The following is a 57671-nucleotide window of genomic DNA, read 5'->3' as shown; positions in this document are numbered from 1 at the left end:
ATCGGGCAGCGACGACCAGAGAAAATAACTTAAACGTGAAGCGAGCTCATGATCAGAGACGAGTGCGGGCTGACTTCCGGAGGGAGCCGCTTCCGTCCGGTAGAGAAAGACTGGAGAGACCAGCACCCGCGCCAGCAGCATCTGGATCGCTTCGGTATGCGACAGTTTCTGCTCCCTTAACTGTGCATAGAGTGTTTTTAATTCGGATTGTTCTGCAGAGCTGAGTGGACGCCGCCAGGCACGGTCTGCAAATTTCAGGATGGCTTCAATGTGTATCGGCTCAGTTGCCTGAAGTCGGGTGCGAAATGCATCTGCCTGTCGCAGTATGCCTTCCCGCATGGGAGTAAAGGCACTCGGGTCGGCGTCCTGCGTCGCGAACTGCCAGAGCTGCTCGTAGGCATCCACCTGTCGCAAGGGTGAGCGACTGATAAAATGCAGCTCGTCCCACAGTCGATTCAGTTCTGCAGTCTGATCTGGATTCAGCATCAGCCGTTGCAGATGTTCGTCTTCCCGATAGTAAAGTGTCAGAGTGACGACTTCATCGACGGGAACAATGCGCGTGTAACACAGGGCAGCAGGAAACAGATTGCGGAACTCAGCGAACTGTGCCAGGACTCGTTCTTTGACCTGACTGTTTTCACTGACCAGCACCGGCGAAATCGGGATCACTGGCTTTTCACCATCGGACCAGGTCGATTTCTTCCCCCCACTCCGAAATGCGCCGGCGTGTAGCTCAGTCAGCGACTCTGGCTTTTCCGTGGACACTTTAAGTTGAACGGTTCCCTGTTGACTGGTGGGGGCATGTAACGTTCCAGTGGCTACGAATTCAACGCCGGCAGCCAGTTCGGGGGGTAAGCGGACTTCAATCACAGCCGGTGCCTGCACACACAGCGCGGTCGGCTCTACAGTCGTGCCTGTCGGGTGTTTGCCGAACAGCTTTGGATCCAGACCATATGCTTGATCGTCAGTCAGTTCTATGACTGCTTGCCTATCTGACCGATATTGTTGCCTGAGTGCTTCAAAAGCGGGACTGCGCAGGGATGTTAGCTGCCAATAGAGTTTTCGATCCGGAGCGTTTTCGGGGAGTTGTCCCGGCCCGACTTTTAGCAGACGCTGTAATTCTGCTGCCAGCTGTTTGCGGGTCTCAACGTCAGCTTCGGTCTGCCAGCGGGCGAGTAACGAACCAGCGGGAACATCAACGCGAGAGACCGGCTGATCCGGCTCACTGAAGAAGTGCCACACATTGGGATTGCCCTGCTGATCGGCGTGCGGGTTCCCTGCCAGAATATCGGATGAAATCTCACGAGCCAGATTCCATGCTGATGCTCCTGCTGTCACAGGAGTGATTGTCAGATCGACGTCCGTCAGGTCGCAGGAGTGATTTCCATCCCGCGGACCGATGCCGAGCAGCAGCATATCGCCGGTTCGTACCTTGAGTGATTCTTTGACCTCCACGGGAGACGCTTCCCGGGTGGTGGCATTCCCGGAAGCCAGCATCTGTCTCGTATTGCCGCGCCACAATTCCAGTCTCCAGTCGACGCCATTGCCACAACCGATATGTGCCCGCCTGACAGCGCCTTTGACATTGACCGTGCCGGTCATGGGACTTTTCCAGCCAATGATCACCCGCCGCTGGGGGGTGGGATGTACGGCGACATGGAGTGGCAGCATTTCGCCGGGAATTCGCACACCCTGATCGGATGCATTTGCCACGACACTCAAAGCTTGCTCGCCGACCCAGCCTTTGACGAAATCATAGTTCTGAATTTGCTCAGTCTGCTTTGTAATGTATCCCTTGATTGTCGGCTGCCCGCCATCCAGGCCCAGACAGGCCAGCCAGGCATGCAGAATTACTGGTTCGATGCCGTGCTTCTGCGCCAGTTTTTCCAGGTTGACCGCTTCTGTTGCCGTTTCCACCTCCAGCGCGACATTCAGACAGGCAGCCGTATGATCCAGAAGACGCTGGCGGTAGGCGGTCAGATACGCGAGATATTGACGAACTTCTTTCAAGGGTAATTCCGGCTGTCCGGGAATGATCAAGCGCGGATTCTGCCAGAGTGCGAAGTCACCCTGATTTCCATCACCGGCGGTACTGGTCGCCAGGTAGAGAGTAACCGAATCGCCACTTTTTACTTCGGGTAGCTTCAAACGCAGTTCCTGTTGTGTGGTGACCGGTTGCACTGGAACCTGCCAGGCTTCGGGTCCGCCCCGTTTACCGATATGACCAACTGTTGTGAACCGCCAGAGTGCCGACTGCCACTGTTGAATCAGCTCTGCCAGTTGAGGGGCATCCGTCGGTTTCGCGCGATTCCAGAAAACACGAATCTGGTCGAGCACTACGGAGGGAGTATTATCAGTCAAGGTCTGCCAGAGCAGGGTCAGATATTTCTCGTTCAAATCGTATTCACGTGCGACGGACGCAAGGTTTTTATGCCCCGACTGAAGTGCTTCCTTTTCTTTGAGTGTTGCCTGCAGATAAGCTGCGAGGGGAAGTCGCCCTCCGCCATTGGTTTCGAACTGGATCCCCTGCAGATTGACCGCGGTAGCGCCTTTGCTTGCAGTATAACGAGCATAGAATTCGCGAATCGCAGCCAGTTTTTCGTTCGTCCAGTCCCTGCGGGTGGTATTCGAAGAGAACTCGATACCATCCGGCAGCAGGACCGAGTGACTGGATATTTTCTTAGCGGCAGCGAAGTATTTCTGGATCAAAGCAGGAGACATCACCAGCGAATTTCCCACGTTTGTGAAACCTTCGCCGGCAGCACTGTCGACGGGAAACTGCTGCGCCGGTTCCAGAGGGACTCCTGTCAGATCCTGAATCGTATAGGTGTACTCGGCGTTATTCAGCCTGCGCAACACAACGGGGCCGGGATCTCCGGCGTTTGCCCGGGCTTCCGTATCAAGAACTGCCTGCACCCACTGCTGTAACGATGCGAGTTCCGCCTGCGTGGGTTGCGGCTTTGCGTCCTCGGGGGGCATCTCTCCATCACGGAGCATCTCCACAACCCGTTGCCAGGGAGTCACATTCCGGCGGAGATCAGACACACTGCGGAACTGTTCCAGATCGAGTTCGCCCTGTTTCTCGGCGGTATTGTGACAGTTCAAACAGTACTTTTTGAGCACAGCCTGCTGCTGATTGGCGAAAGTTGCCTGCAGGGGAGTAAATGGGTCTGGCGTCTGTGCTGAAAGAGTCTGGCTACAGGCACAAGCCAACACACAGATGAGTAGAAAACAGCGACCAGCCTGATATCCAGATCCCAAACGCATACGACACTCCCTGGCGTTTTACGAAAGCAAACTTCGATCGGGGAATGTACTCTTCCCGACATGTAAACCTTCAGCTGAATTACAGGGTGTCGACTGTCGACAGGTTTGTCAAGGCAGGAAATATCCGGAACGGCAGCAGGATACAGCGGAAACGCCGCTGATGCGCTGACCACGACGCTAATTGACTATCAGAATAAATTTCAGGCAATACAGAGCGGAAGTGAGTGCGCGTCTCATCACTGTTTTGAAGTCTCAAAAACGCTTGATGCGGAGAAGTCAGGGCGTTCCCGCGGGTTTGGCCTTGATCAAAGAGAGGTAAGGCTGCGCTTCCGGCCAGCTGCGAACCTCCTCCAGTTTATCAGCCGGGACTTCGATCGATTCAAAAAAATGGATCGAAAGCTGATCGTCAAATTTCCCTTCCAGGTAACCAAAGGGGATCTCTTCCGCTTTTTCCTCTGTCGATGCCTGTTCGACACGCGGTGGGATAAACAGGCTCCAGAACTTCTGCGGATCCTGTTCGGTCAGCAGCTGCGCAAACCGTTCCCGGACTTTTTGACTGGCGGGAGAATCATCCAGGTTCCGCTGGACGAGAATCGCCTGATAAGCGAGAGCCCGGTTCCAATACTGTTCCGTCACGACATAGTTGGCAAAATGCAGACGGTCATCAAATCCCAGACTCAGGGGATTCCAGGGCGACGTGGGCAGCTTGTCTCCAGCAGCCAGCAGGTCCTGCATTTTACGGGCATCTTTATGGCGGATGGCGTACATGAAATGCATGCCACTGAAGGGAGTTGCCCAGACATTCTCCCGCACCGAATCCTTGAGTCGGATAATGACATCCCCATAGCGGGGAGAACCATGGGGCGGCCCGATACTGGCGAAGACCGCATCAAAGGCGCCATACAGAAGATTCTCGACAGCTGGTGTGGTGTGTGATAAACGATTGTGTTCCCGCTGCTGCTCTACGCGCAGGGAAACCAGTGCCTTCTGTTTTAAAATGTCCCGCAGATTTTCAAAATGGAGTCGGTTGACAATGGGCGCCGGCTTGGATTCGATCACCTGCAGCAGTTTCTGCTCCTGAGGTGTAAGCGGCGCGAGAAAGAGTTCAAACTCGGCCATCGTGCAGCGGGAGGTGATCTGCAGCCATTGCTTGAGCTTGGCATCAGTCAAGGGACGCTGAAAGGGGAGCGCATGAATGGCCTTCCGCCGTGCAGCGGCCAGGGGCGCTCCCGCTTCCTGTAAATCTGCTTTAGACTTCTGTTTGATTACCTGCTGTGCCTGCAGAGTGGAACAACAGGTGACCAGCAGACCAAGACTCAACAGAATTCGTAGGCTCATATTATTGACTCAGTTTGATCAGGAAAATGTCATTACTGCCCCGGCTGGTCAGTTTATGTTTCTGATAGCGGGTCTCTGGTGAAAACGCACCGGACAGATAGCAGTTATCGTTTTTGTCGACTGCGATCGCATAGCTCAAATCGCTTTTCTCGCCTCCCATGATCTCCAGCCAGTCCAGTTTTCCGTTGGGAGCAAAGCGGGCGATATACAGATCGCGGCCGCCGAGTTTCTTGAAATGCTGTCCCTGAAAGTTGACTTCATCGCTGAATTCACCGGTCGCGTAGCAGTTGTCGTGCTGATCGACGGCGATTCCCAGCCCGTAATCGATTTTTTCTCCACCACCGGTGCAGGCCCACGCAGGCGTTCCATCTGCATTGATGCGGGCGACGAAAATATCGTGCGTCCCCCTGCTCTTCATGACGGTGTCACCAAAGCGGGCTTCATTCTTGAACATACCGGTGATGTAGCAGTTTCCGCGGCTGTCCACTGCCACTCCGGTGCTCAGACCGTTTGCCTGTCCCCCGGAATTCACTGACCAGACCAGCTTGCCATTAGGAGAGAGTTTGGCGAGGAAGATGTCCTGTACCGCAGTATCCGTTCCCACCTGCTCTCCCGCCAGTTCAACCTGTCCGGTAATGTAGCCACAGACATAGCAGTTTCCGACGTGGTCTACGCCGATCTGATGTCCGCTCTGACCGCGACCGTTACCAGCCAACTGTCCCCAGAGCAGATTTCCGTTATTGTCGTATTTTGCGACAAACAGGGAACGGCCTTTTTTGTTCGGAGCAGTGACATCTCCGATTTTGACATCACCAGCGAATGAACCGGCAACACAGCAGTCACCTGCGGGAGTCACTGCGATTCCATGGCCGTAATCATAGCCTGCTCCGCCCTCACTCTGAGCCCAGATCAGTTTTCCGTCTGGATTATATTTGGCAATGAAATAATCATAGTCTCCCTGGTTATAGAGAACCTGATCGCCGATCTGAAATTCCGGGCTCTGGAAATGACCGGTCACAAAGGCATTGCCGGCCTTGTCGACTGCCACGGCGTAACCGCGATCAATCAGGGTTCCCCCGGCGGTCTGGATCCAGAGCAGTTTGCCTTCCGGACTGTATTTAGCGAGGACGAAATCCATGCCCCCCTTGCTGGTGACTTTCTGATCGCCGAACTCAGCGGTTTCCGTAAATTCTCCGGTCACATAACAGTTTCCGGCTGCGTCGACGGTGATCCCACGGATCTTGTCGTGTTTGAGACCTCCAGCCTGCTGAACCCATTCTACGTTCCGGGCTGACGGCTTCTCGTTCTTCCCGGTCGGCTGCCCCGCCTGTAGAGAGCTAGAGAAAAGAAGAGCAGTCAGCGTGACTGCCAAACTGGCGACATGCATATTCATACGACGGGTTATCCGGTTCATAACAGAGTTAATCCTGAAACATTGTCTTAAAGGTTGTTAAACGTATTCTAATCGACGTAACCGTGTGAACACAGTTCCGATCAGCGTCTCATTCTGATTTTGTAAACTGATCAATCACATTCCGCGTGACTCGAGAAACATCGTTGTCGACTAGCATCGAGGTAATCCAGCAGATCGAACCGACAGAGAAGACGTCCCCTCCCGAGTCGGTCTGATAATGAATCATGTCGGCTCCCCCATTGTCAGGGTTGGTTCCCTGCGCAATGAGGTGTACCTGTGGCGGCGAACTGGGAGAGATTTTATCTGTTTCGTGCCCGGAAGCGCCGCCGGGTATGCGCATATGTTGACTCTCTGTGCCGAACAGGTCATCCGCCTTGAGACCTGTCCCTGCCAGGGACCAGTGATCGGCGTCTATGACTTTGTAGGGAGCGCCCGTCATGATCCCGGCAAAGGAGAAGACGACCCCCAGCAGGTTGGCTTCCGATTCCTGTCGCGCGTGGTAACGACTTTCATAGGTCGACTCCGATTCGGGAATGGGAGGATCCATGGCGACGCCGCACCAGCTTGTGCAGTCGGAATTGTGATAGACTACGCGTTCGTCATCCAGGAACTCCACTTCGCAGTTCAGACCGTTCCCTCCCAGGTAAATCAGACGACCACCGGATTCGAATACCCAGGACTTCAGCCGGTCGTACATCTGTTTCGACCAGTACTCAGGGTGTGAGCTCAGGATAAGGACCTTGTACTGATCCAGGGGCAGAGTTCCCAGGTGGAACTGTGTTTCACTGTAATAGTCGTAAGACAGTTCCTGTTCTTCCATCCAGCCCAGCAGACGCCATTCAGAGTGTAGCATACCGCATCCCATGCGGCTGTAAATGGGATCCCGCAGTTGCTCATCCAGATCAATGTGCAGGTAGGGCTGCGGTCGTTCCAACGACAGAGGAGGATATTCTTCGACACAGTAGACGCCGAACGAAGGCTTCAGATAGCGTCGCAGTTCCTGACGACTGTTCACAGTGGGAGTTTCCGGCAGTCCATCTGGATTCAGATAGTTGCTTCGCCCCCCGAAGTTGTTATAAGCATTCCAGGTCAGATCACTGGCCAGAATCGCGATGTCAGACTGTGGCGTTTCCGGGGCCACCACCCAGGGAAACGTAAAATGATCCCCCGACTGATTCCGTATATGAAACATATACAGGCCCGATTTTTCCGGTGACGTGACCGACTGGCGCTGTACGGCTCCACGATAGCCGATGTCGTTCCAGTTGACACCTGCTTGCGAGTAATCCCCATCGGGGGTGACCTGCAGATTGGCCAGTGGTGCATGATCGTCAAAAGTACCAATGCGGCGGATGTATTCTTTTTCTTTGCCGTAGCGCCAGAGCTCTACCTGGTACTCGGAGGTCGAATGCACGCGAAACTCGGAGGCTTCCCCGGCGGTTACGCAACGAGGCCAGGCAAAGCCGTACAGTTTTTTCGACAGCAGGCGAAACTGGTAGACCTGTCCCGCCTGAACCTGCATCTGCACTCGCTTCGGGCAGTGATCGGTGTGCTGGAGGATCACTATGTACTCCCCTTCCGGCAGATCAGCGATCACGGCGCCGGAAGCGGTAGAACGCGTGCTGAAAAACTGGCCGTCGGACTGAAATTCTACCGCGACATCAAACAACGCGCTGTAATTTTCGTCGCTGACATATCCAATGAGCATGTATCCGGTTCCGTCACATAAAAGGAAAACAGTCGTCTGAGTCGCTTCTGATCACATTGAGACTGGGTCAGGTTCAGGAAGGATGAGCCACATACTTTTTCGGGACTTTGACCGCCAGTCCGCCTCCTTCATAGTATCCCAGGGATATTTCCGCCACATGCGTTAACAGGTCATAGGCTCGCCAGCGATTCCAGCCATGTTCTGATTCCATCCAGAGAATCAATTGCGCGAATGCTTCTGCCGTCGCACGTTCCATGGGGGTCCCGCTGGCAACGGTAATCAGTTCATCGGGCGTCTCAATACGGGGACCGGCTAATGTTTTGCCTTTGATGAGCTCGACCGTCAGTGTCGTGTGAGCGGCCATCTCCAGTCCTGTTGCAGAGAGTTCCCCCTGCCCCATCGCAGCATGAGCGTCGCCCAGATACAGAAAAGCGCCCTCAACAAAGACCGGCAAAAAGAGTGTGTTGCCTTCCGTGACTTCGCGAATATCCATGTTGCCGCCATGCGGACCAGCGGGCATCGTACTGGGCATGCCGTAAGCGGGAGTTGTGCCGATACACCCCAGCATGGGCTGATAAGGGATCGCGATGTCATCACTCCAGTAAACCAGCCCGTCGCGAATGGGGCAGACATGCGCGCCATCCGGGACATCAGTTCCAAGCCACTGACAGAGCTGCTTGGGATTACCGGTGTAGGTCGCACATTGACCGTCGCGCGATTCGATCTTCTCGATTCGGATCGCCAGCGCGTCTCCCGGTTCGGCGTGTTCCACATAAATGGGGCCGGTTACGGGATTGCTATAGGGGACCTTGCTTTTATCACGGCAGTCTCCGGGCTTCCGTATCTGACCAGAGAGCGCATCTTCCGTTTCGACACGAATCGTCTCGCCGCTGCTGATCCGGAGTCGTGGTTCCCGTTCGCGGCTGAATTCATAATTCAGATTCCCCAGTGACAGTTCCTGCATAACATTCATCCTGGTTTCAAGTTGTCACATCTTCAGAAAATCAGTCGAGCTGAGACTTCAACCACTGCTTCAACAGTTCTGCTGCGGAAGCCTTGTCTCCCTTGGAACGATCGACGAGAGTCAGGTCCTGCCCCAATACCAGTTGGCGGGTGAATTTGTCGTTTTCTGTGACTGGATGTTCTGCATCAAACACATCCGGATGGAAAACGACACAGTCCCAGCCTCCCGTACCGAAATTGAGTGAGTAATTCATGGTCCACATCATACTGCGGATGAACTCTTCCTGTGATTTGGCCTGTGCAGTGCGGGGAATCGCCAGCAGAACCAGATCCGGTTTCGCCGGACGGATGAGCTGTTTTGCATCAGCTTCGATCTGCTTGAGCGTTTTTCCGGACGTATCCCAGGTGGTGACTTCCAGTTTGGCTTCAGGAGCGATTTCCGGTAGCACTGACCGAATCAGCTGATCCAGAGGGGGCTGGGCAATGACTTTGATCGGCCGCTTGTCCTTGATGAGACTTCTGGTACGTGGAATCGCGATCTCCAGCGGTTTCACATCATCCAATGAGACCATGTTTCCCGTAATGGATGCCGCTAACAGCTCTGCCATTTTTTTGTGTCCCGCCATGTTGGGATGGATTTCATCACTCATCTGCATTCGCCAGGCGAGCGGAGCCTGTTTCCGCAGTGCAGACAGTTGCTGATAGGTATCACAGACAGGCACGTTCAACTCAGTACCCACTTTGCGGACGACATCACAATATTTAACCAGTTTTTCTGCGGGACGACTGGTGGTGGTAATCACGGCATTGGGCGTACAGAGCAGGACTTCCGCCCCCGCCTCACGACACTGTTTCACAATCGCGTGCAGGTTTTTCTCATAATCTTCCAGCGGAACCCGCGTCATGTCGTTCAGTCCAAACATGACCGTAACCAGGTCAGGCTGATGCTTGAGCACATCCCGTTCGATGCGCGACAACGCATTCACGGTGGTGTGTCCACTGATGCCGGCATTGATCATTTCCGGCTGAGAACCAGGAACCGCTTTCTGCAGGGCAATACCCAGCATGTCTGTATAAGCACGACGACTGCCGGTGTGATAATAGACGCCGGTCACGCTATCCCCGAAACAGACAACCTTCGTCGGTTTGCCAGCTTCGAGCTTGGCTAGCGTTTTGGGAAAATCACTCGAGGGGAAAGCACTCTGCTTCTGCTGGTCGAACCAGTTAGGAGGCACATAGAGGGACCAGACCTGACTGCTGAGTGGCTGCGCATGGCCGCCGGCCAGCCAGATTTTGTCCTGGAAGACGAAAGCTGAATGCTCGTGCCGCTCTTTCCAGACGACGTCCGATTTCAGCTCGGTCCAGTTTTTGCCATCCTGGGAATACCAGACGTCCTGCTTGTTGGTTGAGGGATTATTGGACCAGCCGCCAATCACCCAGATGCGATCTCGATAGACGACGGAAGAGAACCAGAGCCGCTCGTGCCAGGGGGCGTGGGCTGTTTCCTGTCTCCAGTGAACGCCGTCTGCGGAACTCCAGACGTCATTATTCGCGTGATATTCGGGTGTATAATTGCCACCACCAAACACATAAATTCTATCGTTCAATACAGCAGCCTGGTGATAGGCCCGGGGAGTCCAGCCGGCGTGTTCCGTGGCCAGCTTCCATTCTTTCCCATCGTCGGAATACCAGACATCGTTTTTGAGGCTTTTCTCGTCGCCGAAGTAATAGTTCTCGGATCCGCCGAGCAGCCACATCTTATCTTTGAAGGTGACGAGTGCGGCTGCCAGTCGAGGAGTCCAGTTCGCTTGTTTGGTAACCAGATCCCATTCTTTTCCGTCTTCGGATGACCAGACCTGATTCCCGGCGGAGTGACCGGGGAGCCGACCGTTATACCAGCCTCCCATGAGCCACATCTTGTCTTTGAAGACGACCGTCATCGGCAGGTCGCTGTGAATCCAGGGTGCCTGTTTCGTAACCAGTGACCATTTCTTACCGTCGGAAGATTTCCAGACATCGCGGGGAGGTGCTTCGTAAGAATTGAACCAGCCTCCAAAAATCCAGAGCTGGTCTTTATAAACCAGCTCCCCTTGTGAGTCACGGGGTTGCCAGTCCGCTTTTTCGGTGACCTTCACCCAGTCCAGTTTTCTGTTTTCGGCAAAGCCTGCGGTGGATATCAACAGGAACAACAGCGGCAGCAGGAAGGATCGCAGCATCTCAACTCCATACCTGATTGTGTGCAAAGGGTCACGCGAGCATATCAGTAACAATCTTAAGTAATTATTACCATACCCTGCAGTTTCCTCAGGTTGCAAGCGTACGCCTCCTGTGGCGCATGAGAACTGAAATAAAATTCGCGGGATTTAGAAGCGATACTCTGTTCAGATACCGCGCAGCAGCAAGCGCAGAGACTGTGAATGTCTGGAACGGCTACCGTCTGCTGTGACAGCGGTGCGTTTAGAAACGGTGCCCTGGTTGAGGACCTTCTTTGGTCAGCGTCAGAATTTCCGGGCCGGTATCGGTCATCAGAATCGTATGTTCGAACTGAGCCGAAAGCTTGCCGTCCTTGGTGCGGACTGTCCAGCCGTCGCTGCGGTCTTCAACGGTTTTCCAGGTACCGGCGTTCAACATTGGTTCAATGGTGAAACACATTCCAGGCAGCAGCAGATCGCGTTCTGAGCCTGAGACTGGGTAATGGGGAATGCCGGGGTCGGTATGGAAATCACGTCCGATGCCATGTCCCTGGTACTGCCGGACGACTCCGTAACCGAGTTCCGTCGCGAAATCATAAATCACTTCACCGATCTCGATGACACTGGAACCGGGCTTGATCGTGTTGATCGCCAGAAACAGGGATTCATAAGTCGCCTGAACGAGCTTTCGGGCTTCCTCAGAGACTTCGCCGACCAGGAAGGTTTCCGACTGATCGCCGTACCAGCCGTCCACGATACTGGTGATATCCACGTTGACGATGTCGCCTTCTTTCAGCTCGGTGTCATCGGGAATCCCATGGCAGACGACTTCATTGATACTGATGCAGCAGCTCTTGGGAAAGCCATGATAGCCTAAGGTGGCAGGTGTATGACCGTTGGATACCGTGTATTCGTGAACCACCTGATTGATTTCGTCCGTTGTAATCCCCGGTTTGACATACGGGCGCAGATGATCCATCAAACTGGCATTGAAACGGGATGCGATTCTCAGTCTTTCCCATTCGTACGATTTATAAATAATTGGATTTCCGGACAAAATGATCGCCTCTATCTCTTTTCATGTTCGAATGACAGTGATGTGATTCAGAGTGGAGAGAGTTCATGCATTCCGCTAAGATGCGTGCGGTGTGGCCCCACTGCAAACTGATTCCTGTTGCAGGATAATAGTTTCTGTCAAATCGCAGCAATATTCGTTATTCACTGCGATATGCTGAAATATAGAATAAACAAACTTACAAAGAATTCCTATGGTCGGAAAGCATTCTAAAGTAAAGAAAAATAAGCCTCTGCTGGGAAACCACCAGAAATGCTGGATCTGGGGAAGAAATGCAGTTCGGGAAACACTGTCTGCCGGCTTCTGGACGATCTGGGAATTGTACCTCTCTGACAGACTGCCTGCCGAAGAGCTTGAGGAACTCGAAGCCTGCGCTACAAAGCATTCCGTGCCGGTTGTGATTACGTCAGATAAAACACTGACACAAAAATGCAGAGCCGGTGACCACCAGGGAATGATCGCCAAGATGGCCCCCTTCCCGTATGCAGACCCGGAACAGATTCGACAGCAGACGACAGGCACACCGCTCTACCTGATTCTGGATCGGGTTCAGGACCCGTATAATTTTGGAGCGATCATTCGTTCGGCCGAAATTCTGGGAACGGATGCGATATTTCTTGGTGAGCAGGAGCAATGCGATGTGACCAGCCTCGTCTGCCGCACTTCGGCTGGGGCGGTGAATCATGTTCCACTGGCACAAGTGCCGAATCTGGTCGCATTCTGTCAGCAGTTGAAGTCAGAAAAAATCAACGTGCTGGGAACAGCGATGCAGGCGGAGGATACGCTCGTCGACTATTCCTTCACACACCCCACGGCTCTCATCGTGGGGAATGAGGGAACGGGACTGCATCCGGATCTGCTTGCCGCCTGTTCGCATCTCATCCGCATTCCGCAACAGGGACAGACCGAGTCGCTCAATGTCGCTGTCTCTGCAGGGATACTGCTCTACGAAGCCAGTCGGCAGCGTGGGTTCCAGTAAAGCGCCCCGAGAGATTACAACCCGTCTGTTCTGCACGCGGTGTTTATTTCGCAGGGGGAGTTGACTCGGAGATGATCTTGGAATCCGGTTTGCTGTCGGTCATCCATTCGCTCACGATCTGGATCACCACATACATGACAGGCACCATCACCACGCCGAATAATGTGGCAGCGGTAAGACCTGCGACCACCGCGGTTCCCAATGCCTGTCGACTCGCGGCTCCGGCTCCCGATGCGATTGCCAGAGGAATCGCCCCCAGAATCGCGGAGAACGCGGTCATCAGAATCGGCCGGAAACGGAGATTACAGGCTTCAATGGCTGCATCGCGAATCGAATTCCCAGCTTCACGCTGCAATTTCGCGAATTCGACGATCAGAATCGCGTTTTTACTGGCGAGTGCAATGAGGAGCACGAAGCCGACCTGGGTGTAGATATTGTTGTCCATCCCACGTAACATAGTCGCGAAAATCGCACCGAAGATTCCCAGAGGAACCGACAGAATCACGGATAGTGGAATCGACCAGCTTTCATACTGGGCACAGAGAAACAGATACACAAAGACCAGAGCCATCGCAAATATGAACGGAGCCATGTTCCCGGCTTCAATCTGCTGATAGGCAATCCCGGTCCACTCATACCCGAAGCCCTCGGGAAGAACTTCATTACAGAGTAATTCCATTCGCTGAATTGCCTGACCGGAACTGTATCCTGGTGCCGGGTTACCGGTGATCGCAGAGGTCGGATAGAGATTGTAGTGATCTACTTCCTGCGGTCCGGCACTGTTATTGACTTTGACCAGGGTATGCAGGGGAACCATGCTGCCACGTCGATCGCGGACTTTGAGACGCGTGATGTCCGCCACTTTACTGCGGTAGTCTTCATCCGCCTGAACCATGACCTTGAAAGTCCGGTTGAAAAGGTTGAAGTCGTTGACATAGGTCGACCCCAGTTCCGCCTGCAGGGTATCGAAAATGGAATTCAGGGGGATGCCCATCTTGATGGCTTTTTCGCGGTCGATATCCAGATAGATCTGAGGCACAGTGGCACTGAAACTGGTATTTAAGCCCCGCAGAATCGGATCTGAGTTCCCACGGTCCATGAGATCGGTTGTGGCCATCTGGAGGACATCCATTCCGGCAGCGCTGCGGTCCTGTATCTGAATCTGGAATCCCCCCGCATTACCCAGTCCCTGAATAGCAGGGGGAATAAAGGCGAAGCAGATCGATTCCTGAATCTGGGCCAGTTCCTTCTGTAAGCGCGGCACCAGGGCAAAGACGTGCAGATCGGGAGACTGTCTTTTGTCCCAGTTCTCCAGCGCAATGATGGTTGTAGAATAGTTGGAGGCGTTCGAGTTATTCAACATCGAGAAGCCCCCCATGGTAATCACGTGTGTTGCGGAGGGGAGATCCGCAGCGAGTTTATTAATCCGGTTCTGTACGACGCGGGTCCGGTTCAGAGCGGCACCGTCAGGCAACTGCGTATTCACGAAAATATAACCCTGGTCTTCGTTGGGCAGGAAGCCGCCCGGCACGGACATGAAACCGACTCCGGTCGCGCCAAAAATGACCAGCATCGGGATGAGCATAATAAACGCGCGTCGGACACAGGTTTTGACGATTCTCATGTAGACATTCAGTGACCGGTCAAAACACCAGTTGAAACCACGGAAGAAGAGTCCCTGTCGCTCTTTCGTCTGACGCAACATGATACCGCACATCGCGGGACTGAGTGTCAACGCACAGACGGAGGAAAACAGGGTAGCGATGGAAATCGTCAATGCGAACTGACGGTAAAGGCGACCGGTGATCCCTGGCAGAACCATGGTGGGTACGAAGACCGCCAGCAGCACCAGGGTAGTCGCAACCACCGGACCGGTGATTTCCATCATCGCTTTTGCGGTCGCTTCCTTGGGAGAACACTTTTCCGTATCGAGAATACGGGTCACGTTTTCAACCACCACGATGGCATCGTCGACGACAATCCCGATGACCAGCACGATTCCGAACAGGGAGAGCGTGTTAATCGTATAGCCCATGGCGAGCATAACCGCCATGGTCCCCAGGAGTGATACCGGGATGGTCACCGCAGGAATCAATGTGGCGCGGAAATCCTGCAGGAAGACAAAAATGGTGATAAACACCAGTAAAAGTGCCATGAACAGGGTTGTGACCACTTCATCAATTGAAGCAGTCACAAACTCGGTGGAGTCATAAGGGACGGAATATTCCAGCCCTTTGGGAAAGTCTTTTTTGAGACGTTCCAATACCTTACGTGACTTCTCGGCAACATCGAGTGCATTCGCACCGGGTAACTGGTAGATCGCGATCAAAGCGGCCGGTTTGCCATCCAGTTGGGAATAACCGGAATAGTCTTGCGCCCCCAGTTCGACGCGAGCCACATCCTTGATCTGGGTGATCTGCCCTTCTTCGCCGGTTTTGATGATAATGTCAGCAAACTGTTTGGGATCGGTTAAACGACCGAGGGTTGTCACAGTCAGTTGGAAATCCTGGTTATCGGGATTGGGTTCCTGACCAATTGAACCAGCGGCCACCTGCACGTTCTGCTGTCGGAGTGCATCGACCACGTCAGTCGTGGTGATATTACGGGTATCGAGCTGATTTGGGTTCAGCCAGATCCGCATGCCGAAATCCTTGGCATTCACCACATTGACGTCACTGACCCCATCAATTCGTTTCAGCTCGTCGTTGATATTAATCGAGGCGTAGTTGCTCAGGTAGAGTTCATCAAAGGTTTCGTCCGGCGAATTGAGGGCAATCACCAGAGTCATGTTGGTGGATTTTTTCTTGGTGGTAACGCCTTCCCGTTTGACGTCTTCGGGAAGTGACGGATTGGCGATCGCGACGCGGTTCTGCACCAGCACGTTCGCCATGTCCAAGTCGGTACCAACGTCAAACGTGACGGTGAGCGTCATGTTCCCATCGCTGGTACTGCTGGAAGACATGTAGAGCATGTTTTCCACACCATTGACCTGCTCTTCGATCGGGGTGGCGACGGTATCGGCGACCACGTCGGCATCCGCACCACGATAGGTGGCGGTGACGGCAACCGTGGGAGGTGTGATGTCCGGAAAGAGTTCCACGGGTAACAGCGGTAGCGAGATGGCACCGACAATGGCGATGACGATCGAGATCACGCTGGCAAAAATCGGATGATAGATAAAAAACCGGGAAAACATCGTCGTCCGTTTCGTTTAAATATTCAGTCAGGCAAATCAGAGAATCAAACTACATGGCCCTGTCGCGGCTCAGTTCTGCTTGTTGTCAGTTGCAGCGGCAGGTTTACCCTGCGCATCACCGGTTTTCTTCGGTTCCGCGGCGGGTTTTGCCTGCTGCGGTGCTGCCTGTTTATTCTGCTGCTGACCACCGGCGTTCTGCTGGTTTCCTGCAGGCTGATTATTGGTAATCGTCACCGGTTTCCCGGGACGGGCGCGCTGAATGCCTTCTGCGATATATTTCTCTCCCGGCTTGATCCCTTTCAGAATCACCCGCATACCGTTATCGAGCTGACCGATTTCCACCTGTCGCTTCTCAACGATGTTATCTTTCCCCACGATCAGCAGGTATTTCCCTGCGAGGTCGGTGCCGATCGAGACGTCCTGAACCAGTACCGCTCCGGGAATCGGATCGCCATACACGCGGACACGAACATACAGACCGGGATACAGAAAACCTTGCTTATTCTCCAGCACCGCTCGCAACTGTATTGTACCGGTACCCGGATCGATTTTGTTATTTGCAAAGTCGATGGTACCGATATGTGGATAGCCCTCTTCGTCTGAGAGCCCCACATGCACCTGCAGTGGATTTTTATCAGTGGGTGATCTTTTTTTCTTTAAAGCCTGCAGCCAGAGACGCTCGCTGGCATCAAAATAGACATAGATTGGATCCATCGTCACAATAGACGAGAGCAGTGTATTCTCACTCGACCCGACCAGGTTGCCGACATCGACCAGGTTTCGACTGATCTTGCCGTCAATGGGAGATTTGATTGTGGTATAGCCCATATTAATCTGAGCCTGTTCGATATCCGCCTGCGCTCCCATGACAGCTGCCTTGGCTTTATCACGGGCTGCGGTGGCATCGTTCACATCCTGGGGCGTGACCGCCTGTTTCTTTAACAGTTCGGTATAGCGATCCAGGGTTGCCTGAGCATCGACAAGTTGTGCCTTGGCCGCTTCCATCTGAGCATTGGCTTTATCCAGAGCCGCCTGGTACTCGTCCTGCTGAATCACAAACAGCAACTGCCCTTTTTTGACATCGTCCGATGGCTGGAAGTCGATCTTTTCCAGAAATCCTGCGACGCGGGCGCGAATATCCACGGAAGCGACGGAAGCCAGTGTTCCGGTGAAATCTTCATTGAAGACCACCTGTTTGACAACCGGTTCTGCAACTGTGACGGCAGGCGGTTTCATCTGCGGTGGTGGAGGCGGCTGATTACAGCCACTGAGCAGCAGCGTAAGGGGACAGAGTAAGACTAAAGATTTGAGAATTGAAAATCGGACGGGTGAATCGTTCACAGTGCTCCCTTTAATCGCTACCAAGACCTGGCATTCGTCTTGAAGTATCTCAGAATCCGGATCATTTCCATATATACGCGGCCCGTAGTAACAGGCATACTACTCACTTAGACACTCTAAATGCAATTCTCATTTGACTTAAAAAGAGATTGAGCAGCAAGATGCAGGATTCTTCAGTATTACCGGCGACGTGGAATGTCCCGGCCGAATTTCAAGATCGACTGGGGAAACAGGTCGGGCGACAGAGAACCATGGTTGCAGAAGGACACCTGTTGATCATCCTGCACGCGCCTCCTGAGCCGGAAGACACTTATCGTAAAGGCCGTTTCTTCTGGCGTGAACCGGATGCCACCTGGCACGCTTCTGAATTCAAAAGCAGTCCCGATGCGTTGAGTACGCACTTCGAAGAATATGAGACGCTGTTGGAAAACTATGACGAAAAGGTAGACCAGGCGACCAGCTCGCTCGATTACCTCGAAGTCCTGAATCACCTGGGGCCTCTGTATCGGGCCCTGGCGCATGCCACGCAGGCCCTGCAGTTGGCACGCGAGGCGATTCCGAAAGACAAACTGCTGATCGACTATCGCGATAATGCCTATCGACTGGAACGAACCGCCGAACTGCTGATTACCGATGCGAAAAATGCACTGGAATATATCGTCGCGAAACAGGCGGAAGAACAGGCCAAAGTTTCAGCACGCATCGAACTTTCGTCGCATCGACTGAATCTGCTCATCGCTTATTTCTTCCCGATCGCCACCCTCAGTACGATTTTCGGTTCCAACTTTCGGCACGGCTACGAACAGTACCTGACTCCCTACCCCTTCTGGATCATGGTGGCGACCGGACTGGGACTCGGTTTTTTGATTCACCTGTTTCTCAAACGGGGTCCGCGGTGAACGACGACTACTTACCAGGCTGAGAACTGTGTAACCAGCCGGTCTTGAAGCCACAGAGGGTTTTGAGCATCTGCTCGCGCAAGACTGGAGTCTGACTCATGACGGGCAGACTGAGATCGCGGCCCCAGCCGCGGAGTACTCCGGGCGATTGAAAGAACGGCGAGAGCCAGCCCGTGATCCGCTGATAGAAACGAAGCTTGCTGCGTCGGCGGGATTCATAGAGGTGACAGGCAGACTGAAAGTCCCCCTGCTGCTGCAGGCATTCGGCGAAGATCCAGACATCCTCCAGTGCCAGATTGGCCCCCTGCCCCAGATGCGGGCTGGTGGGGTGAGCGGCGTCTCCCATAAAAATGACACGCTCTGCATGCCAGTTACGAAGTGAGATGCTGCGATAAGTGGTAAAGGTGTAATCCTGAAAGCCGGTAGTCTGACTCACCAGTTCTTCTGCCAGCGGACAGAGCGTCAGCACTTCCTGTTTCCACTGGTCGAACCCCTGCTGCTGGTAGCGGGAAAACTGGTCTGCCGTCAGTCCCCAGAAGAAGCTGCATTCATCCTGCCCGATAGGTAACAGCCCGGCCAGCCGACGTGTCCCCGAGACCAGCTGCAGCAGATGATCGCGAACCGCGGTGCATTTTCCCGTGGCCCAAAGCGCCCCGTACTCGTATTCGACGCCCCGCTGCGGAATCCCGCTGACCGAACGCAGCTGAGAACGCGAGCCATCGACGGCGATCAGAAAATCGAACTGCTCTGCACATTCTCCCTGTTCCAAGTGCAGGGTCAATCCGGCTGATCCACTCTGGTATCCGATCACCCGGGATCCTTCGCGTATTTCAGTTCCCGCCTGTTGAGCGAGGTTCAGCAAGGCGGCAAACAGACGCCCCCGATGCACTCCCAGCCCAAACAGATCGGAATGCAGTCGCTGGTATTCCAGACGAATCAGACGCTTACCTGACTCCCGGACGGCTTCAATCGCATTAAGTCGAGCGGACTCCGCAGCGATCTGTTCATAGAGGCCCAACTGCTGGAGAACCCACTGTCCCACAGGCTGGATCATGATCCCCGCCCCCACCGGACCACAATGCACCGCCTGTTCAAAGAGCGTCACAGAATGCCCCTGTCTGGCGAGCAGAGCTGCGGCAGCCGTCCCCGCGATACCACCACCTGCGATCGCAATCTTCATGTTACCGGCTCTATGTTCGAAAGTTTCTGGAGGAGAGGCCTGACTGGCAGACTCACTACATAATGAAAATCAGACATTCTGAAAAGAGGAAACCAGAGTGTGGATTCGCTTTCTTTTTCTGAAATCTTTAACTATGTTAAATAACACAGATCCGATCTGTACCTCTGGTGCTCATCCATCCCACTAACCTCCCAGGAGTCTTCCTCATGCGAATCGCAACCGGCGGTGTGCTTCATGAAACCAGCACTTACTCTGATCTTCCTACCACGCTGAATGATTTCATCAATGACCGTGGTCTGTTTCGTGGTCAGGAGATCATGGAGACGTTTCCCGGCGCAAATGTCTGTATTGGCGGCTTCATTGACGCAGCCAAACGACACGGATTCGAACTGATTCCGCTGCTGTGGACGTTTGCATTTCCCAGCGGTCTGATTGAACGGAAGACTTATGACGATCTGCTGGCTGAGTTCCTGGAGCGGCTGAAAGCGGCCGAAGACGAAGGGGGCCCGGTCGACGGTGTGCTGCTCGACCTGCACGGGGCGATGGTCATCGATGGCATTGAGGATGGCGACGGCCACTTCATTTCGAAAGTACGCGAATACCTGGGGGACGACCGGCCGATCCTGGTGACTCCAGACATGCACGGCAACCATTCTCCACTCCGCGTGGAACAGGCGACCGCCATCCTGGGTTACGATACCTATCCGCATATCGACATGAATGAGCGCGGGCAGGAAGCCGCGGATCTCATCGTGCGGATTATCAATGGCGAGGTCAAACCGGTGATGACACTCCGGCAGATTCCATTGTTCTGGAGCACTGCCTGCCAGGTAACCGCACACATGCCGATGAGAGAGGTCATGGATTACGCACACGAAATCGAAACCCGCCCCGGTATTCTAGGCGTCACCGTCTCGACGGGATTCCCCTGGGCCGATATACCTGAGGTCGGACCGTCGATCATCGTCGTGGCTGACAATGACCAGGAACTGGCAGACAAAACGGCGGACGAACTGAGTGGCTGGATCTGGGAACGGCGGCGACGCTGGTACAAATTGCCTTTCTCGGTCAACGATGCGATCAAAGAGGGACAGGAAATTGGCAAGTTTCCGATCATCCTGGCTGACCATGCTGATAATACAGGTGGTGGTACCGCCGGCGATTCGACCGAGATCCTGCAGACCTTTCTGGACATGAAACTGGACAAGGCTTTGATTCTGTATATCGTCGATCCCGAGGTCGTGGCGCTGGCACATGAAGCTGGCGTGGGAGGCACAATTGAAACTGAGGTCGGCGGCAAGTCTGATCCGATTCAGGGGCCTCCGGTGAAGATGAAAGCCACCGTCAAAGCACTGTCTCAGGGCGAGTTCAAGTACGATGGCCCGATGTATGCAGGACTGACGGGGAACATGGGTCCCTCTGCCTGGATTCAGCAGGATGGTGTCAACGTGGTGGTGGTGACTGCCCGCGAACAGCCTTTCGGCCCGGCGTTTTCCAAGACGCTGGGAATTGATTGTGAATCGATGAACTACATCTCAGTCAAATCATCGGCGCACTTCCGAGCCAGTTTTGAACCATTCGCCGGCTCGATCTTCAACGTGGAAGCCCGCGCGATTCACACGCACGACTTTGCCAAACTGAATCACCAGCGTAGAAAGCAGGATTTCTATCCGGTCGAAATCCCTTACGAAACGGCACCTGAAATTTAAGCAGCGGGAGATTCAACCTTTAACCTTGAAGCCCATCTGCTGGAGAGTCTCGCGGACCCGGTCCAGTTGTTCTCCCTGAATTTCCAGATCTTCGTCCTTGAGTGCGCCGCCGGCGCCACAGCGGTCTTTGATCTGTTTCAAGAGTTCAGGGAGATCGTTGCCTTCCGCGGGTAAACCTCGGATCACGGTGACGCGTTTCCCCTTTTTGCGTTTTTCAATCGACAGCCGCGCGGTCTGCTGCTCGGGAGGAATTCGAAACGGTGGTTCGGGCGGGCAGATGCACTCTTCTTCCAGCTGATCGCATTTTTCACAGCGGGGAGGTCGATCAAAGGGAGTTCCTTCAAACAGGCGCATGGTATCTCCTTCGTGGTTTGAATCCGCGGTTATTGAACGCGCGATTCCAGTTCTTCCCAGCGTTCGAGCAGACGTTCCAGTTCGCTCTGAATCGTTTGCAGACGATTTGAAGCGTCCGTAATGACATCATTGCTCTGTTTAAAAAAGTCAGGATCAGACATCGCCGACTGCAGTTCGGTCTGTTCCTGTTCCAGTGCTTCGATCTGTTGAGGAATCTGTTCCAGTTCCCGTTCTTCTTTATAAGTCAGCTTGGCCTTCGGCTTGGTTTTTTCCGGGCTGGCTACTGGTTGGTTTTTTGACTCTGGCTTCTTCTCTTCGACGGCTTTGCTGTTTTCGGACTGTCTGAGATAATCATCGTAACCGCCTGCGTATTCCTTGACGGTTCCATCTCCATCAACGACGAGTGTGGCGGTGACCACGTTATTCAGAAAGGCCCGGTCGTGGCTGACAAGCAGCAGCGTTGCGGGATGATTACAGATCAGTTCTTCCAGCAGTTCCAGGGTTTCTGCATCCAGATCGTTGGTCGGTTCGTCCAGCACGAACAGGTTGGCCGGGCGTTTGAAGAGCTTGGCGAGTAATAACCGGTTGCGCTCCCCCCCGGAGAGGAAGCGGGCCGGTCGGCGGGCCCGTTCCGGCGTGAAGAGAAAATCCTGCAGGTAACCGTAAATGTTGCGGGGTTTGCCATCGATGGTGAGCGTCTCCTGACCTTCACCAACGTTTTCGATCACCGTTTTCTCTTCTTCGATCTGCTCGCGGAGCTGGTCGAAGTACAGGACTTCCAGATTGGTTCCGACACGAATCGTGCCACTGTCCGGCTGTAAGTCTCCCAGCATCAATTTCAACAGCGTGGTCTTGCCGGCACCATTGCGGCCGATGATTCCGATTTTGTCTCCCCGAGAGATGAGTGTCGTAAAGTTGCGAATGACCGGTTCGTCACCATACGAGAACGAGACATCTTTGGCTTCGATCACCATTTGCCCCGAGCGGTCGGCACTGGCAACCTGCAGATTGACGTTCCCCACCTGGGTGCGGCGTTGTTTGCGTTCTTCCCGCATTTTCTTCAAGGCTCGGACGCGTCCTTCGTTGCGGGTACGACGGGCCTTGATACCCTGTCGGATCCAGACCTCTTCTTCTGCGAGCTTCTTATCGAATAATGCGTTCTGTTTTTCTTCCGCTTCGAGAAACGCTTCTTTGCGTTTGAGGAAGGTATCGTAGTCGCAGGTCCAGTCGTACATGTGACCGCGGTCGATTTCGATGATCCGCGTTGCCAGAGCCTGCAGGAAGACCCGGTCATGAGTGACGAACAGGAGTGTTCCCTCATAGGATTGCAGGAACTGTTCCAGCCATTTGATTGCGGGAATATCCAGATGGTTGGTCGGTTCGTCGAGTAGCAGGATGTCCGGCGCCTGCACAATTGCCCGCGCCAGTAATACCCGGCGTTTCATACCCGAGGAGAGGGATTCGAAGATTTCATCGCCGACCAGCCCCATGCGAGCGAGGATCTGATCGACAGCATGATCGACTTCCCAGTCATGCTCGTAGAAGGGGGCCGCCGCTTCCGCGACGAATTCATGGATCTGGTGTGCGCCTCCTGCGGGGACTTCCTGAACGAGTCGTGCCACGCGGAGGTCTTTATCGCGTTTGATGTCCCCGTGGTCCGCATCCAGTTCGCCTGCGATGATTTTCATCAGCGTGGATTTACCGGCCCCGTTTCGTCCCAGCAGCCCGATGCGTTCTCCCGCATTGATTTCGAGACTGATGCCATCCAGCAGTGGCGGACCACTCCAGGTAAAGGAGACTTCACTCAAGCTCAACAGTGACATTACTCAGCACTTCCGCTCACATGGATATAAAAAAACCCGACTCGCATGGTCGGGAATCGCTTGCACACGGACATGTTAAGTTCAGCTTCCGGAATCTGCAATGCCGGCGCGGAGCGGGATTGATGAGAACCGGGGGATAAACGACCTGCCGGTTTCGGAAGTTTAAAGACGTTTGCGACCGGAGAGCAGGCTGAGGACGGCAACAAACAGGGACGCCCCGATAATGGACCAGACCACCGGATAGTTTCGCCCACCCAGCGGAATCGAGAGAATTTCGGGCAGTTCGAGAGCCATGGCGAGTTTGCTGCCGATCAGAGCGCCGATAAATCCCAGCGCAATCGACACCAGGCAGCCCCCGCGCGTCGAGCCGGCCAGTGCCCGGGCGATACTGCCACACAGTCCTGAAACTACCAGCAGGATGATCAGTTCCGTTAAATCCATGGAATCCCTTAAGCGTCTAATGAAGCAAGATGAATGGGGGGCAGTCTGTCGGAAGCACAGACTCTGCAACCATACTCTAGGTCAGGTTGGACAGTCTGTCCAGTTCCGGTTCCAGATCTAAGGTTGCAGAACACTTTTCACGCGTACCCGAAAACCGGATTCACATCGCCGTTTGTTGATCTGAATACTCGCCACGGGTGCGTTGATCTGCTAGCATGGCTTCAGTCTCGGTTTGCCTTAAAACCATTGATCCGACATGACGTTCTACCAGCTAATGAGGTCTCATTTTGCGCTCTCTGTTTACCGCCTGCTTCGCTTTTCTGATCACCTGCTCTGTACTGACTCCAATCAAAGGCATCAGTGCCGAACCGGATGATCAATCTGATCCCGCCCTGGTTGCTCCGCCAATCAATACGAATCCCGGTCCGGAATACGCGGATGACACGCGGATGTTCCAGGGAATCCCGGGACTGGAACGCTCCAAAGATGGTCGTCTGTGGGCCCTCTGGTATTCCGGTGGTACGACGGAAGGGGAACTGAACTACGTCATTCTGGTAACCAGTGGTGATGATGGCAAAACCTGGTCGGGTCCTAAACTGGTCATCGATCCGCCTGGCCCCGTGCGTGCTTACGATCCCGCGTTATGGCGGGATCCCTCGGGAAAGCTGTGGCTGTTCTGGGCACAGTCTTACCGCTGGTGGGACGGACGCAGTGGTGTCTGGGCAATTACGACCGATGAAGCCGACAAGGAGAATCCGACCTGGAGTAAACCACGTCGCATCTGCAACGGGATCATGATGAATAAGCCCACGGTCCTGTCGAACGGCGACTGGCTGCTGCCTGTGGCCGTCTGGAAACAACCGGCTAAAGAGGCGATTGAGTACCGTTTCGATTTACCTGAGGAACGGGGCGGTAACATTATTATCTCACGGGATCAGGGCAAAACGTTTGAACTGCTGGGACAGACCGATGTTCCCGAGCGTACTTTCGACGAACATATGATTGTCGAACGCAAAGATGGCAGCCTGTGGACTCTGGTGCGTACGCGTTACGGTATTGGCGAATCAATTTCCACGGACGGAGGTAAGACCTGGTCTGCCGGGAAAGCGTCGACCATTCCGCATATCAACGCCCGCTTCTTTATTCGCCGGCTGAATTCCGGCAATCTGTTGCTGGTACGACACAACCCTGCCGACCGCAAGACGCGACGTGATCTGACAGCTTACATCTCAAAGGATGATGGCAAGACCTGGGAGGGAGGCCTGCTGCTGGATGAACGGCCGGGAGTCTCCTATCCAGACGGTGTGCAGAGCAAAGATGGTACGATCTACATCATCTACGATTACTCCCGAACCGGCGACAAGAATATTCTGATGACGACCTTTACCGAGGAGGACGTTCTGGCTGGCAAACCGGTTTCCGGCAAAGTCCGTCAACGGGTGCTGATCAATCAGGCAACGGGCGAAATCCCCAAGAAGAAATAAGTTTTCAACGCTCTTTAATTCAGTCAACGACTCGCCAACATGAGGTTTTCATATGAGGTGTCTGTTTTATCTGGTCGTATTATCCGGTCTGTTGTTCGTGCCCGCGGAGTCTTTTGCGAAAGCGCGGCAAAATGTACTGATTCTGTTTTCTGACAATCAGAACCAGGAAGACTGTGGCTGCTACGGCAACAAGGTAATCAAGACACCGCATATCGATCAACTGGCCCGGGAAGGGACGCGCTACCAGTATGCATTCGCGACCACTGCTTCCTGCGGTCCCTGTCGCGGTGTGTTTTATACCGGGTTACAGACTTATGCGAACGGGCAGTACGGACATCCGCACGGTGCGCATAATTTTCGACTGAGACCTCATGTTGAGACCGTTTTCGCGCTGCTTGATAAAAACAAGTATCGGACGGGGATGATCGGCAAATACCATCTCTGGCCGGAAGACACCACAATCGATTTTCAACCTAAAGTTGGCAGTTACGCGGTCAAGGCGATGTCCGACCTGGCTACCGAGTTTATCCAGCAGGAAAGTGATGAACCGTTCTTCCTGGTACTGGGTTTTCACGATCCGCATCCGACCTCCCGCACACAACCGGAATGGGGTGTGAGAGCTCCCGAACCCGGAATGCCTGTAGAGGAATACGATCCTGCCCAGATCCAGGTGCCCCGTTATCTGCCCGATCGACCTGAAGTACGCGAAGGACTGGCCGGCTATTACCAGCAGATCAGCTATATGGACGCCGGCATTGGTCGTATACTCAAGGCACTGGAAGGAGCGGGACACGCCGACGATACGCTGGTCATTTTCACCAGCGATCACGGTTCCTCTGAACCCGGAGCGATGGCCAACCATTACGATCCGGGAGTGCATGTGCCGATGATTATCCGCGAACCGGGACTGCCGGCCGAGAAACAGGGAGTCGTTTCAGACGCGATGGTCTCGCTGCTCGATGTCACTCCGACGGTGCTGGACTGGACCCAGACCAAAGGGCCTCGCTACAAGTTGCAGGGGCGGAGCATGCTGCCGACGGTCGGTCAGCAGCACACTCCCGGTTGGGACGATGCCATTCTAGCGCACAACTTTCATGAAGTGACCATGTATTATCCGATGCGGACGATTCGGACCCGCGACTATAAACTGATCTGGAACCTGGAATGGCGATCGAAGTACCCCCTGCCGATAGATACCCTTTCGCGGGCCACCTGGAATGAAACACTGCGTTTGCAGGAACCGACACTCGGGCAGCGGACCGTGCACAAATTCCTGTTCCGTGACGAAGTCGAGCTGTACGATCTGAAACAGGATCCAGACGAGGTCATCAACGTGGCCTGTCAGCCCGAATACCAGGATGTCCGCAGAGCGCTCTCGGATAAGCTGCTGAACTATCTGCAAGAGTCCGATGATTTGTGGCTCAAACAGTATACACTGCCGATCTCGTGTGAATCTCCTGCAGAGGAACAGGCGGCTGAATACAAGCCTCTGTTCAACGGCAAGGATCTGACCGGCTGGACGTTAAAGCGGGCCAACCGCAAAGGGTATCATGTTGCTGATGGCAAGCTGATTTGTCCGTCTGATGGAGGGGGCTTCCTGTTTACCGAGAAAGAATTTGGCGACTTCAGTCTGAAATTCGATTTCAAACTCACCGAGGGAGCCAACAACGGGATTGCCATCCGCTGTCCCCTCGTCGATCAAAGGCCCGCTTACGAAGGGATCGAAATCCAGGTACTGGATAACAAAGGCTACCCGAAGAAGCTGAAGCCGACCCAATATCATGGCTCAGTGTATGACGTCATCCCGGCGAAGAAAGGTGCATTGAAACCGGCCGGAGAATGGAACCACGAGGAAATCATCTGCCGCGGTTCGAAAATCACCGTGATTGTTAATGACATGCCTGTTCTGCAGACCGACCTGGCGGACATCAAAGACCCCAAGGTGCTCGAAAAACACCCCGGTCTCCAACGCGCGCGTGGTCATATCGGCCTGTTGGGCCATGGCAGTCATGTGGAGTATAAAAACATCCGGGTCAAAGAGTATTGAGCTGAGTAACGCTGCAAATATCGCTTTAACCCGGGCTGGTCCAGACAGTGCTTACTGCTCCAGGAACTCGTAGAGCTCCATCCAGCGGACTTCCAGTTCGCCGATCTCATCGACGAGGGGCTGCATTTCCTCATGCAGTTCCTGCGCCTGACCCGGACTGGTGGCTTTCAGAAACTTTTCGTTGATGCTGTTCTTTTTCTCATCCAGCTGCGCAATTTTACGTTCGATGGCAGAGAGCTCTTTGCGGGCTTCCTTGATTTTTCCCCCGTAGCCTTTTTCCCGGGGAGCGTCCTGTTTGCTCTGTTGCTCCTGTTTCGCGACCGACTGTTGATTCGCCTCGCGGTGCCCGTCAGCGACCTCTTTTTTAACCCGGTAGAGATAGGCGTCGTAGTCCCCTTCGTAACTCTTGACGGAGCCGTTGGCGACTTCGATCACATCGGTGGCGACCTTACCCATGAAATGCCGATCGTGGCTGGTGAAGATCACGGTTCCCTGGAAGCCTACCAGAGCGTCTCCCAGTGCTTCGACCGTCTCGACGTCCAGGTGGTTGCCCGGTTCGTCGAGGATCAGAATGGAATAGTTGCCGAGCAGAATTCCCGCCAGGCACAACCGTGCCCGCTCGCCCCCACTCAAGACCTTGATATTCTTATCCAGAGCCTGTTCCTTGAAAAGGAAGCTTCCGGCGACGTTCAGAATCTGCTGCGCGGTTGTGCCGGGAGCAGACTCGTGCTCGAGGTACTCGCGAATCGTCATTTTATCGGGTAACGATGTATAAACGTGCTGCGCGTAACAGGCGACATTACAATGATAGCCCCAGCGGAGTTCCCCGTCTTTGGGAGACAGCGAACCGGCTATGGTCCGCAGGAAGGTGGTTTTCCCCTGACCGTTATCCCCCACAATGGCGGCCCGAGAGCCGTGTTCGATTTCGAGTGTAATGTCATCGGCTACCTTAAGATCGGGATAACCAATTGCCAGCTGTTCGCAGGCCAGCGCGACCCCCTGCCGTTTTTCGGTCTGCGGAATGACGATATGCACCGTCGATTCAGCGCTTTCGATTTCGGTGATTGTCAGGCGTTCCAGCTGTTTCTGTTTACTGCGGGCCTGTGAAGCGGTATTGGCGCCCGCTTTATTCTTAGCGATGAAGGTTTCCAGCTGACGGCGTTTGGCCATTACGGTGGCGTTGGTTCGCTCGTCCCGTTCACGGAGAATGTCCTGGTTTTCAAGATACTGATCGACATCGCCGTTGAAGAGGGTGAGTTTACCCCGTTTGAGTTCGAGGGTCTGGGAGCAGACGGCTTTCAGAAACGAACGATCGTGGGAGACGACCAGCACGGCACCGCGGTAATCTTTCAGAAAGTCTTCGAGTAGCAGCTGAGTACGCAGGTCGAGGAAGTTGGTCGGTTCGTCCAGCATGAGGAAGTTAGGTTCGTGCAGCAACAGGGCTGCCAGCTTGACGCGGGTCTGCCAACCACCGGAGAGCTCCTTGACGGGACCGTTGAGGAACCGGCCTTTCAATTCAAACTGGCCGGCGACGGCGCCACATTTCCATTCGGGCTGACCACTGTCGCGCATCAGAAAGTCGAGTGCACTTTCCCCCTCCTGAAACGGATCGTGCTGTCTCAGATAGCCGACGCGCAGATTGGGATGCCGCGCGATCTGCCCGCTGTCGACAGATTCTTCTTCGAGCAGAATCCGTAAGAGGGTCGATTTGCCGGCACCGTTGCGTCCGATGAAACCGACTTTCTGATCGTCGGCCAGTGAAACAGAAGCTTCTTTCAGCAGTTCCTGAGCACCGTAACTCTTGGTCACATTGGATATATCAATCAGGGTCGCCATTACTCTACCAGGTCGTTTTTTTAGAGGGATTATTAGTAAAACGTATACACGAGGACAGAGAAGATAACGGGAAGCACGAAATGATTCAATTGATCAAACGTGCTGCTTTTGCAGTGACCCCGATTCATCTCACCACGAACTTTCTCAGCCCTTGACGGTTGTAGCAATTATTACAGCCCGGAAAGCGAGGGAAACGTTGAATTCTCGCCACATGCAGCCGGTTCCTGATCTATCTTTTCAGTAAGTGCGCAATGTCAAAATATCCGGATTGAAGAGCCTGAAACTCTGTACCGTTCCGGATATACGGAAACGCGGATTTCCAACTGAATCGAGTTCGATGATTAACCAAGGAAATTCATCCAGTCCTCCTGCCGAGCGGGCCGCTCCCAGTACGAGAATGCCCGATACGCAGAGCATGCGCGCTCAAAACGCGGCTGCTCCACGCCGCCGCCCCCTGCCTCAATCGATCATCGGGGGAAATTCGGCTCCCCACAATGCTTACATCCTGTTCCTGCTGGTCAACATCAATCTGTTTTTGAGACCCGCGGAGCTGGTTCCGGCTTTGAAGGGACTGCCGATCTATGAAGTGCTGATCCTGTCATCCTTCTTTCTGTCACTGGATCAGATCAAGCGTGTGGTGCAGTTTCCGAACCTGAAACGTCAGCCGATAACGCTGTGCGTGATTGGGGTGCTGGTCGCTGTGGCGATGTCACATTTATCGCATATGTACCTCTACGGGGTACGGACATCGACAGTCGCATTCCTGAAAACACTGATTTATTACATTCTACTCATCTCCATTATCGATTCTCCCAAGCGTCTGAAGGGACTGCTGAAAACGGTGGCGATCTCGTCATCGGCGATGATTCTGCTCTGTGTGATTGACTATGCCGGGATCATCGACTTTGAATTCATCAAACACGTCAGCGACCGTGACGGCGTCTCAGATGCGGGTGAAGTCATTCGCGTCTTCCGGATGCGGGGTACCGGGATCTTCCAGGATCCCAACGACCTGTCCGTACTGATTGTCGCCACCGGTATGCTGTGCCTCTACTTTTTCAACGATCCGGTCAAGAGCTCGTTTCGGTTCCTGTGGATCGTGAGCATGATCATCCTGATGATCGGTCTGCTGGATACCCGCTCACGCGGCGGCCTGTTGACTCTGGGCATCGCAGGCATGGTCTTCGTATTACCGAAATATGGTAAGAAAGCCGCGATTGTCTGCGCAGTCGTGGGTGTTGCCGGTCTGACAGTGCTCGCAGGGCGACAGGGCAATATTGACTTGAACTCCGGTACCGGACACGACCGAATTCTGCTCTGGCGCGAGGGGATCTCTGCCCTGAAGTCTGCGAATCTGTTTTTCGGAATTGGCCAGGGTGAATACTCTGACATGGCGGGGCTCGCGGCTCATAATTCATACGTCCACGCGTTTACGGAACTGGGGTTGTTTGGCGGTACCCTGTTCATCGGCTGTTTCTTTTTTGCTGCTCTGGGTCTGTATCGTCTGGTGCGTTTTCAGAATGCTTCCCGGGGAAAACCAATTATGCGGAACCGGGAACTGGAACGTTACCTGCCTTACGCCTGTGCGATCCTGGCAGCCTGGTGTGGCGGGATGATGTCACTCTCCCGCTGTTACGTGGTTCCTACCTACATGATTGTAGGAGTCTCTGCGGCTTATCTGAACCTGGCGGGAGCCAGTCTGGCGCGACCTACTCCCATCGTTTACTGGAATAAACAACATCAGCTCTGGCTGATTGGTATCAGTGTGGGAATGCTGATCTCGATTGCCATTTTTGTACGAATTTTCGCCGGCTGACCTGTCGTCAGTACGGTTCCTCGAAAGAACAAGCATGAATCAGCGTCGATCAGTAAAATGGAATCTCTGTGCCAACTGGCTCAACCATGGGGTGAGCCTGTTGATCGGCGTATTCCTCATGCCTTACGTACTGCACATTCTGGGCGACCAGCAGTACGGAAGCTGGATTTTCATCAACGCGATCGCCGGCTATTCGGGCTTGCTCTACCTGGGCTTTGGCCAGACGATCAGCCGGTATGTGGCGCATTATCACGCCAAGGAGGACTGGAAACACCTGAACCAGGTGGCGAACGTGATTTTCGCGATTTACCTGGGAATGGGTTTCCTGGCATTGACGGCAGCCGGCATCATTGCCTGGCTGGCGCCCCATCTGAGTGAATGGGGATCGGTGCCAATCTCCGAAATCCGACTCGTCATCCTGATTCTGGGCCTGAACGTATTTGTCGGCCTGGCAGGCAGCGTGTTTGGCGGCGTGCTGATGGGCATTCAGCGGTTTGACATTGAACGCGGAGTCAACCTGACCAGTGGGATTCTGCGTCTGGTTCTGACCGTGGCGTTCCTGAGAGCCGAACAGGGACTGCTGATTATCGCCTCGGTGTTCCTCGCGGTCACCCTGTTTGAAAACATCGGGCAGTGCCTGTTTGCGTTTCGCCAGTTGAAACAGTTCCGCATCAGCACAAAGTATATGGACTGGTCGATCCTCCGGGAATGTGGCTCGTTCAGTGGGTTTGCCTTCATCGATGCCATCGCCTGGACCCTGATCGAGGCCACCGATTCCATAGTGATCGGGATCTTCTTCAGTCCAGCCATGATCGTCCCTTATTACATCGCGTTACGACTGACACAGTTTATCAATATGCCGATTGCCCAGATCGGCAAGGTCTTCATGCCTCGGGCAGGAGAGTTGAATGCCAATGAGGACCACTGTGCCTTACAGAAGCTGGTTCTGAACGGCGTGTCCCTTTCCTTTCTGCTGGTGACCGGTTTTTTCATCGGCGCAGGCTTTTTCGGACAGACGTTGATCAACACCTGGGTGGGCCCCGGATATCCGGAGAGTCATCTACTGCTGATAATTCTGCTGGGCGCCCGGATCGTGGCACTACCGATCTCGATCTTCCGCTCGGTGATGTACGGCATGGGGAATGTGAAAGTCCCGTCCCTGATTTACATGGGAGAAGCGCTGGCCAACCTGATTTTATCGCTGATTTTGATCCAGTATCTGGGACTGGTTGGCGTGGCACTGGGGACCGCGATTCCGATTCTGTTTGCAGAGCTTGGCATCCTGCTCCCCTATGCAATGAAAAAACTGGATATCTCCCGGAGCCGACTGCTGCGTTATGCGATTGGACCAACCATCGCCCCGCTGCTGGCTCTATTGGCGTATTCCTACTGTCTACCGCATTTCTTTGAGATACGGAACTCATGGGTGGCACTGGTCTGTATTGCCTGTGGAGGGGGAGCCTTCCTGGCTGGAACCTGGCTGCTGTTTGAAAAAGGCAACCCTTTACCCAAACGAACCACGTCCTGAAATATTTCTATCTGAAACACTTTAATCACTATTAACCCTGACAGGTATTTGAATGACTTTACTCGACTGTTCTCACCAGACGATTGATACGCTTACTAATGCTTCTGCGACACTGGAGACGGCGCAGACGCTGTCACTGGCTCAGTATGACAGCAGCCAGCGTGCAGCCTGTCTGGAAGTCTGGAAAACAGTAGAAGCACAATTCTCCGAGGTTCCCCTGATGTGTTCACACGTCTGGACGTCAACCTGGATCGAATACTTCGGCGACCTGGTCCCCTACTCGTTCGTTGTGGCGACCAAAGACAATGCCCCCTGCGGCATCTGCCTCGTGACCGAAGGGGTCGCGCAGTTCGACGGTCCGCTGGCTGTCAACACGCTGCACCTGGGAACGGCGGGGGAACCGGCGTCCGACAGTGCGTGTGTGGAATACAATGCGTTGCTCGTTCCCACTGAATTACAGTCTGACTTCATGCAGGGACTGATGGGACTGCTCGAGAGAAACAAAACCTGGGATGCAATTCACTTTGACGGATTTGCGAGCGATGAGCTGGATGCCTGGAACCTGCCCGTTTCCGAAGAGGGTTACCGCAAAATCGAAAGTCGCTATTTCGACCTGAAATTGATCCGGGAGGAAGAACGGGAAGTCATTTCCGGCTTTGGTTATTCCACCCGTAAAAATCTGCGGAAGAACATGAAATCATACGGCGACCTCAACGGACAATGGGCGGAGAGCGTTGCCGAAGCGGAGGACATCTTTGCGGATCTGGTCGAGTTACATCAGGCACGCTGGCAGAAAGAGGGGGAACCTGGTTCCTATGCCAGTCAGCGTTTTACCGATTTCCATAAAGCGCTGATTCAGAAGCTGGTTCCCAGCGGACAGATGGGGTTGTTCCGCGTCAAGCTCGGCAACGACATCATCGGTTGCGTGCAGGTCCTGATCGACCGCAACCGCGTGCTGTGCTACCAGGGTGGTTCTGCTGAATACCAGGGTAAACTGAGCCCGGGTGTGATCGCGGATTATCTCTGTATCGAAGAGTGCTTCCGTCGTGGCTTCGATGCCTATGATTTCCTGGCCGGTAACAGCCACCATAAGCAGAAGATGAGCACACATCACAGCTACCTCACGTGGGCACAGGTGAAGCGTCCCCGCTGGAAATTCACCGCATTGAATACCCTGCGGAAAATTAAACAGACCATGCAGCTGATTCAGAAATCGAACGCCGACGAGGAATGAACATATCGTTATCAAGTTCAGTCGGAATCAATCTCTTATGAATGAAAATAACATGAGCACCATCGAAATCAATTCCAGCAACGAAACCAATGCCGCGACTCAGAAATCGGCAGCGCGGCTCCGGGTCTGTCATCTGAGCCTGACTCTGTGCACGGGCGGACTGGAACGTTTGCTGGTTGATTTTGCCCGGTTCCATAATGCAGCGGAGTTCGAACTCGAATTCGTCGCGCTGGGAGAGATGGGAGCTCCTGCGGAAGAAATCCAGAAGCTGGGATGTCCCGTCATTCCCTTTCCGTTGACTGCCTCGGGTAAGCTGGGACGCATCCGTCAGTTGAAGGAATTCTTGCTGGAGAAGAACTACGACCTGCTGCACACGCACAATGCGTACCCTCACTTTTACGGCACACTGGCCGGACGTCTCGCCGGGATCCCCGCGATCATTCAGACGCGTCATGGTCGCCGCTTCGGAGAGACCTTTAACGAGCGGCTGCAGTTTGCGCTGGCCAGCCGCCTGGCGAATCGCGTGATTCCTGTCTCGGACGACACAGGAGACCGCTGTCGCTCAGTGGGCTGGTTGAATGAGCGTAAAGTGACCCGCATCTGGAATGGGATCGACGTGGATCGGTTTGCCTTTTCCGGACCGGCGGCAGAGATGCGGGCGATTACTGTCTCGCGTCTGTCGCCTGAAAAGGATCTTGCAACGATGCTGCAAGCGGTGCGGCTGGTCGTTGATTCGATTCCTGAATTCGAGCTGATAATCGTAGGAGATGGTCCCGAACGCGCGAAACTGGAACAGATCACAATTGAACTCAACCTGGAATCCCATGTGCGTTTCCTGGGAGAGCGGAATGACATCCCTGACCTGCTGACTCAAGCCGGCTTTTACGTTTCTTCTTCTCTGACAGAAGGAATTTCACTGACCCTGCTGGAAGCGATGTCAGTTGGACTACCGATTGTGGCGACGGCCGTCGGTGGAAATCCGGAGATTGTCCAGCAACCGGAAACCGGACTGCTGGTCCCCGCGGCGAATGCGTCGCTGCTTGCGGAAGCCATCTGTCAAATGTGTACTCAGCCTCAGAAGTGGCTGACCATGGGCCAGTCGGCCCGCGAACGTGTCGAACAGCACTTCAATGTGCGTTCAATGATTAAGGACTACGAAATCCTGTATCAACAGATTTTGAATCTACAAGTTAAGTGAACCCGCCATGAATATGAATTTAACCTGTACTCACCACGATCTGTCTCTCGACCCGGAAATAGAACAAGCCGCGCCGTTTGATGATCTCCAAATCAGTTTCCATGCCGTGCAGATGGAAGACCTGCAACCGATGTCCCGGTTCTATCAGGACTGGCTGGCACTGTTTGAACAGGATCCACACGCACTATTGAACCATCACCCGGATTACCTGCTGTATCTGCAACCGCAGTTACAGAAGTCGTTTCCGGATCGCCCCAGTTACGTGATGTTTTGCCGTCACCAGGGGACGCTGGTTGCAGCGGGTATCTGTTGTCCGAAAAATCTCAGTACGAAGACGCTGCGTGGTATAGGGCCGGCACGAGTGCTGCAAGGTTATTATTTAAAGGGAAACGGGTTTCTACTGCAGCAGGCATACCAGGATGATTCCGCGTTTCTCGAATTCCTGCTGGAAACCACATTAAAATTCTTTCAGCAGCAACATGCGACATTTCTGTTTCTGGAAGATGTCCATCTCGACTCGCCTGTGAAAGCCTGTCTGGATCGGCTAGAGGGACGCTGCCTGACCTATTCCCATACGGGATACCAGCCGCGCAGCCTGATCCGGTTCCCGGAAAATGCAGCTGACTACTGGAATCAGTTCCGGTCCAAATCACGTCGTAAGCATCGCAAAATGATCCGGGATAACAGCCATCTCAAGCTGGTGCGGATCACGGAGCCAGACCAGATTGCCGACTTTCTGAGTGCAGCTCACCAGGTTTCGAAAAACTCATGGCAGAGTCAACGACTGGGGCTACGTGTCAAAAATAATGATCAGGAAGTCAGCGAGTTGATGTTCTACGCGTTGCACGGTGCCCTGCGTTCTTATCTGCTGATGGACGGGGATCGCCCGGTAGCGTTCAAAATCAGTAACCAGTTCCAGGGAATCTTCAACGATCTCGAATTCGGGTTTGACCTGGATTATGCCAGCGATTCACCGGGTGAAACACTGTTGTTACTGATCCTGGAAGATCTGACGGAGTACGACTCGCCCCGCACTTATGATTTCGGTGAAGGCGATGCCCAATATAAGCAGCGCTACAGTTCCGAGCTGACCCATAGCGGTGCCATCTTACTGCTTCCCAAAACATTAAAAAACAAAAACCTGCTCTGCTATCTGAACGCTTCCTGCTGGATTGATCAGACAGCCCGAAACCTGTTGAAAACCACGGGAATCTATACCGGTCTGCGACAACTGGTGCGATATGGAAAACTGGGCAGCAGGTAAGCTGGCCCAACAGTAGCGCATTGACTATCGAAAGATGGACGACTTATGAAAATCCTGTTCTTATCTAATGTGTTTCCGAATTCCCAGCACCCGGGAAAAGGGACGTTTAACGCTGCGATGCTGCAGTCCCTGGGAGAACTTCACCAAACCCATGTGATCTCGCCGGTCGCCTGGGTGGAGGAGTGTTCTTCCCGGGTCAGGCATAAGGCTCGACTCGATCCCGACTGGCTGCCTTTTGAAGCGGCTAACGGAATGCGCGTTGATTATCCGCGGTTCTATTACCCGCCGAAAATGCTGCATCAGCATTACGGCCAGTTCCTGTACTGGTCGATCCGATCGACTTTGAATCGGGCTATCGCCCGGTTTCAACCGGACGTAATTCTGTCGTACTGGCTGCACCCGGATGGAGAGGTCGCCGTCAGGGCAGCCCGCGAACACGGAATTCCCGCGGTCGTCATGACGGGAGGCAGCGATGTCTTGCTGTTGACCCAAAATCGACATCGTCGGCGGGCGATTCAATCGGTCCTGCAGCAGTCGGATGCTGTGATCACGGTGAGCCAGGACATCGAAGCCGCGGTGCAAAAGCTGCAGATTCATCCTGAGAAGATTCATACAGTCTACCGTGGCGTGGACCGCAGTCGCTTCTGCCCCGGTGATCAACGGGCGGCCCGCGAACGGCTGGGACTGGATCCTGATCGCAAAGTAATCGTCAGCGTGGGACGACTGGAACCCGTGAAAGGACATACGGTTCTGCTGGAAGCCTGTAAGAAAATAAGTAAGCAGGGGCCTCCATTTACATGCTATGTTTTAGGTAACGGCTCATTACATTCCCGTTTGAGCCAGAAAGTAACAGAGTATGGATTAGACAAGTATTTCCAGTTGCAGGGATCACAACCACAGTCCCGACTGGCAGACTGGTATCGGGCCGCTGATGTCGTTGCCCTGCCCAGCCTTTCAGAAGGGGTTCCCAATGTGCTGCTGGAAGCGATTTCCTGCGGAAGCCGTTTCGTGGCCAGTCGCGTGGGCGGGATTCCGGAGATCGCCGATCCCCTCCAGGATCGGCTGGTGACTCCGAACAACCCGCAGCTGCTGGCAGACGCCCTGTCGGGCATGCTGGCGGTGCCTGCGATTCCGGAGCAACGGGTTTTCGAACCTTTGACCTGGCAGGAGTCCGCTGTGCAGCTCAGTCAGATTTTGTCTGACTGCAGTACGCGGTATTCAGCCGGTTTAACAGAACAGCAGAAATCGCGATCGTCCTACCGTCGTAAAAACAGAAAACTCAGACAACCAGTTTGAAATTCGAACATGAACCAGATTCGCCAGTTGATTAAGCGTTCGCTGACTGCAGTCGTCCCACGGCGACTGTTTCTGGTTCAAGGTACGTCTCCCCATCCGGTTCTGTCATCAGAGACACAAGCGGGTTCCCACTTGCAGGCGCCCGTACCGCTGGCGTTGACCTTCGATGATGGTCCGCATCCGGAGTACACCCCCCGCCTGCTGGATCTGCTGCTGCAGTATCAGCAACAGGCGACTTTTTTTGTGATCGGCGTCCAGGCACAGCGTCACCCCGAAATCATCCAGCGGATGGTTCAGGAGGGGCACGAAATCGGCAATCACACCCTGACTCACAGCGAGCCTGCACAAACGACAGCCAGACAGTTTCTGGCAGAGATCGATCAGACAGATCGGATTCTGAGTGATATCACCGGCAGCATTCCGCGCCTGGTGCGGCCTCCTAAAGGAAAACTGACCGCGGGCAAAATGCTGGGGCTCTGGCGGCGTCACAAAACCATCGTGCTCTGGGATACCGATCCGCGGGATTACCAGATGACTGAAAACTCACAAATCAACCAGTGGTGCGAACGCTTTCAGCCGCGGGCAGGGAATTTCTGCCTGATGCACGACAATCACCCCTACGCGATTGAAGCGGTCCGTCAGCTTTCGGAACACACACAATATGATATCCGCTCCCTGGGAGTCAGCCACTGGCTTGCTTCCGGTACGAAACCAGCGCCAGTCAAACAACGGGCTTCTGCCTGAGAGTATACAAAGGAATTTCTGATTTATGTCTACCATCCTCTCTCAACCTGTCGATCTGTCCGATTCGGGAGAACAGCCGCGTCCACAGGAGTCACGTAAACGACTGCTGCTGGTGAGCTATCATTTCCCCCCGGTTGGCGGTGCCGGCGTACAGCGTCCCGTCAAGTTTGTGAAATACCTGAAGCAGTTCGGCTGGGATGTGAGCGTGCTGATGGCTGCAAATCCTTCGGTACCGGTGTTCGATAACAGCCTCCTGGTCGATATTCCTGAGAACACACATCTGGAAAAGGCCCGGACCTGGGAACCGGACTACACACTCAAGAAGAATATGGCCCAGAAGCAGGTAGGGGCGCAGAAAGTGAGCCTGTCAGGTTCGCTCAAGTCATCCTGCAAAAAGGTGGTCAAAGCGGGTGCGGGAATGCTGCTGCAGCCCGACGCGCAGATTCTCTGGTATCCGAATGCACTCAAGGCCGGTAAGCGGCTGTTGAAGCGGGTCCCCCACGATGCCATCCTGGCGACCGCCCCGCCCTATTCGAACCTGATCCTGGCCAGCAAACTCAAAAAAATATTCCACCTGCCACTGATTTCGGATTTCCGTGACGAGTGGGATCTGAGCAGCAAATACCTGGAGAACCATCAGCGGGACCGGATCTCGGATCTGATTCAGACCCGTCTGCAGAAAAAAGTCATGCGTCACTCAGACGCGATTGTCGCTACCACGAAGGCCAGTACGCAGCGTCTGCTGGACCGGGCGGAGCAGTTTGGAGCCTCGCCTGTCGGCCAGTGTATCTATAACGGCTACGATCCGGATGACTTTGACACGCCGCATGAGCCGACATCGACCTATTCACCAGAGAGTGGCAGAAAGTTTCGGATTGTCTATACGGGAACGCTCTGGAATCTGACCACGATTGAACCACTGGTGCGGGCGATTGAAGCCGTACATCAGTCACAGCCTGCGATCCTGAAACATCTGGAACTGCAGGTGATTGGTAGAAAGACTCCCGAACAGCGGGAAATCCTGGATCGTCTGAACCAGACGGACTGCACGTTGATTTGCGAAGACTACTGTGCCCACCACGAAGCCTTGAAAAAGATGGCAGCCGCGGATGCACTCTGCCTGCTGCTCAGCGATGTGGAAGGCGCCGATCGTGTGGCTCCAGCCAAGCTGTTTGAATACCTGGCAATCCAGCGGGAAATCCTGTCGATCACCCCCGCGGGAGAAACGGCGGGCGTCCTGCAGGACTTTTGGCCGGAGGGGAATTTCCGTGCCAGCGAAACGAACAAACTTGCTCACTGGTTGGTCAATCGTCTGAGTGGCCAAACGGTCTCACCGATGCCTCACCCGGAAAAACGGGATCAGTTCCAGCGGGAACACCAGGCAGGACAACTGGCGGAACTGTTAAACCAGCTGGTCCATCACCGGATCTGATTAATTCGAATCGAAATGGGCTGAACATGAAATTCTGGGAAGATCTGAAAGCAAAATCAGAATGGTGCTACGGCAGTGTGACTGCGCGGAGCCTGCTGAAAACGTGCCTGACCGACGGCACGATGGCGATGCTCTGGTATCGCCTGATGCAGTGGGCGAGTGCCTGGAAGCTGGCGCCGCTGGCCATGATCTTCAACAAATGCAATGCGATCTTCTGCCAGTGCATCATTGGACGCGGTGCGGATTTTGGTCGCCGCCTGGTGATCATCCACAGCCAGGGAATCGTGATTAACGGCTCGGTCAAGGCCGGCGATGACATCAAACTGGAACACCAGGTGACCATCGGCGCGGAACGCAACACATCTCCTCGACTGGGATCGGACATCTTTATCGGTGCGGGAGCCAAGGTGATTGGTGCGGTGGAAATTGGCTCGCACTCGAAGATCGGGGCGAATGCGGTTGTGGTGAAAGACGTCGCAGCACACACCACTGTCGGCGGGATTCCTGCAAAAGTGATTAAGGTTCATCAGGAGTCGGAACCCGTCAGCAGACCAGAAATCAATCAGGCCGAACTCCCCTACAAACAACATCAGCCAAAGGTGGCACCATGACATCCACAGTCTTCATCAGCCTCTTCTGGGGATCCGTCGCGTTGATCGCCTACGCTTATGTCGGCTATCCACTGCTGATCTGGCTGCTCTCAAGGCGTCATTCCCGACGCGCGGAAGAATTCACAAGCAATCAGGGCGAAACGACAACGACGGGCGAACTCCCCTTTGTGTCGATTATTATCGCCGCCTATCGGGAAGAGAATGTCATTCTCGATCGTTTGAATAATCTTGCGCAGCTGGACTACCCTGCCGACAAACTTGAGGTCCTGATCGGCTGCGACGGGAACGAAGACCTGACCGGCGAACTGGTCACCATGTATGACGATGACCGCGTGCGCCTGCTGCAGTTCGAAGAACGCCGGGGCAAGTCATCGGTCTTGAATGACTGTGTACCGGCGGCCCGCGGTGAAATCCTGGTCTTCTCTGATGCCAATACGCACATGGATCCACAGTGCCTCAAACAACTGGTACGTCACTTTGACGATGAAACCATCGGCGGTGTCTGTGGGCAGTTGATTCTCGAAGATTCAGAGACGGGAAAAAATGTGGATGGCCTGTATTGGAAATATGAAAACTTCCTGAAACAGTGTGAAACGAACCTCGGAGCCGTACTGGGCGTAAACGGTGCACTGTATGCCTTACGCAAGTCGATCTACATGCCCATTCCACCAGAAACGATCATCGATGATTTCCTGATTGGGATGCGGGTCCATCTGATGGGGCAACGTCTGATCTATGACGGCAGTGCCTTCGCAACCGAGGAATCTGCTACTTCGGTACAGGCAGAATTCAAACGTCGTGTCCGCATTGGTACCGGCGGATTTCAGAGTTTACGACACCTGAAGGGACTGTTGAGTCCTCGATATGGATACATCGCATTTGCCTTCTGGTCACATAAACTGTTGCGTTGGTTCTGTCCGGTCTTCATGACCGTGGCGTTGTTGGCGAATCTGTGCCTGTTGAACCAGACACTCTACCAGGTCACATTACTGGGCCAGGGACTGTTTTATCTGTCTGCCTTTGTGGGTATGAAACTCGCGAATCGAGGGGGCGTGCTCCGTAAACTCTGTCGGGTCCCCGGCATGTTCGTGCAGATGAACCTGGCACTGGGAATCGGCCTGTTCCGCTGGCTCTTCACGCGACAGACCGGCACCTGGGAACGGACCGAACGCAGTGCCACCCGCGTGGTGCCTGTCGATGAAGGGTTTCCGCTGGAACAGCAGAGCGACATCGATCCGGAAACCATTGAGAATAATATCCCCTCTCATCATTCATAAAGATAATCCGTCATGAATACATTTCTGTTTGCCTGTATCGCGATGCTCAGCCTGCTGGTGATGGCGTGCGTCGGTTTCGTTTCCCTGGCAATTCGTGCCCGGAACATGCAGTACTGGTTGCCCGCTTATCTGTTTCAGAAGAGGCAGGATCGGCCGGTCAGATTTACTCCGGTACAGCCCCGGCATATTTTCATCGCGGTTTGCGATCACTATGAACCGGAATGGGGACATCCCCAGAAAGCGGAAGCGATCGCCCGTGTCGACCGCTGGTGTGAAGAATATCCGGCCCGCTTCTCGCGTTTCAGTGATTCGCGCGGACAGGTGCCTCAGCATACGTTCTTCTTTCCGCAGGATCAGTATCAGCCCGAGTACCTGGATCGTCTGGCGCGACTCTGTAAACAGGGATTCGGCGATGTGGAGATCCACCTGCACCACGACAACGACACGGCCGAGGGGCTGCGTCAGAAAATGAATGATTTTCGCAAGACGCTTTACGAACGACATGGACTGCTGCGCAAGGATCCCGCAACGGGAGAGATTCTCTACAGCTTCATTCATGGAAACTGGGCCCTGTGTAACTCGCGTCCGGATGGTCGCTGGTGCGGGGTCGAAAATGAAATCGATGTGCTGCTGGAAACGGGCTGCTATGCCGACCTGACGATGCCTTCGGCTCCCAGCGATACCCAGACACGTATCATCAACAGCATCTATTATGCGAAGAATCTGCCCGGCAAATGTAAATCACACGATGCAGGAACGCTCGCGCACGTTGGTCAGACTCCCAAGCGGGACAGCCTGCTGATGATCCAGGGACCGTTGGGACTCGACTGGAATCAACGGAAATGGGGATTCATGCCCGGGATTGAGAACTCGGACCTGCATGGTGGTCGTCCGGCGACGATCTCACGTTTCCGGCACTGGCTGGCGGCAGATGTGCATGTGGCAGGACGACCCGACTGGACCTTTATCAAGTTGCACACACATGGCGCCAAACCTGGTAATCTGGAGACTCTGCTGGGACCGGAAACGGAGGCTTTTCATGCAGAATTGCGCCGCGAAGCAGCCCGGCATCCGGAGTGGAAATATTATTATGTGACCGCGTGGGAAATGGCAGCACTGATTCACCAGGCGGAACAGGGAAACACAACGCCCGATTTTGAAGCGATTCACCCCATTTCCCATCAGGATTCTGCAGTACCTGTCTCTTAAAGAAGTGACAGGCACTCGTTTCCTTATAGAATCCGGGCAGATTCGGATTGACCAGATTTTCGAGATTTGTCAATATCAGCGTCAGACGGTCGGTGATACTCAACTGGCTTGTCGTCCCCTGTTTTTCTATCGGTTCTGCGGCTGACAACCGTGGTACTAAAATTGAGTCCTTTCTCTGTTGTCTGACTTGAGTTACTACATACATCACCCCCTTCTTTGAGCTTCCCTCAAGCGTATTCTGCGGTGAAGTCGCTGCTGGCAGAATAACAACAGGATTTGATTCAGACTCATCATCGTTTCAAGGAGGAAACAACATGAGTGTGATCTTAGTGCACACAGGCGTATCTCATACGCGCATTGAATATAGTATCTGGGAAGCACTGAATCAGACCTGGCCTCATTCCTCCACGATTGCCCGCTTCGGAACCGGCTTTTCCCCGGATAAGGAAGTGGATGTCTCCCGGGCGAATCTGATCATCAGCACGAGCCTCGAAGCAGCCGCCTCGATCAAATGCCAGGACCACCAGTTGCATATGTGCTATCTGGAACCGATCGCCAGTAACCAGCAGCCCATCGATCACCAGCTGGTCAACTCACTGACTGAGGTGGAATTCGTCGTACCGACCAAAACGCTTTTGAATCAGAACCGGGATCGTTTTACCTCATTTGTACGCCCCCCCGTTGATACGGATTTTTACAGTTCCGGTTATGAAAGACGGAATGACTTCTATCTGCTGGTTGTCGACGGTCCCTGGACTGTGCAGGAACAACTGGCCGTCGATGCCTGTGTGGCTCTCAAACAGAGTCTGTCGATCATCGGAATTCCGGCAGAACAGGTCCCTGCTGCGGTTCACAATGAACCACAGGTGGAAATCATCGGTGCCGTTGATGATCAGGTTTTGCGAGATCAGTATCGGCTCTGTAAAGCGGTGATCTGTCCCCGGGATGTTGACTTCGATCTGTCTGCTCAGGAAGCACAGAGCTGTGGTGCACCGGTGGTGATCTTTGGAGGCTGTGAAGCAGCCCAGTCGGTCATCTGCTTTGAGCAGCATGGACTGGGAAGTGGAATTCACTTTGCCGAACAGAGCTCTGCCTCACTGATTTCAGCGATGCGCGAGCTGGAGCTCCGTCCGCAGCGTTGCCAGTCCGTGATCGGCTGGTGCTGTGCAGCCCAGTTCTCTTATCAGCAGTTCCAGCTGAACTTCAACCAGGCAATTGCCAAAGAGATCGCCTATCGGATTCAGTGTGCTCAACGCCAGAGCCAGGCAGACGAACAACAGGATCAAGGTCCCGCCGAAGAGCGGGCTGCCGCTTAAATCAGATTGCCTGACATAGGCTGCTGCGGAACGTCAATATCGGACTTTTACACAGTCTGGCGATATTGCAGAATCTTTTCCGACTGAATGTGTGAATCTGTTGCGCTAAGAACCACGGTTTTCTTAACTACAGCGGATATGGTGCTCTGGCAGGTCTGTTCAAGATGTCGTACCCAGGCTTCCAGCAGGATTCCGTAGCATGATCGCTTCGTAATCCTCTATTTTGCAGTAGGTTACCAGCGTCTATTGCTCCCGAGCAGATGTCGTTCGGTAAACTATTCTGATTCATTCTCCAGACAGTATAGTATTTTCACGCACACATATTGGGGGCCATTGAAGCCTGAATCAAACCCATTCCTTCTATCCCCCCCTGTTTTCGCCTGCTTACACAACTGGACCTGAAGGGTTCATTCTTGGTCGACTGTAACAGGTGGCTGCTCAGGTTCTGGATTGCCGATTTGCGGCAGCCGATATTCTATAGGTAGATAGCGCAGCTGAAACACTCTCCCGCTTCAAGTGCAGCTTGAATCAAATGGGTGTTCGAAATTACAACTCACTCGCCTCACAAGGATGTGTCAGGTTTATGACTCAGCAAACCGTCGAAAATCTTGAAGCCCGCGTCAAAGAGCTGGAAGCTCAAGTCCAGGATTACCAGAAGCAGCTCATTCAGGCGCAGAAGATGAGCTCCGTGGGTGCCCTGGCTTCATCGATCACGCATGAATTCAACAATATTCTCACGACCGTGATCAACTACGCGAAGCTGGGCCTGCGTCACAAAGAGGAAGAACGCCGGGATAAAGCGTTTACCAAAATTCTCTCCGCCGGTCAGCGGGCCGCCAAGATCACCACCGGCATGCTCTCGTATGCCCGTGGCAATGAGAGTCGCCAGGAACCGGTCGACCTGGTCGTGCTGGTCAAAAGCGTGATCGCCCTTGTGGAAAAAGACCTGACGATGAACCGCGTCAATCTGCATACCCATTTCGATGCTCAGCCGGAAGTCACGTTGAATCCGAACCAGATCCAGCAGGTGCTTGTCAATCTAATCGTGAATGCCCGTCAGGCGATGCCAGGCGGCGGCAGACTCGATCTGGCGGTGCGAGTGAATGCGGAATCGAACCTGGCAGAGGTGATCGTGCGTGACAGTGGTTCTGGTATTCCCCCCGAGCAGCTGCACCATATCTTTGAACAGTTTTACACGACCAAAGAAGCAGACGAGAACGGCCAGGGAGGCACTGGACTGGGACTGTCACTGGCCAAAGAGGTCATGGAGGCCCACAACGGACGCATCCGTGTTGAGAGTGCCATTGGTAAAGGGACTGCTTTCACGCTGAAATTCCCGCTCTCGGCAGCAGCCATCGAAGCTGCCTGATTCGAGGCCTTTTTCAGGTAACGGGCCATTTTGAGTCAGTCAATGGGATCCCAGTTTTTTGGCTGTTTCCATTGAATTCCATAAAGCGTTATACTATATACTCTTATTCTCAAGCCGGAGTGGCGGAATCGGCAGACGCGCTGGATTCAAAATCCAGTGGGGGTAAACCCCGTGCGGGTTCAAGTCCCGCCTCCGGTACTATGAAAACCCGACAGGAAATGGTGTGAATACCTTTCCCGTCGGGTTTTTGCGTTTGAGGGGTCATGCAGCCAGATGCTAGCTCACACAGACTTGTGCCTGATCGTATTTGTCTGGCGACTGACGGGCTGTTTTATCTCAACGTCAGACTTTCTTACCAGCCAATCCCATCACAGGTCGTTTCTATTCAGAGAGCAGAGGAAGGCGCAGCCTCTGTCTGGAATGCTTTACCAACTCAGTCCTGCTGACTGATTGCAGTTTTCTGAAACTTTTTTGACGGGAGAACAGGCCAACACGCGCAAGGCTTCCCATCAAAGAATGGTTTCACCCTCATCATAGAATTCTCCTCCTCCTGCAATCAATACCCCAGTCAAAGTTCTCGTTTACTCCATTCTCCTGCAGTGGAATCAACTTCACCTGATCCTGCAGTCCTGGTACGCGCTAACCTGAAATAGATCCTTCCCGGTCCCGTTTCTCAGCACATTAAACACTTGGCAGATCTGCCTGATGTTCTAGAAAAGAAGACGGGGCAGCAATTTCTTCAAATCAGGAAGCTTAACCATCGACGATCTGGAAATCTTCAAACTTGGCGTGGTCGTATTCGCGATTGTATTCATCGCGACATTCTCATCGATTATCGCTATAGAGGATCCTGACGGCTGAGTGTTAAGCTCCTCCGCATTGTATCGACACAAAGGTCTACAGGAACTGTGAAACGCAAAAAACTAGGAAAACTACTGTTCGTTATAGCTGCCTTCATTTCATTCCTCTTTTCAGTGGCGCTCTGGTTCAGTGGCCAGCGGGAAGAAGGATTATTTGTAGGAATCTGGGTCCCTTCGATACTTTCCTTCGGCTGTCTGCTCTTGCAAGGAAGGAGCTTTGAAAAATGAGTACGCTTGGGATATTTATTCTTGGTCTTCTCGTCACCGGACTAACCGTCTCAGCCACCGTGCTGGTCGGACTGCAGGAAGCCGCAGATGAATCACTGACTCGGGTGCAGGACCTGACAGAGTTCGAGAAAAAGGTTGCCGGCAGAGTTTCTGAGAGCGATTAGGATTTTCGTTTCATAATATTCAGATGCAGTCAGTCAGCCTTAATGATTTCATTGCCAAAGCCTATCTTTAATATCTGGACGCTCGAGGAGAATGAGCTGATCAAATAGAGAATTCGGTTGATGTGCACTTACTCATTTAACCTGGCTAAAAACTTCTCAAGTGAATTCTGGCGTCCTGCTGAAACCTCGACAGGAAATGGTGTCACACCTTTCCCGTCGTTTTTTTTGTGTGTGGGTACCTGAAATTTGGTAATTCTTCAGATGTACTTGGGTCTGCCTGAGACTGTCGGCTCGTCTCCGCGGATGATTTTTTCGTTACCAGATGCCCGGGATCAGCTTAAACCGCACCCACTTCGCGTATTCCTGGTACCCGTTTAATTCTGCCTGCAGGGTCTGGTCTTCCCAGTGGGTTCGTATGATCAACACCAGCGAGGCGATTCCCGCCGGAATCAAGGCCCAGAGGGATCCCAACGAAAGCGGCATGCCGATGGCGGTGAGGATTCCCCCGACATAGCCGGGATGACGCATGATGGCATAGGGACCGGTGTCGATCACTGCATGCCCGCGGTCCGTTTGAATCCGCACGGTGACTTCAAAGAACTTGTTCACGGCTTCGGCCCAGGTGACGATTACCATCCCGGCCAGCAGTAAAGCGTAGCCGAGAATGCAGACCCACAATGGGACTGGAAACCAGTGGAATCGGCTCTCGTCCAGAGCCGCCACGGGGACGATGGCCAGCATCGATGGAAAGTAAAAGCCGAGCAGGATTTTGTCCCAGTGTTTCGTTCCTTTGTGGAAGTGACTTCTCGCGACAATGACTTCCGGATTCACACGCTGAAGAACCACGAATCCTGCTGAAACGACCACCAGCAGAAAAAGAATAAAGAACCAGCCTTTCGACCATGTCCATGTTCCCGCAGGCAGGAACATAAACAGAGCGAATAAGATTGGCAGTCCAATCAGATCCAGAACCAGACGGCGGCGATTGATGCCCTGAGGTGCTTTCTCCGAGTCACTGTCAGCGGTCATGAATCGTTCCTCATTTCTCGCTTACGAACTCAGCAATCCAGTCTGGATCATATTAACTCCTGCATCAAGGTTGCTTCGCCAGGTCCAGAAAGACAACGTGCGAGGGGTTGCCAACGGCAGCGTAGTGGCCTGTGAAGTGCAGCTTGCCTGTTGCTTTATCGACCTTGAACACGGCCACGCTGTCGGCCCGCTGGTTACAGCAGTAGAGAAATTCGCCGGTCGGGTCAAAGCTGAAGCTGCGGGGATAATTGCCGCGGGTCCATTCATCAGCCACCCAGGTCAGTTCGCCGTTTGTGCCGACGGAAAAGATGCCGATGCTGTCGTGCAGACGGTTGCCGGCATAGACGTACTTCCCGTCTTCCGAAACCAGAATTTCCGAACAGAAGTTGCTGCCTTTGAAACCTTCCGGCAGTGTCGAGATGGTCTGCCGGGCGGTCAGTGTGCCAGCCTTCGGATCGAAATCGAAGAGGACCAGCGTCGAACCTTCTTCCTGGATTGAATAGAACCAGCGTCCGTTGGGATGGAAGTGGAAGTGCCGGGGTCCGTCGCCGGGAGGCAGAGAGATCGCAGCCTGATCATTCGGCGTGAGCTTGCCCGTTTTTTCATCGAATTTCCAGATGTAGATCTTGTCCAAGCCCAGATCGACATGAAACACAAAGCGCCCTGAGGGATCGGCCTGAATCATGTGGGCGTGCGTATGATCGTGACCGCTGAAGGCGAAGCTGCCTTCGGGGGCATTCGTGGCTGTGGTGGGACCGATTTTGCCGGCATCATTTTTGACATCGGTGGCTTCGCCGAGTGAGCCGTCTTTCAGAATGGGGAGCACGGAAATCGAACCGCCGAAATAATTCGCAATCAGCAGATAGCGTCCCGACGGATGGATGCTGACATAGGTCGGTCCGTCTCCCCCCGAGTTGACCTTGTTGAGTTGTGTGAGCGAACCGTCCTCCCGATTGATCTTGAAGGCGGAGACGGAACCATGCTTCTCCTGGCCGACCCGATCAGTTTCATTGGTCGAATAGAGGCGTGTGCCTTCCGCGTTGACAGCCAGGCAACTGGGGCTGGTTCCCATCCGCTGAATGCCAGCAGGGGTCATCGCTCCCGTTTTGCGATCGACCTGGAAGAGATGAATACCGCGTCCGTTGCCAGGCGGCAGGTCGACCTGGGTATCGAGCACATCCTGAAGCGGAGAACTGAAGGTGCCGACATAGGCCATCAGGGGTTTGTCGGACGATTTTGATTCCGCGTAGGCCAGTCCGGCGACCAGTGGAAAGGTTCCGGTCAGAGCGAGAGATGTTTTCAGAAACGAGCGGCGGGATGTTTCGGGAGATTGCATGGTGTGAGTTTCTATTATCATCAGGAGAAATTTCAGGTTGTCGGGCTTCGATCATAGCTCGCGTGGGGAGAGAATGCATCTGAAATCGCGGATTCTTTGGGAGACAAAATCGGATCCTGATCGGGGTGTGTACAGAATTTGATTCGCTCAACCAGACCTCCTGCCTGCAGCATGTCGGATCGCTGGCCTGTGTGATTCTTTGTCTGCATTTAACTTGCCTGAACCTAAAGTGGAAGATAGACTTAAATGACTTCTCTCTGATGTCGAAAGACACACGCTCACAGAACGAAGGCAGGCACAAACTTCGCTTCATCAGAGCCCCCATGCGCGCGGGGTCTGATCCAATTTGACTCAGCTGAAAGTTTGCCTACATGTCTGCTACTCGCTCACTCCCTGGTGTTCCGGGAAACTGGAATCGCTGTCTGTCTACATTCTCTCTCTGTCTGATCCTGCTGCTGGTTTCTACAGGTTGTCAAAAGCCTCAGCCCGGCGACTCCCAGGCGGAAAAAGACGACTCCTCAACTTCGTCTGCCGAACAGTCATCCTCGAAAGATGCTGCCACTGCGGAAGAAAAGACGATCGATCCCAAAATGGTGACGAAACCGGGGGAGCCGATGACGGCCGAACGTTATCAGGAGGTAAAAGCGCGGCTGAAAGCCATCGGCCTGGCCCTGCATTACTCGCATGATAAAAACCGGTCTTTTTTACCATCACAAGAAGAACATCCTGAATATTTCGATGAGAATGGTCAGTTGAAAGTCAGCTGGCGGGTCCACATTCTGCCCTTTCTGAGCCAGAAGCCGCTGTACGATCAATTCAAACTGGATGAAGCCTGGGATAGTCCAGCCAATGCCCCACTGGCAAAGAAAATGCCTGAGGTTTACCGCTCTCCCGATACCCCGATCGGCTCAGACAAGACCCGCTTCCGTGTCTTTGAAGGACAATGGGGAAAAAACTCCAGAGGCAGAGAGGCGCCATCTACCATATTTCCACTGGGGAAACCGGCCCAGATTCGCAACATTCTGGACGGAACATCTAACACAGTCATGATCGTTGAAGCGGGACCGGACAAAGCGGTTCTATGGACTCAACCCGGCGGACTGAAAGATGAACATCCCAAGGCTGAATTCGGAGCCGCCGGTCGAGGCATTCCGGTCTTGCTGGCCGATGGTTCAACCCGCTGTTACAAGCGGGATATCGCTGAAAGCAAGTGGAAAGACCTGATAAACCCAAATGATGGCAACGTGGTTGACGATCGAGAATACACCATTATCCATACCACTCTGAAGCCGGATCAGATCAAGGTCCTGCAACAGCTTCGCGGGATCGTCATGGCGTTTTACGACTATGTCGATAAATACAATCGGTTTCCGCCCGCGGATGAACATCTCGTCGACGGCAAACCCAATCTGAGCTGGCGCGTGCATCTGCTGCCTTTCATGGGACAGGAGGCGCTGTATCAACAGTTCAAACTGGATGAATCCTGGGACAGCCCTCACAACAAAGCCTTAGTGGCGAAAATGCCGGCGATCTATCAGTTTGGTTCCGCAGGTAAGCCGGGCGAGACACGTGTGATGACATTTGCCGGAGAAAAGACGCCGTTTCCCGGTGCGCCGGGCTCACGTATCAGAGATATCACTGACGGGACTTCCAATACAATCTTCTTCGTGATCGCTGCCGCGGACAAAGCGGTTCCCTGGACGAAACCGGAAGACCTGCCCTTTGATCCTGCTGACCCGGTCAAAGCCCTTGGGAAGTTAACCACGCCTGTGATCCCTGCTGTGATGATGGATGGCTCGACAAGGGGGATTCCTGCGAACATCCCCGCAAAATCGCTGGCAAATCTGATTCAACCTGATGACGGGAATGTGATCACAGTAGATCTGCCCTCTTACAAACCTGAATAAAATTGGAACAGGCAATGAAGCTTTCCACCTGTTTTCACTTTCAAGTAAACCTCTCTGACAGAACCATGGAGACGAGAATGTATATTCAGAGTCGAATTCTGCTGCTGACGTTGCTGATGGTAACAGTCACATTTCCCAGCGGATGCCAGAAACAGCCTGCTGCGAATCCCACAACGGAAGAAGCTGCCACCGAGACTGGTGCACCGGCAGAGACGGATGCTCAACCGGAGGAGCAAAAGATCGCCCCGGAGATGATGACCAAAGCGGGAGAACCGATGACCGCCGCACGTTACAAGGCTGTTGGAAATCAGCTCAAGCAGATTGGTCTGGCACTGCATAACCTGCACGAGGAAGCCAGTTCCTTCCTGCCATCACAGGAAGAGCATCCCGAATTTTATGACGAGAATGGTCGGTTAAAAGTCAGCTGGCGGGTGCATCTCCTGCCCTATATGGACCAGAAACCATTGTATGAACAGTTCAAACTGGATGAAGCGTGGGATAGTCCAAATAATGCGCCGCTGGCAAAGAACATGCCTGATGTCTTTAAATCACCGGACACGCCTGCCGACTCAAACAAAACCCGATTCCGGGTTTTTGAAGGGAAACGGGAAAAAAATGCTGAGGGAAAGGAGAAAATGACCACACTGTTTCCCCTGGGCCAGCCGGCCCGTATGCGCGACACGCTAGATGGCCTCTCCTATACAATGATGGTCGTTGAAGCAGGCCCCGACAAAGCCGTCGAATGGACAAAACCGGGTGGTCTGAATCCGGCGCAGCCAATCGCCGAATTGGGACAAACTGCTTCACAGGTTGTGATTCTGAAAGGGGATGGATCCATATCACTTGTTAAAAAGGATCTGGAAGACGCTCAATGGAAAGAGATGATCGGCCCGCAGGATTTCACGCGGATTGATTGGGACGCCATCGAAGTCAAACCGGGACAGTAAGAATCACTGTCAACGACTAACGGTATTATTTCACCACCCAACCCACTTAGTTTTATAAAGACACTCAGAAGACCATGACCATCAGTTTTGAATGCAGGCAGTGCGGCAAGAAATATAAAGTCGGCGACGATAAAGCCGGTAAGAAAATCAAATGCAAAGCGTGCGAAGCGGTGATGAAAATCCCGGTCCCCGCGGACGATGATTTTCTGGAAGCCTTCGATGAAGAAGAGGAAATGGATTATTCGCCACCGACACGACGGCGGAAGAAGAGCCCCACGAAGTCGGCGAAATCGAAGCAGAAGAAACAGACGGCTTCCAAAGTCAAACCGGGGCCGCTGATCGCGATCGGTGCCGTGGTTCTGCTGCTGGGGGGCGGAGGTTATTTTCTGCTGACCTGGGGCGCCCCGGGAGGCAAGATCATGAAGCGTATTGCCGACAAAGCGGACGACGTGATCAATTCTCAAATGAATGGGGGAAATTCGCAGCAGTTCCGGGAGTCAGAAGCAGACAGCATGAAAAAGATCGGGCTGGCCTTTCATCACTATCACGATTCCTTCACGCGATTCCCGTACGCCGATGCGCATCTGACCGATGGCAAACCGAATTTAAGCTGGCGGGTACATCTGCTCCCTTTTCTTGGTCAGCAGGAGTTGTATCAGCAGTTCAAGCTGGATGAGCCCTGGGACAGTCCGCATAACAAGGCCTTGATTACCAAAATGCCGGATGTCTACCAGACAGAAAATACCCTGCAGCCGGGCTTCACGTCTGTGATGACCTTCTCAGGCAAGGACACCCCGTTCAGCGGCGGTCAGGGTTTACGCATGCGAAGTTTCACCGATGGTGTTTCCAACGTGATCCTGGCGGTCAAAGCAGGGCCGGATAAAGCGGTTCCCTGGACACAACCAATCGACCTGCCCTTCAATCCTGGCAATCCAATCATCGCCCTGGGACAGGCTAACAATGGGAGATTCCTGTGCATCATGGGGGATGGTGCACTACGGACGATTCCGACCAGTATTTCTCCCCAAACGCTCAGTCTGGCAATCCAGCATCGAGATGGTCAGAGCCTGCCGGTCTTCTGAGCGGGAACAACATTGCCATAAGCTATTTATATATAGAGATTTACCGTCATTTCTTAATGACATGAAATTTTAAGGTAGAGAAGCTGAAAGTTATGGATACCCCTCTCCTAAACTGATATATTCACACATACAGATAATTCATTCCTGTATATCAACCCGCTAATTATCTGATTCACCCAACACTTACGCTTAAACTCAACGCCTCAACGTGCGGGCCACGTACGTTTGACCGCAACAGATAGCCAGAAAGCCCTGCCTCGCATGCTGTTGACTAACTGGTTGAAGTCCCTGACTTCACGATACCGAACTGTACGCTCACGTCGTCCCCGAAATCAGCGTTCTCGCGCACGTCATCGGTATCAGCCCGCGCTGAGTCGACGTCCGATTGGAATCGAAGAGCTGGAAGACCGCACGCTGCTGACCGGATACGATTTAGAGGGGCTTTTATTACCGCCTGCGGATTCAGATTCAAACCTCAGAGAATATTTTGGATCAGCAGTCGCAATCAGTGACGACTACCTGGTGGTTGGAAGTTACAGGAACGGCTTTAATATTGGTTCCTCCGGTTTAGCCTATGTTTACGCACGTGACAATCAAGGAACAGCGAATGATCGGTCAGATGACACTTGGGTGTTTGAAACGACATTATCAAGTATCACTCCCGATTTCGAAGATCGGTATGACCAGTCCTCGGATCAGTTTGGGCATTCGGTCGCCATTGAAGGAAATACGATCGTCGTAGGTGCTCCCTTCGCTGATGCATACGTTAATCCGAAGTATGAAAATACTGGGGCCGTATTTGTTTTCACCAAAGATGAGTCAGGGTGGAAAAATGCAACAGTAACAAAACTAATCTCCCCCGAAGCAGATGAAGCGTATCGTAGTTCTTTTGGCTGGTCTGTCGCGCTCGAAAATAACACTCTCGTTGTCGGTGCAAGCCTTGTTCAAGGTTCACCATACTATAGAGGTGCAGCCTATGTCTTTACAAAGAACGCATCAGGCTGGGAAAACGCAGAAGCTGTAAAACTTGCAGCAAGTGACCACCCACTGCAAGCCTATTTTGGTGAAACAGTCGCGGTAAGTGGTGACACAATCGTGATCGGAACAGGAGACCAGGTCTCTGCTGCCTATATCTATTCCAAAGGCATTGATGGCTGGAATTCAGCAGAAGAAGTGAAACTTACCGGCGAAACTCCTTCATTTGGATCAAGTGTATCTGTGAGAAATGACACAGTTGTCATTGGTGAAGCGGGATTTTCTGCGAATGACTATACAGAAAATGGTACGGTTCATATTTATCAAAAAGGGTCCAGCTGGAACGAGTACCAGAAAACAACAATCCAAGCATCCACCCCTCACTCAGGGGATAATTTTGGATCATCTGTTTTTCTCCTTGATGACATCCTTGTGATTGGCGCTAAGAATCATCCTCAAGATGGTCCCCCTCAGGGAGCAGTCTACATTTATGAAAAAGGTATCTTGGGCTGGACGGGTGCTACTGAATCATTTTTTACATCTTCAGAACTTGAAGAAAACAGCTCTTGGGGATCCTGCATTGATTTCAATGGAAGTGAGATCTTAATTGGATCGCCTCTCGAAGACACTAACGGAGTCGATAGTGGTGCAGCTTATATTTTCTCGAATGGAATTAATGGCTGGAATTCTTCGGAACAAAAAATAAGTCCCCTCACAGATGACATTATCCAACATCCTGGAGACCGCACTGGAAGTAGTGTTGCAATCGATGGTGACTACCTGGTTGTCGGCGCCCCCTATAACAACTTTCGCGGAATTAATGCAGGTGCTGCGTATATTTACAAGCGAAATCTAAATGGCACGCCTGATGTTTATTTCGATGACTTCTGGGAATTCGAAACGGCTCTCTTTCCATCTGATGGACAGGATTATGATACTTTTGGATCCAAAGTTGCCATTGATGGCAATACCATTGTGGTAAATGGGTACAATAGATCACATGACGACCCCAACTTGCAAAATGGTTGTGTCTACATCTATACGAAACAGGGATCTGACTGGAACAATGCTACCGAGACGATCTTAACTAATTCTGATCCGGACTTTGATGCGACCTTTGGTTATGAGTTTGACATTGATGACAATCAGCTTGTAGTAACGGCACTGACCGCTCCCTTTATATCAAACGAAGTTGATTATGGAGCTGTGTACGTTTACACAAACACTGACAGCAATTGGTTAACTGCCACGAAAACGAAGATAGTTACTACAAATAATGAAGGATATGGGATTTCGGTAGGTATCAATGGCGATTCACTAATTGTGGGCTCATTTGGTAAAGAAATTTACGGCTCTCACAACGGTGCAGCATATATTTATACAAAAGGAGAATCAGGCTGGTCTGATGCAACAGAATTTAAATTCACCCCCGATAATCTAACTGAACCCACTCGTTACGGAGTATCAGTTTCAATCGATGATAATACAGCTGCCGTAGGAGCTAGCTTTGATAGTACTCTTGGTAACAGATATGGTGCAGCATATGTCTACTCAAGAGTTGGTGATGACTGGAGCGATACAGTCTCTACAAAGCTCTATGCAGATGATGGAAATACAAGTGCTTATTATGGACGAGCAGTATCCATCCACGATAATAAATTGGTGATTGGAGCAATTTACGACAATTCACCTGAAAATTTTGGGGCTGGCACAGCTTATATTTATGAGAACTCGGGAAATGGCTGGGATAACAGCCTGCAGACAAAAATCAAAGAGACCTCAGGTAGTTTTGCTCATGATCTCGCGATTGATAATGAAACGATTGTGGTTGGTGCCCCAACTGACACTACTTCGCATGGATACCGTAGTGGCTCGGTTCATGTTTACAGATTGAATGATCGAAGTTCGATTTCGATTAATAACATCCAGATAATCGAAGGTGACTCTGGAACCTCTTCTGCTACTTTTACAGTAACGAGAAAAGGGACGAATCCCGGAGACTTAAATCAGTCTGAGACGATTGAATATAAAACCTTCGAGAGGACTGCTACAGCAGGAATTGACTACACTGCCTTAGAAGGGACAATCGTTTTTCAGGCAGCCCCGAACCAGACGACTCAAACTCAGACGATTACCGTCCCCATTCATGGAGACCAGATAAAGGAAATTGACGAAGGATTTGGAGTACTGCTCTTCAATCATGTCGGCAGTTCATTACTTGGAAATACTTCGGGAGCAGCGACCATCATCAATGATGATTTCCCCGAGTTAATCCAGTCACAGTCCGTCCTTCCCCCGCCCACACTCAACAGTACTGACCATTTTGGGAATGATATTGCCGTTGATGAAGATTTTATGGTTGTCGGTGCTATTGACAGCGATTTAATCGCCAATAACGCGGGAGCAGCTTTTGTGTACCGCAGGAACCAGCAAGGCACGCCATATAATGACTCCGATGACACCTGGGATTACTACTCGACGCTAACAGCATTCGACGCTACAGAGGGAGATTTTTTTGGAACCAGTGTGGCCATTGACCGAGAGACCATCGTGATCGGCGCCAAAGGTGATGACGATCTCGGGGCAGAGAGTGGTTCTGCTTATATTTTCAGATGGATTGGTTCCGGCTGGGTCTTCGACCAGAAAATCACGAACTCTGATGGGGAAGCGGATGATAACTTTGGAACATCCGTTGCGATTGAAGATTTTACGATTGTAGTTGGTTCGCCATATCATGACGCATTAAATCTCAGCTATGAAGATGAAGCGGGGGCCGCGTATGTCTTCAAATTAGTGGGAAACACCTGGATAGAATCACAAAAACTCACAGCGTCCAACAAAGACTATTACGATCGTTTTGGCACGGCGGTAGAAATCAATAATCATCAGATTTTTGTTTCTGGAATCACTGCAGATACGGGCCAGAGTCCATTTGGAGGGGGGGCCGTTTATATATTTCATTATATCGCAGACACCTGGATTGAAAGGCAGGTCATAGGACAGCCGACCTCAACAGGAAATATCTGGTTTGGAATTAATTTTTACGTCGATGATAATTATCTGGGAATCATCTCTCCTGATGGCAATAGTAATATAGGTGGGGATATTTTTATTTATAAGAATGTCTCTGGAAGCAGAACAGGTACCTGGACCTATCAACAACAACTCCCAACGCCAGAGAATGATCCTTTTTACAGTTTTGATTCTATTAGTATCTCTGGGACGACATTAGTCACAGGATCAACCTCAAGTAATACCGGTGCAGCCTTTCTTTATCGACTGATAGACAATCAGTGGGTTGAATCACAAACACTATTGCCTCTGGATGGTGACCCGAATGACTTTTTTGGGTACGCAGTCGCATTCGCAGGCGAACGAGTGATAGTTGGAGCCCCCTTGAATAATGAAGCTGGCACTGATGTCGGTAAGTTCTATGTATTCCAACCTTATGTTCCTGAAATTTTCATTGTTAATGATGTAAGCAAGATCGAGGGAGACAGTGGCCAGACCATCTTTACCTTTACCGTAGAGCGTCGGGGGCAACAAGCGGGTGATTTGAACTTTCTTTCTGTCGTTGACTTTACCACGAGTGACCTGTCAGCC

The 57671-nt window shown here is 53.0% G+C and carries 39 protein-coding genes and 1 tRNA gene (2 of these 40 running past the window's edge); 24 read left to right on the top strand and 16 right to left on the bottom strand.

Annotation, left to right across the window (positions count from 1 at the left end; translation table 11 throughout):
* From RID21_RS07190 to map, 7 genes are all read right to left on the bottom strand, one after another.
* On the bottom strand, positions 1 to 3267 hold the 5' portion of the coding sequence (locus RID21_RS07190) for a DUF1592 domain-containing protein (protein ID WP_350187977.1). Its footprint begins 990 nt before the window's first position; 3267 of the gene's 4257 nt are visible here — the first part of the coding sequence; its start codon is at positions 3265 to 3267; its stop codon lies off the left edge, out of view.
* 276 nt (positions 3268 to 3543) lie between these two features.
* Positions 3544 to 4605, bottom strand: coding sequence for a hypothetical protein (locus RID21_RS07185; protein ID WP_350187976.1), 1062 nt, complete (start codon positions 4603 to 4605; stop codon positions 3544 to 3546).
* 1 nt (position 4606) lies between these two features.
* On the bottom strand, positions 4607 to 6019 hold the full coding sequence (locus RID21_RS07180) for an SBBP repeat-containing protein (RefSeq protein WP_350187975.1): 1413 nt from the start codon (positions 6017 to 6019) through the stop codon (positions 4607 to 4609).
* A gap of 88 nt (positions 6020 to 6107) precedes the next feature.
* Positions 6108 to 7727 (bottom strand): N,N-dimethylformamidase beta subunit family domain-containing protein, encoded by a 1620-nt coding sequence (locus RID21_RS07175; RefSeq protein ID WP_350187974.1) that lies wholly within the window; start codon positions 7725 to 7727, stop codon positions 6108 to 6110.
* A gap of 73 nt (positions 7728 to 7800) precedes the next feature.
* The gene (locus RID21_RS07170) at positions 7801 to 8691 is read right to left on the bottom strand and encodes an acetamidase/formamidase family protein (protein WP_350187973.1); all 891 of its coding nucleotides are present in this window, start codon (positions 8689 to 8691) and stop codon (positions 7801 to 7803) included.
* Positions 8692 to 8731: 40 nt separating this feature from the next.
* On the bottom strand, positions 8732 to 10906 hold the full coding sequence (locus RID21_RS07165; protein ID WP_350187972.1) for a Kelch repeat-containing protein: 2175 nt from the start codon (positions 10904 to 10906) through the stop codon (positions 8732 to 8734).
* Positions 10907 to 11147: 241 nt separating this feature from the next.
* Complete coding sequence (map, locus tag RID21_RS07160; protein ID WP_409999482.1) at positions 11148 to 11945, bottom strand: type I methionyl aminopeptidase; 798 nt, start codon at positions 11943 to 11945, stop codon at positions 11148 to 11150.
* Positions 11946 to 12150: 205 nt separating this feature from the next.
* Between map and rlmB the strand changes: the two genes are divergently transcribed.
* Positions 12151 to 12936 (top strand): 23S rRNA (guanosine(2251)-2'-O)-methyltransferase RlmB, encoded by a 786-nt coding sequence (gene rlmB, locus RID21_RS07155; protein WP_350187971.1) that lies wholly within the window; start codon positions 12151 to 12153, stop codon positions 12934 to 12936.
* A 43-nt stretch (positions 12937 to 12979) separates the two neighbouring features.
* Here rlmB and RID21_RS07150 read toward each other — a convergent pair whose 3' ends face one another.
* Both RID21_RS07150 and RID21_RS07145 read right to left on the bottom strand, forming a co-directional pair.
* A complete protein-coding gene (locus tag RID21_RS07150) occupies positions 12980 to 16132 on the bottom strand; it encodes an efflux RND transporter permease subunit (RefSeq protein WP_145185851.1) in 3153 nt (1050 codons plus the stop codon).
* A gap of 69 nt (positions 16133 to 16201) precedes the next feature.
* Positions 16202 to 17473, bottom strand: a complete 1272-nt coding sequence (locus RID21_RS07145; protein WP_350187970.1) for an efflux RND transporter periplasmic adaptor subunit — start codon at positions 17471 to 17473, stop codon at positions 16202 to 16204.
* A 161-nt stretch (positions 17474 to 17634) separates the two neighbouring features.
* On the opposite strand from RID21_RS07145, the gene RID21_RS07140 reads away from it, so the two are divergent.
* Positions 17635 to 18372, top strand: a complete 738-nt coding sequence (locus RID21_RS07140; protein ID WP_350187969.1) for a CorA family divalent cation transporter — start codon at positions 17635 to 17637, stop codon at positions 18370 to 18372.
* A 7-nt stretch (positions 18373 to 18379) separates the two neighbouring features.
* Here RID21_RS07140 and RID21_RS07135 read toward each other — a convergent pair whose 3' ends face one another.
* Positions 18380 to 19552, bottom strand: a complete 1173-nt coding sequence (locus RID21_RS07135; RefSeq protein ID WP_350187968.1) for an FAD-dependent oxidoreductase — start codon at positions 19550 to 19552, stop codon at positions 18380 to 18382.
* Between the two features lie 206 nt (positions 19553 to 19758).
* On the opposite strand from RID21_RS07135, the gene RID21_RS07130 reads away from it, so the two are divergent.
* Complete coding sequence (locus tag RID21_RS07130) at positions 19759 to 21261, top strand: M81 family metallopeptidase (protein ID WP_350187967.1); 1503 nt, start codon at positions 19759 to 19761, stop codon at positions 21259 to 21261.
* A 12-nt stretch (positions 21262 to 21273) separates the two neighbouring features.
* Here RID21_RS07130 and RID21_RS07125 read toward each other — a convergent pair whose 3' ends face one another.
* The 3 genes from RID21_RS07125 to RID21_RS07115 all read right to left on the bottom strand — a co-directional run bounded on the left by RID21_RS07125 (position 21274) and on the right by RID21_RS07115 (position 23879).
* Positions 21274 to 21615, bottom strand: coding sequence for a translation initiation factor (locus tag RID21_RS07125; protein WP_145185866.1), 342 nt, complete (start codon positions 21613 to 21615; stop codon positions 21274 to 21276).
* A 29-nt stretch (positions 21616 to 21644) separates the two neighbouring features.
* A complete protein-coding gene (locus RID21_RS07120) occupies positions 21645 to 23438 on the bottom strand; it encodes an ATP-binding cassette domain-containing protein (protein ID WP_350187966.1) in 1794 nt (597 codons plus the stop codon).
* A 162-nt stretch (positions 23439 to 23600) separates the two neighbouring features.
* Entirely contained in the window at positions 23601 to 23879 is a 279-nt protein-coding gene (locus RID21_RS07115; protein WP_145041419.1) for a hypothetical protein, read from the bottom strand.
* Positions 23880 to 24166: 287 nt separating this feature from the next.
* Between RID21_RS07115 and RID21_RS07110 the strand changes: the two genes are divergently transcribed.
* Positions 24167 to 25363, top strand: a complete 1197-nt coding sequence (locus RID21_RS07110; RefSeq protein WP_350187965.1) for a sialidase family protein — start codon at positions 24167 to 24169, stop codon at positions 25361 to 25363.
* Positions 25364 to 25415: 52 nt separating this feature from the next.
* On the top strand, positions 25416 to 27410 hold the full coding sequence (locus tag RID21_RS07105; protein WP_350187964.1) for a 3-keto-alpha-glucoside-1,2-lyase-like domain-containing protein: 1995 nt from the start codon (positions 25416 to 25418) through the stop codon (positions 27408 to 27410).
* Between the two features lie 51 nt (positions 27411 to 27461).
* Here the strand turns inward: RID21_RS07105 and RID21_RS07100 are convergent, their stop codons facing one another.
* Positions 27462 to 29246, bottom strand: coding sequence for an ABC transporter ATP-binding protein (locus RID21_RS07100; RefSeq protein ID WP_350187963.1), 1785 nt, complete (start codon positions 29244 to 29246; stop codon positions 27462 to 27464).
* A 337-nt stretch (positions 29247 to 29583) separates the two neighbouring features.
* Here RID21_RS07100 and RID21_RS07095 point away from each other — a divergent pair, with 337 nt between their 5' ends.
* The 15 genes from RID21_RS07095 to RID21_RS07025 all read left to right on the top strand — a co-directional run bounded on the left by RID21_RS07095 (position 29584) and on the right by RID21_RS07025 (position 46792).
* On the top strand, positions 29584 to 31062 hold the full coding sequence (locus RID21_RS07095) for an O-antigen ligase family protein (RefSeq protein WP_350187962.1): 1479 nt from the start codon (positions 29584 to 29586) through the stop codon (positions 31060 to 31062).
* A gap of 34 nt (positions 31063 to 31096) precedes the next feature.
* Entirely contained in the window at positions 31097 to 32590 is a 1494-nt protein-coding gene (locus tag RID21_RS07090) for an oligosaccharide flippase family protein (protein WP_350187961.1), read from the top strand.
* A 52-nt stretch (positions 32591 to 32642) separates the two neighbouring features.
* Entirely contained in the window at positions 32643 to 33824 is a 1182-nt protein-coding gene (locus RID21_RS07085; protein ID WP_350187960.1) for a GNAT family N-acetyltransferase, read from the top strand.
* Between the two features lie 52 nt (positions 33825 to 33876).
* Complete coding sequence (locus RID21_RS07080) at positions 33877 to 35022, top strand: glycosyltransferase (protein WP_350187959.1); 1146 nt, start codon at positions 33877 to 33879, stop codon at positions 35020 to 35022.
* A gap of 7 nt (positions 35023 to 35029) precedes the next feature.
* Positions 35030 to 36286, top strand: a complete 1257-nt coding sequence (locus tag RID21_RS07075) for a GNAT family N-acetyltransferase (RefSeq protein ID WP_350187958.1) — start codon at positions 35030 to 35032, stop codon at positions 36284 to 36286.
* Positions 36287 to 36331: 45 nt separating this feature from the next.
* Complete coding sequence (locus RID21_RS07070) at positions 36332 to 37582, top strand: glycosyltransferase (protein WP_350187957.1); 1251 nt, start codon at positions 36332 to 36334, stop codon at positions 37580 to 37582.
* A gap of 9 nt (positions 37583 to 37591) precedes the next feature.
* Positions 37592 to 38326 carry a polysaccharide deacetylase family protein gene (locus tag RID21_RS07065; RefSeq protein WP_350187956.1) on the top strand — a complete coding sequence of 245 codons (735 nt, stop codon included), beginning with the start codon at positions 37592 to 37594 and terminating at the stop codon, positions 38324 to 38326.
* A 25-nt stretch (positions 38327 to 38351) separates the two neighbouring features.
* Positions 38352 to 39758 (top strand): glycosyltransferase family protein, encoded by a 1407-nt coding sequence (locus RID21_RS07060; protein WP_350187955.1) that lies wholly within the window; start codon positions 38352 to 38354, stop codon positions 39756 to 39758.
* A gap of 26 nt (positions 39759 to 39784) precedes the next feature.
* Entirely contained in the window at positions 39785 to 40369 is a 585-nt protein-coding gene (locus tag RID21_RS07055) for a serine O-acetyltransferase (RefSeq protein WP_145185903.1), read from the top strand.
* On the top strand, positions 40366 to 41646 hold the full coding sequence (locus RID21_RS07050) for a glycosyltransferase family 2 protein (RefSeq protein WP_350187954.1): 1281 nt from the start codon (positions 40366 to 40368) through the stop codon (positions 41644 to 41646). Before RID21_RS07055 ends, RID21_RS07050 begins: the two co-directional genes overlap by 4 nt.
* Positions 41647 to 41658: 12 nt before the next feature.
* Positions 41659 to 42855, top strand: a complete 1197-nt coding sequence (locus tag RID21_RS07045) for a hypothetical protein (protein WP_350187953.1) — start codon at positions 41659 to 41661, stop codon at positions 42853 to 42855.
* 314 nt (positions 42856 to 43169) lie between these two features.
* Positions 43170 to 44171 carry a glycosyltransferase gene (locus RID21_RS07040; protein WP_350187952.1) on the top strand — a complete coding sequence of 334 codons (1002 nt, stop codon included), beginning with the start codon at positions 43170 to 43172 and terminating at the stop codon, positions 44169 to 44171.
* Between the two features lie 583 nt (positions 44172 to 44754).
* Entirely contained in the window at positions 44755 to 45540 is a 786-nt protein-coding gene (locus tag RID21_RS07035) for a sensor histidine kinase (RefSeq protein ID WP_350187951.1), read from the top strand.
* Between the two features lie 113 nt (positions 45541 to 45653).
* Positions 45654 to 45738, top strand: a tRNA-Leu gene (locus RID21_RS07030).
* An 886-nt stretch (positions 45739 to 46624) separates the two neighbouring features.
* Positions 46625 to 46792: a hypothetical protein gene (locus RID21_RS07025; protein WP_350187950.1), complete on the top strand. Its 168-nt coding sequence runs from the start codon at positions 46625 to 46627 to the stop codon at positions 46790 to 46792.
* A 315-nt stretch (positions 46793 to 47107) separates the two neighbouring features.
* Here RID21_RS07025 and RID21_RS07020 read toward each other — a convergent pair whose 3' ends face one another.
* Together RID21_RS07020 and RID21_RS07015 are read right to left on the bottom strand one after the other, a co-directional pair.
* Entirely contained in the window at positions 47108 to 47821 is a 714-nt protein-coding gene (locus tag RID21_RS07020) for a methyltransferase family protein (RefSeq protein ID WP_350187949.1), read from the bottom strand.
* Positions 47822 to 47885: 64 nt separating this feature from the next.
* The gene (locus RID21_RS07015) at positions 47886 to 49157 is read right to left on the bottom strand and encodes a lactonase family protein (protein WP_350187948.1); all 1272 of its coding nucleotides are present in this window, start codon (positions 49155 to 49157) and stop codon (positions 47886 to 47888) included.
* Positions 49158 to 49528: 371 nt separating this feature from the next.
* Here RID21_RS07015 and RID21_RS07010 point away from each other — a divergent pair, with 371 nt between their 5' ends.
* The 4 genes from RID21_RS07010 to RID21_RS06995 form a co-directional block, all read left to right on the top strand.
* Complete coding sequence (locus RID21_RS07010) at positions 49529 to 51064, top strand: DUF1559 family PulG-like putative transporter (RefSeq protein WP_350187947.1); 1536 nt, start codon at positions 49529 to 49531, stop codon at positions 51062 to 51064.
* A 77-nt stretch (positions 51065 to 51141) separates the two neighbouring features.
* Complete coding sequence (locus RID21_RS07005; RefSeq protein WP_350187946.1) at positions 51142 to 52011, top strand: DUF1559 family PulG-like putative transporter; 870 nt, start codon at positions 51142 to 51144, stop codon at positions 52009 to 52011.
* Positions 52012 to 52085: 74 nt separating this feature from the next.
* Entirely contained in the window at positions 52086 to 53093 is a 1008-nt protein-coding gene (locus RID21_RS07000; protein WP_350187945.1) for a DUF1559 family PulG-like putative transporter, read from the top strand.
* Between the two features lie 261 nt (positions 53094 to 53354).
* On the top strand, positions 53355 to 57671 hold the start of the coding sequence (locus RID21_RS06995; protein WP_350187944.1) for a Calx-beta domain-containing protein. Its footprint extends 4875 nt past the window's final position; 4317 of the gene's 9192 nt are visible here — the first part of the coding sequence; the start codon lies at positions 53355 to 53357; the stop codon falls past the right edge of the window.

The organism is Gimesia sp., assembly GCF_040219335.1.
Classification (GTDB): Bacteria; Planctomycetota; Planctomycetia; order Planctomycetales; family Planctomycetaceae; genus Gimesia.
Note: the sequence above shows the minus strand (reverse complement) of the source record. Positions and strands in the feature narration are given on the sequence as shown.

Coding starts and splice junctions, on each gene's coding strand:
- RID21_RS07185 (WP_350187976.1), bottom strand. CDS start 4,605: ATGAGCCTACGAATTCTGTTGAGTCTTGGTCTGCTGGTCACCTGTTGT.
- RID21_RS07180 (WP_350187975.1), bottom strand. CDS start 6,019: ATGAACCGGATAACCCGTCGTATGAATATGCATGTCGCCAGTTTGGCA.
- RID21_RS07175 (WP_350187974.1), bottom strand. CDS start 7,727: ATGCTCATTGGATATGTCAGCGACGAAAATTACAGCGCGTTGTTTGAT.
- RID21_RS07170 (WP_350187973.1), bottom strand. CDS start 8,691: ATGCAGGAACTGTCACTGGGGAATCTGAATTATGAATTCAGCCGCGAA.
- RID21_RS07165 (WP_350187972.1), bottom strand. CDS start 10,906: ATGCTGCGATCCTTCCTGCTGCCGCTGTTGTTCCTGTTGATATCCACC.
- rlmB (WP_350187971.1), top strand. CDS start 12,151: ATGGTCGGAAAGCATTCTAAAGTAAAGAAAAATAAGCCTCTGCTGGGA.
- RID21_RS07150 (WP_145185851.1), bottom strand. CDS start 16,132: ATGTTTTCCCGGTTTTTTATCTATCATCCGATTTTTGCCAGCGTGATC.
- RID21_RS07140 (WP_350187969.1), top strand. CDS start 17,635: ATGCAGGATTCTTCAGTATTACCGGCGACGTGGAATGTCCCGGCCGAA.
- RID21_RS07135 (WP_350187968.1), bottom strand. CDS start 19,552: ATGAAGATTGCGATCGCAGGTGGTGGTATCGCGGGGACGGCTGCCGCA.
- RID21_RS07130 (WP_350187967.1), top strand. CDS start 19,759: ATGCGAATCGCAACCGGCGGTGTGCTTCATGAAACCAGCACTTACTCT.
- RID21_RS07125 (WP_145185866.1), bottom strand. CDS start 21,615: ATGCGCCTGTTTGAAGGAACTCCCTTTGATCGACCTCCCCGCTGTGAA.
- RID21_RS07120 (WP_350187966.1), bottom strand. CDS start 23,438: ATGTCACTGTTGAGCTTGAGTGAAGTCTCCTTTACCTGGAGTGGTCCG.
- RID21_RS07115 (WP_145041419.1), bottom strand. CDS start 23,879: ATGGATTTAACGGAACTGATCATCCTGCTGGTAGTTTCAGGACTGTGT.
- RID21_RS07105 (WP_350187964.1), top strand. CDS start 25,416: ATGAGGTGTCTGTTTTATCTGGTCGTATTATCCGGTCTGTTGTTCGTG.
- RID21_RS07100 (WP_350187963.1), bottom strand. CDS start 29,246: ATGGCGACCCTGATTGATATATCCAATGTGACCAAGAGTTACGGTGCT.
- RID21_RS07095 (WP_350187962.1), top strand. CDS start 29,584: ATGATTAACCAAGGAAATTCATCCAGTCCTCCTGCCGAGCGGGCCGCT.
- RID21_RS07090 (WP_350187961.1), top strand. CDS start 31,097: ATGAATCAGCGTCGATCAGTAAAATGGAATCTCTGTGCCAACTGGCTC.
- RID21_RS07085 (WP_350187960.1), top strand. CDS start 32,643: ATGACTTTACTCGACTGTTCTCACCAGACGATTGATACGCTTACTAAT.
- RID21_RS07080 (WP_350187959.1), top strand. CDS start 33,877: ATGAGCACCATCGAAATCAATTCCAGCAACGAAACCAATGCCGCGACT.
- RID21_RS07075 (WP_350187958.1), top strand. CDS start 35,030: ATGAATATGAATTTAACCTGTACTCACCACGATCTGTCTCTCGACCCG.
- RID21_RS07070 (WP_350187957.1), top strand. CDS start 36,332: ATGAAAATCCTGTTCTTATCTAATGTGTTTCCGAATTCCCAGCACCCG.
- RID21_RS07065 (WP_350187956.1), top strand. CDS start 37,592: ATGAACCAGATTCGCCAGTTGATTAAGCGTTCGCTGACTGCAGTCGTC.
- RID21_RS07060 (WP_350187955.1), top strand. CDS start 38,352: ATGTCTACCATCCTCTCTCAACCTGTCGATCTGTCCGATTCGGGAGAA.
- RID21_RS07055 (WP_145185903.1), top strand. CDS start 39,785: ATGAAATTCTGGGAAGATCTGAAAGCAAAATCAGAATGGTGCTACGGC.
- RID21_RS07050 (WP_350187954.1), top strand. CDS start 40,366: ATGACATCCACAGTCTTCATCAGCCTCTTCTGGGGATCCGTCGCGTTG.
- RID21_RS07045 (WP_350187953.1), top strand. CDS start 41,659: ATGAATACATTTCTGTTTGCCTGTATCGCGATGCTCAGCCTGCTGGTG.
- RID21_RS07040 (WP_350187952.1), top strand. CDS start 43,170: ATGAGTGTGATCTTAGTGCACACAGGCGTATCTCATACGCGCATTGAA.
- RID21_RS07035 (WP_350187951.1), top strand. CDS start 44,755: ATGACTCAGCAAACCGTCGAAAATCTTGAAGCCCGCGTCAAAGAGCTG.
- RID21_RS07025 (WP_350187950.1), top strand. CDS start 46,625: ATGAGTACGCTTGGGATATTTATTCTTGGTCTTCTCGTCACCGGACTA.
- RID21_RS07020 (WP_350187949.1), bottom strand. CDS start 47,821: ATGACCGCTGACAGTGACTCGGAGAAAGCACCTCAGGGCATCAATCGC.
- RID21_RS07015 (WP_350187948.1), bottom strand. CDS start 49,157: ATGCAATCTCCCGAAACATCCCGCCGCTCGTTTCTGAAAACATCTCTC.
- RID21_RS07010 (WP_350187947.1), top strand. CDS start 49,529: ATGTCTGCTACTCGCTCACTCCCTGGTGTTCCGGGAAACTGGAATCGC.
- RID21_RS07005 (WP_350187946.1), top strand. CDS start 51,142: ATGTATATTCAGAGTCGAATTCTGCTGCTGACGTTGCTGATGGTAACA.
- RID21_RS07000 (WP_350187945.1), top strand. CDS start 52,086: ATGACCATCAGTTTTGAATGCAGGCAGTGCGGCAAGAAATATAAAGTC.